At 71.3% G+C, this 44,346-nt stretch carries 39 protein-coding genes, 1 pseudogene and 1 riboswitch; of the genes and pseudogenes, 15 read left to right on the top strand and 25 right to left on the bottom strand.

All coding sequences use genetic code 11. The features are described 5' to 3' along the window. Nucleotides 1–119: 119 nt before the first annotated feature. The 3 genes from AB0305_RS13040 to nudC all read right to left on the bottom strand — a co-directional run bounded on the left by AB0305_RS13040 (nt 120) and on the right by nudC (nt 4,015). Nucleotides 120–725, bottom strand: a complete 606-nt coding sequence (locus tag AB0305_RS13040; protein ID WP_364132945.1) for a M48 family metallopeptidase — start codon at nt 723–725, stop codon at nt 120–122. Further along, nucleotides 725–2,827, bottom strand: a complete 2,103-nt coding sequence (locus tag AB0305_RS13035; RefSeq protein ID WP_290256460.1) for an ATP-dependent DNA helicase UvrD2 — start codon at nt 2,825–2,827, stop codon at nt 725–727. Before AB0305_RS13035 ends, AB0305_RS13040 begins: the two co-directional genes overlap by 1 nt. 105 nt (nt 2,828–2,932) lie before the next feature. After that, the gene (nudC, locus tag AB0305_RS13030) at nt 2,933–4,015 is read right to left on the bottom strand and encodes an NAD(+) diphosphatase (RefSeq protein ID WP_364132948.1); all 1,083 of its coding nucleotides are present in this window, start codon (nt 4,013–4,015) and stop codon (nt 2,933–2,935) included. 166 nt (nt 4,016–4,181) lie between these two features. On the opposite strand from nudC, the gene AB0305_RS13025 reads away from it, so the two are divergent. Beyond that, on the top strand, nt 4,182–5,576 hold the full coding sequence (locus AB0305_RS13025; RefSeq protein WP_364132951.1) for a macrolide 2'-phosphotransferase: 1,395 nt from the start codon (nt 4,182–4,184) through the stop codon (nt 5,574–5,576). A gap of 6 nt (nt 5,577–5,582) precedes the next feature. Here the strand turns inward: AB0305_RS13025 and AB0305_RS13020 are convergent, their stop codons facing one another. The 3 genes from AB0305_RS13020 to AB0305_RS13010 all read right to left on the bottom strand — a co-directional run bounded on the left by AB0305_RS13020 (nt 5,583) and on the right by AB0305_RS13010 (nt 12,852). Then, nucleotides 5,583–9,071 (bottom strand): ATP-dependent DNA helicase, encoded by a 3,489-nt coding sequence (locus AB0305_RS13020; protein ID WP_364132954.1) that lies wholly within the window; start codon nt 9,069–9,071, stop codon nt 5,583–5,585. Then, the gene (locus AB0305_RS13015) at nt 9,068–12,367 is read right to left on the bottom strand and encodes an ATP-dependent DNA helicase (RefSeq protein WP_364134615.1); all 3,300 of its coding nucleotides are present in this window, start codon (nt 12,365–12,367) and stop codon (nt 9,068–9,070) included. The genes AB0305_RS13020 and AB0305_RS13015 overlap by 4 nt, the downstream gene beginning before the upstream one ends. 68 nt (nt 12,368–12,435) lie before the next feature. After that, entirely contained in the window at nt 12,436–12,852 is a 417-nt protein-coding gene (locus AB0305_RS13010; RefSeq protein WP_364134618.1) for an MGMT family protein, read from the bottom strand. An 85-nt stretch (nt 12,853–12,937) separates the two neighbouring features. Between AB0305_RS13010 and AB0305_RS13005 the strand changes: the two genes are divergently transcribed. The 4 genes from AB0305_RS13005 (at nt 12,938) to AB0305_RS12990 (ending at nt 16,510) form a co-directional block, all read left to right on the top strand. Beyond that, complete coding sequence (locus AB0305_RS13005) at nt 12,938–13,648, top strand: 3'-5' exonuclease (protein ID WP_364132957.1); 711 nt, start codon at nt 12,938–12,940, stop codon at nt 13,646–13,648. Between the two features lie 380 nt (nt 13,649–14,028). Continuing rightward, a complete protein-coding gene (locus tag AB0305_RS13000; protein WP_290256463.1) occupies nt 14,029–14,979 on the top strand; it encodes an ABC transporter substrate-binding protein in 951 nt (316 codons plus the stop codon). A gap of 32 nt (nt 14,980–15,011) precedes the next feature. Next, complete coding sequence (locus AB0305_RS12995) at nt 15,012–15,776, top strand: amino acid ABC transporter permease (protein WP_364132960.1); 765 nt, start codon at nt 15,012–15,014, stop codon at nt 15,774–15,776. Next, on the top strand, nt 15,773–16,510 hold the full coding sequence (locus AB0305_RS12990; RefSeq protein ID WP_290255724.1) for an amino acid ABC transporter ATP-binding protein: 738 nt from the start codon (nt 15,773–15,775) through the stop codon (nt 16,508–16,510). The genes AB0305_RS12995 and AB0305_RS12990 overlap by 4 nt, the downstream gene beginning before the upstream one ends. A gap of 66 nt (nt 16,511–16,576) precedes the next feature. On the opposite strand, the gene hemL is transcribed toward AB0305_RS12990, so the two are convergent. The 10 genes from hemL to hemE all read right to left on the bottom strand — a co-directional run bounded on the left by hemL (nt 16,577) and on the right by hemE (nt 27,621). Beyond that, nucleotides 16,577–17,908, bottom strand: a complete 1,332-nt coding sequence (gene hemL / locus AB0305_RS12985) for a glutamate-1-semialdehyde 2,1-aminomutase (protein ID WP_364132965.1) — start codon at nt 17,906–17,908, stop codon at nt 16,577–16,579. Between the two features lie 13 nt (nt 17,909–17,921). Continuing rightward, entirely contained in the window at nt 17,922–19,055 is a 1,134-nt protein-coding gene (locus tag AB0305_RS12980; protein ID WP_364132967.1) for an LLM class flavin-dependent oxidoreductase, read from the bottom strand. Then, the gene (gene hemB, locus AB0305_RS12975) at nt 19,052–20,035 is read right to left on the bottom strand and encodes a porphobilinogen synthase (RefSeq protein WP_364132971.1); all 984 of its coding nucleotides are present in this window, start codon (nt 20,033–20,035) and stop codon (nt 19,052–19,054) included. The genes AB0305_RS12980 and hemB overlap by 4 nt, the downstream gene beginning before the upstream one ends. A gap of 10 nt (nt 20,036–20,045) precedes the next feature. Beyond that, nucleotides 20,046–20,972, bottom strand: coding sequence for a uroporphyrinogen-III synthase (locus AB0305_RS12970; RefSeq protein ID WP_364132974.1), 927 nt, complete (start codon nt 20,970–20,972; stop codon nt 20,046–20,048). A gap of 17 nt (nt 20,973–20,989) precedes the next feature. Next, complete coding sequence (gene hemC / locus AB0305_RS12965) at nt 20,990–21,988, bottom strand: hydroxymethylbilane synthase (protein ID WP_364132977.1); 999 nt, start codon at nt 21,986–21,988, stop codon at nt 20,990–20,992. Next, a complete protein-coding gene (locus AB0305_RS12960; protein WP_366173122.1) occupies nt 21,985–23,184 on the bottom strand; it encodes a ferrochelatase in 1,200 nt (399 codons plus the stop codon). The genes hemC and AB0305_RS12960 overlap by 4 nt, the downstream gene beginning before the upstream one ends. Before the next feature lie 98 nt (nt 23,185–23,282). Continuing rightward, nucleotides 23,283–23,984, bottom strand: coding sequence for a hydrogen peroxide-dependent heme synthase (gene hemQ, locus AB0305_RS12955; RefSeq protein ID WP_364132983.1), 702 nt, complete (start codon nt 23,982–23,984; stop codon nt 23,283–23,285). A 102-nt stretch (nt 23,985–24,086) separates the two neighbouring features. After that, nucleotides 24,087–24,758 carry a hypothetical protein gene (locus AB0305_RS12950; protein ID WP_364132986.1) on the bottom strand — a complete coding sequence of 224 codons (672 nt, stop codon included), beginning with the start codon at nt 24,756–24,758 and terminating at the stop codon, nt 24,087–24,089. A gap of 197 nt (nt 24,759–24,955) precedes the next feature. Then, entirely contained in the window at nt 24,956–26,482 is a 1,527-nt protein-coding gene (gene hemG, locus AB0305_RS12945) for a protoporphyrinogen oxidase (RefSeq protein ID WP_364132989.1), read from the bottom strand. A 5-nt stretch (nt 26,483–26,487) separates the two neighbouring features. Continuing rightward, nucleotides 26,488–27,621 carry a uroporphyrinogen decarboxylase gene (hemE, locus tag AB0305_RS12940; protein ID WP_364132992.1) on the bottom strand — a complete coding sequence of 378 codons (1,134 nt, stop codon included), beginning with the start codon at nt 27,619–27,621 and terminating at the stop codon, nt 26,488–26,490. Between the two features lie 158 nt (nt 27,622–27,779). Between hemE and AB0305_RS12935 the strand changes: the two genes are divergently transcribed. Continuing rightward, on the top strand, nt 27,780–29,111 hold the full coding sequence (locus tag AB0305_RS12935) for a glutamyl-tRNA reductase (protein WP_364132995.1): 1,332 nt from the start codon (nt 27,780–27,782) through the stop codon (nt 29,109–29,111). 76 nt (nt 29,112–29,187) lie between these two features. Here AB0305_RS12935 and AB0305_RS12930 read toward each other — a convergent pair whose 3' ends face one another. Further along, nucleotides 29,188–30,189 carry an SDR family NAD(P)-dependent oxidoreductase gene (locus AB0305_RS12930; RefSeq protein ID WP_364132998.1) on the bottom strand — a complete coding sequence of 334 codons (1,002 nt, stop codon included), beginning with the start codon at nt 30,187–30,189 and terminating at the stop codon, nt 29,188–29,190. Nucleotides 30,190–30,200: 11 nt separating this feature from the next. Then, nucleotides 30,201–31,418 (bottom strand): molybdopterin-synthase adenylyltransferase MoeB, encoded by a 1,218-nt coding sequence (gene moeB / locus AB0305_RS12925; protein ID WP_364133001.1) that lies wholly within the window; start codon nt 31,416–31,418, stop codon nt 30,201–30,203. Between the two features lie 82 nt (nt 31,419–31,500). On the opposite strand from moeB, the gene AB0305_RS12920 reads away from it, so the two are divergent. From AB0305_RS12920 to AB0305_RS12910, 3 genes are all read left to right on the top strand, one after another. Further along, nucleotides 31,501–32,166, top strand: a complete 666-nt coding sequence (locus AB0305_RS12920) for a TetR/AcrR family transcriptional regulator (RefSeq protein WP_290255737.1) — start codon at nt 31,501–31,503, stop codon at nt 32,164–32,166. A gap of 63 nt (nt 32,167–32,229) precedes the next feature. Next, complete coding sequence (locus AB0305_RS12915) at nt 32,230–32,454, top strand: DUF3107 domain-containing protein (RefSeq protein WP_290255738.1); 225 nt, start codon at nt 32,230–32,232, stop codon at nt 32,452–32,454. Nucleotides 32,455–32,462: 8 nt separating this feature from the next. Further along, nucleotides 32,463–32,765, top strand: coding sequence for a hypothetical protein (locus tag AB0305_RS12910; RefSeq protein WP_364133005.1), 303 nt, complete (start codon nt 32,463–32,465; stop codon nt 32,763–32,765). A gap of 4 nt (nt 32,766–32,769) precedes the next feature. Here AB0305_RS12910 and AB0305_RS12905 read toward each other — a convergent pair whose 3' ends face one another. The 4 genes from AB0305_RS12905 to thiO all read right to left on the bottom strand — a co-directional run bounded on the left by AB0305_RS12905 (nt 32,770) and on the right by thiO (nt 35,561). Beyond that, nucleotides 32,770–33,132 (bottom strand): VOC family protein, encoded by a 363-nt coding sequence (locus tag AB0305_RS12905; protein WP_364133008.1) that lies wholly within the window; start codon nt 33,130–33,132, stop codon nt 32,770–32,772. Between the two features lie 55 nt (nt 33,133–33,187). Further along, entirely contained in the window at nt 33,188–34,009 is an 822-nt protein-coding gene (locus tag AB0305_RS12900) for a thiazole synthase (protein WP_364133010.1), read from the bottom strand. Nucleotides 34,010–34,014: 5 nt separating this feature from the next. Then, the gene (thiS, locus tag AB0305_RS12895; protein ID WP_290255751.1) at nt 34,015–34,251 is read right to left on the bottom strand and encodes a sulfur carrier protein ThiS; all 237 of its coding nucleotides are present in this window, start codon (nt 34,249–34,251) and stop codon (nt 34,015–34,017) included. Then, the gene (gene thiO / locus AB0305_RS12890; RefSeq protein WP_364133013.1) at nt 34,248–35,561 is read right to left on the bottom strand and encodes a glycine oxidase ThiO; all 1,314 of its coding nucleotides are present in this window, start codon (nt 35,559–35,561) and stop codon (nt 34,248–34,250) included. Before thiO ends, thiS begins: the two co-directional genes overlap by 4 nt. Further along, nucleotides 35,552–35,669, bottom strand: a riboswitch (TPP riboswitch). (Overlaps the previous gene by 10 nt.) Before the next feature lie 26 nt (nt 35,670–35,695). Between thiO and thiE the strand changes: the two genes are divergently transcribed. Continuing rightward, nucleotides 35,696–36,388 carry a thiamine phosphate synthase gene (thiE, locus tag AB0305_RS12885; protein ID WP_364133016.1) on the top strand — a complete coding sequence of 231 codons (693 nt, stop codon included), beginning with the start codon at nt 35,696–35,698 and terminating at the stop codon, nt 36,386–36,388. 55 nt (nt 36,389–36,443) lie between these two features. Here the strand turns inward: thiE and AB0305_RS12880 are convergent, their stop codons facing one another. Beyond that, on the bottom strand, nt 36,444–37,142 hold the full coding sequence (locus tag AB0305_RS12880; protein ID WP_364133019.1) for a ferritin-like fold-containing protein: 699 nt from the start codon (nt 37,140–37,142) through the stop codon (nt 36,444–36,446). Nucleotides 37,143–37,183: 41 nt separating this feature from the next. Here AB0305_RS12880 and AB0305_RS12875 point away from each other — a divergent pair, with 41 nt between their 5' ends. The 3 genes from AB0305_RS12875 to AB0305_RS12865 all read left to right on the top strand — a co-directional run bounded on the left by AB0305_RS12875 (nt 37,184) and on the right by AB0305_RS12865 (nt 41,658). After that, entirely contained in the window at nt 37,184–38,686 is a 1,503-nt protein-coding gene (locus tag AB0305_RS12875; RefSeq protein WP_364133022.1) for an RNB domain-containing ribonuclease, read from the top strand. Between the two features lie 285 nt (nt 38,687–38,971). Then, nucleotides 38,972–40,768, top strand: coding sequence for a DEAD/DEAH box helicase (locus tag AB0305_RS12870; protein ID WP_364133025.1), 1,797 nt, complete (start codon nt 38,972–38,974; stop codon nt 40,766–40,768). An 8-nt stretch (nt 40,769–40,776) separates the two neighbouring features. After that, the gene (locus AB0305_RS12865; protein WP_364133028.1) at nt 40,777–41,658 is read left to right on the top strand and encodes a site-specific DNA-methyltransferase; all 882 of its coding nucleotides are present in this window, start codon (nt 40,777–40,779) and stop codon (nt 41,656–41,658) included. 30 nt (nt 41,659–41,688) lie between these two features. Here AB0305_RS12865 and AB0305_RS12860 read toward each other — a convergent pair whose 3' ends face one another. Then, nucleotides 41,689–42,297, bottom strand: coding sequence for a MarC family protein (locus tag AB0305_RS12860; protein ID WP_364134621.1), 609 nt, complete (start codon nt 42,295–42,297; stop codon nt 41,689–41,691). Nucleotides 42,298–42,305: 8 nt separating this feature from the next. Next, nucleotides 42,306–43,151: a PHP domain-containing protein gene (locus AB0305_RS12855; RefSeq protein ID WP_364133030.1), complete on the bottom strand. Its 846-nt coding sequence runs from the start codon at nt 43,149–43,151 to the stop codon at nt 42,306–42,308. A gap of 84 nt (nt 43,152–43,235) precedes the next feature. On the opposite strand from AB0305_RS12855, the pseudogene AB0305_RS12850 reads away from it, so the two are divergent. Next, nucleotides 43,236–44,252 (top strand): annotated as a pseudogene (locus tag AB0305_RS12850) (aminopeptidase P family protein); the annotation flags it as partial. Continuing rightward, the coding region (locus tag AB0305_RS12845) for a leucine-rich repeat domain-containing protein (RefSeq protein WP_366173120.1) at nt 44,251–44,346 on the top strand (96 nt) is incomplete at its 3' end. The pseudogene AB0305_RS12850 and the gene AB0305_RS12845, both read left to right, overlap by 2 nt.

The raw sequence follows: 44,346 nt of genomic DNA, 5'->3' as shown, positions 1-44,346 counted from the left end.
GACGCCAACGGGGACTCCCCCAAGGCCTAGTCCGCCAAAGCTTAGTCCGCCGGGCGGCGTCCGGGCCTGACCGGCCCGGGCTCCCCCGCGGTCCAGCCACTGGGGGCCGGCGTCGCGGCTTAGCCGGCCGGGGCTTCCTCGACGTCGTCCTCGTCGGCGGGGAGCCCGCGGGCGGTGGCGAAGGAGACGCCCTCGAGGAAGGCCTTGGCCCGCTCCGTCTCGGGGTAGGCCGCCAGCAGCCGCCAGAATGCGGCGTTGTGCGCAGCCACCAGCAGGTGCGCGAGTTCGTGCAGCAGCACGTAGTCGATGACCCACTGCGGCATCTGCTGCAGCTTGTGCGAGAGCCGGATGGTGCCCTCCGACGGCGTCGCCGAGCCCCAGCGGGAGTTCTGGTTCGTCACCCAGCGGACCGACACGGGCTCGGCCCGGCCGCCCAGGTAGGTGGCGGAGAGCTCCGCCGCCCGGGATGCCAGGGCCGCGTCGCTGCCCGGCCGGCGCCGGCCGTTCCCCTTCTGCCCCCGGCTTCCCTGGGCGCGGAGCTTGGCCAGCATCCGCTCCACCCATTCGCGTTCCTGGGCGCCGCTGAAGTGCGCGGGGATGGCCACGACGGCGGTGCCGTTTTCCCAGAAGGCCGCCACCGTGCGTCGGCGCCGGGCCGAGCGGCGCACCTCTACCGGCGCGCCGTCCGCCGTCGTCGTCGGCGTTCCCGCAGCCCTGCCCGGCATCAGGCGGTGGTGCTTTCCGCGAGGATGGCCAGGACCGCCTCGCCGTACTTCTCCAGCTTGGACGCGCCGACGCCGGGCAGCGTGGCGAGCTCCTGGAGGGTCGCCGGGCGGGCCTCGGCGATGGCCGTCAGGGTGGCGTCGGTGAAGACCACGAATGCCGGGACGTCCGATTCCAGCGCGGTGGCCTTCCGCCACTGGCGCAGCGCGTCAAAAGTCTGTTCCTCGTAGCTGGGCGGGCACTGGTTGCACCGGCCCACCTTGCGTTCGGCGCCGCTGCTGAGCATGCTGCCGCACACCCGGCACGACGCCGGCGCGGCGGCCTTGCGGCGTGGGGCCGGGCCCTTGCCGCGGGCGCTGGAGGAGGCGACGGAATCCGGCCTCAGCCCGTCCAGGAAGCGGGAGGGCTTGCGGTTCGCCCGGCCGCCCGGGGTCCTCGCGGTGGACCAGGACAGGTACAGGTGTTCCTTGGCCCGGGTGATGCCGACGTAGAGGAGCCGGCGTTCCTCGTCGACGGCTTCGGGGGTGTCGGCGAAGGAGATGGGCATCAGGCCCTCGCTCAGGCCCACCAGGAACACCGCCTCCCATTCCAGGCCCTTGGCCGCGTGCAGCGAGGCGAGGGTGACGCCCTGGACCGTCGGGGCGTGCTGGGCGAGGGAGCGTTCCTGGAGTTCGTTGACGAACTCGGCGAGGCCGAACTGCGGCCCCCGGGCCGCGACGAGCTCGTCCGCCAGGGCCACCAGGGCGGCCAGGGATTCCCAGCGTTCCCGCAGGGCGCCGCCGTTGTGCGGAGCCTCCTCGGTGTAGCCGAGCGAGGACACGATGTCCCGGACCAGCTGGCCCAGCGGTTCCGGGCCGTCCGCGCCGTCGATGGCCCGGGTGGCGGCCCGCAACTGCAGGATGGCGTCCCGGACCTCCTTCCGGGCGAAGAACCGTTCCCCGCCGCGGAGCTGGTAGCCGATCCCGGCCGAGGCGAGGGCCTGCTCGTACGCCTCCGACTGTCCGTTGGTGCGGAAGAGCACGGCGATCTGGCTGGCCGGCGTGCCCGCCTCCAGCAGTGCCTTGATGTTCTGGGCGGCCGTGGCGGCCTCCGCCTCGTCGTCGGAGCATTCGGTGAAGTGCGGCACGGGACCGGCGGGGCGCTGCGCGACGAGCTGCAGCGGCGTCGCCCAGGCCGCGTCCGCGACGGGGCCGCCGCTGCGCCGGCCGGCGAGCAGGTCGTTGGCGAGCCGGACCACCTGCGGGGTGGACCGGTAGTCGCGGACCAGTTTCACCACGGTGGCGTCCGGGTACTGGGCCTTGAAGCCCAGAAGGTGCTTGGGGGACGCACCGGTGAACGAGTAGATGGTCTGGCTCGCGTCGCCCACGACGCAGAGGTCGTCGCGGCCGCCCAGCCAGAGTTCAAGGAGCCGCTGCTGCAGCGGCGAGACGTCCTGGTATTCGTCCACCACGAAGTGCCGGTACTGTTCCCGGACGGTGGCGGCGACCTTCGGGTCCTCCTGCAGGATGCCGACGGTGATCAGCAGGACGTCCTCGAAGTCAATGACGTTGCGGTCCGTCTTGACGTCCTCGTAGGACTGGAAGACGCGGGCGACGGCGGTCAGGTCGAAGCCGCCGGGGGTGCCGCGGCCCTGGGCCTTCTCCAGGTAGTTGGCCGGGGTGAGCATGGAGACCTTGGCCCATTCGATCTCGGAGGCGAGGTCGCGGATGGAGGCCCGGTCTGTGCTGAGCCGTAGCCGGCGGGCGGCCTCGGCGATCATCTGGGCCTTGTGGTCCAGCAGGTTCGGCAGGGCACCGCCGATCGCCTGGGGCCAGAAGAATTGCAGCTGGCGGAGGGCGGCGGCGTGGAAGGTGCGGGCCTGGACGTTGCCCACGCCGAGGTCACGGAGCCGGCTGCGCATTTCCGCCGCGGCCCGGGCAGTGAACGTGACGGCCAGCAGCCGCTGCGGGCTGTAGACGCCGGAGTGCACGCCGTAGGCGATGCGGTGTGTGATGGCGCGGGTCTTGCCGGTGCCGGCGCCGGCGAGGACGCACATGGGCCCGGTCAGGTTGCTGGCCACCTCGCGCTGTTCGGCGTCGAGTCCGCCGAGGATGCGTTCCTCCAGGGAACGCTCATCCGCGGCGGGAAGCCCTTCGGCGGGCGGGGTGCCGGGAAATGATCCGGCGGAGAAAAGATCTGTGTTCACGTCTGCTGCTCAAATATCGGAGGGTCAGGGGGTGCCGGGGGCGTCCTGGATGACGCCGCCGTACCAGTGTTCAATCAGGGCCCGGGCAATGGAGAGCCGGCTGGAGATGGTGATCTCTCCGCTGGAGACCGCGGCCTGCAGTTCCTCCCGGCTGAACCAGCGGGCGCGGGTGACCTCGACGCCGTCGGGCCGGGCCTCCGTGTCCCCGGTGGTGGCGGTGAAGCCGAGCATCAGCGATGCAGGGAACGGCCAGGACTGCGATCCCAGGTACTGGGAGGCGGTCACCCGAACGCCGACCTCCTCGCCGATCTCGCGGACGACGGCTTGTTCGAGTGATTCGCCCGGTTCGACGAAGCCTGCCAGCGTGGAGTAGTTCTTCGCATCCAGCGGTCCGCCGCCGCCGAGCAGGAGCCGGCCGTCCGGGCCGACCACCGTGACGATGATCGCGGGATCGGTGCGGGGATAGTGCTCGGAGTTGTCCGCCGGGCACCGCCGCACCCAGCCGCCGGCCTCGATGGTGGTGGCGGTCCCGCAGCGCGGGCAGTGGGTGTGGGTGGCGTGCCAGTTGGCGATGGCGCTGGCTTCGATGAACAGGGCGGTGTCCGGGGCGTCGAGGCGTCCCGCCACCTCGCGGAATCCGGCCCATTGCGCCCCGGCGGGGATCCCGTCGACATGCTGCTCGAACGGCTCCGCGCGGACCTCGAACTGCTCCGGCAGGATGAACAGCACGAACTCGGTGCCGGGCCGGGACGCCGGAGCGGGGTTCCCGCTGTCCGCGTCGAGGGAAGCCCCGAGGTAGACGACGTGGAGGGGTTCGAAATCGGTGCCCTTGAGTCGGCCCGCGAGCGCCTTGGCGTCGAGGAACACCAAACCGTCCCCGCCCACCAGCGCCTGGCGGCGGGAGAGCACCATGGCCTGCACGCCGTCGGCGTCCAGGAGTTCGTCGAGCATCCCGGGCCGCATGCGTGCGGCGGAGCGCCGGTCGATGAGGGCGGCCCGGACCGGAAGGACGGTCTCCCTGAGGTGGTTGGCCGGCTGTCCGGTCCCGCCCTGCCGGGACGCGGCGGGCGTCGTGGTGGTGGACGCGGACGGCTCCGGAAGACTCATATCTCCACCGTACCCACCCCCGCTGACAATTGACATTTGCCAGGAAGGCCGACGGCGGCCCAGCGAGGCCCGTGTCTGCCGGGTCCGGGGGGCGTTTTCGGGCCTAACTTTCAGACTCGCCGCCCTGCCTCGCCGTGTTGGGCGCCGGTCAATCTACCGTGGGAACGTGAGAAGAAACCCAATCGAACTGGCAGCGGTAGCGACGGCAGCGGTCCCCGGACTGACCCCTACGGCCGTGTGCTCCGCGCCCGACGATGCGGCTGACTTCGACTCCGCCCTGCTGCTGGATTCCGAGGGGAAGCGCTGGCGCGTCCGGTCGCCGCGGCATGCGGAGGCCAGCGCACGGCTGGAGACCGAGTTCCTGGTGTTGCGGGCCTTCACCCCCGGGATCCGTGCCGAACTTCCGTTCCTGATGCCCACCGTGGCCGGAACCGTGCGGCAGGGCGAGTTGAGCACGTTTGTGTACGCCCACCTCGCGGGACGCACCCGCTCCGTGGAGGAGCTGGGCTCCGGGACGCCCGCGCTGGCCCGGGAGGTGGGTGCTGCCCTCGCCGCGATCCACGATCTTCCGCATTCGCTGGTCAGCAACGCCGACCTGCCCACATACACCCCGAACGAGTTCCGCCAGCGCCGCCTCAATGAGCTGGACCAGGCCGCCACGACCGGGAAGATCCCGCCGCTGCTGCTGCGGCGCTGGGAACACGCGTTGGAGGACGTCACCCTGTGGCGCTTCAATCCCAGCGTCGTGCACGGCGACCTGCACGAGGACAACATCATGGTCGACGGCGAGCGGGTCACCGCCGTGACCGGCTGGACCGACCTGCGGATCGGCGACCCTGCCGACGACATGGCCTGGCTGGTCGCCTCCAACGACCAGGACTTTGTGGACAGCGTCCTGGCCGCGTACTCCTCCGCCCGACGGGACACCCCCGATGCGCACCTGTTGCGCCGGGCGGCCCTGTCCGCGGAGTTCGCGCTGGCCCAGTACCTGGTCCGTGGTCTGGCTGCCGGGGACACCGCGATGGTCGAGGAGGGCGAGTCGATGCTGGCGTTGCTGGCCGACGACGTGGCGGCCCACGGCGGCCAGCCGATCAGCGTCGAACCGCTGCCCGCTCCGGCGCCCGCACAGTCACCGGCGGTCACGGTGCAGCCGATCGAGACCGAGGCGGAGACGCCCGGGATGGCCGCGCCGGAGGCGGCCGCCGGGCAGCCCGCCCCGCTCGCCGCGGCTCCCGCCGTGCACGTCACTCCGATCCCCGACACCCCCGAGGAGGACGAGCAGTCTTCGGGTGGCGAGGAGTCGTCGCACGGTGTCTCCCGGGACGCGGTCTCCCGGGACGCGGTCTCCCGGGACGCGAAGGGCGGGGACGACGGCCGCGGAGCCACCCAGGCTGACGACGCCGACGTCGCACCTTCCAGCCCCACCGCGGAGGACCGTTCCGCAGCGGACCGCAGCGAAACGGTCTCCGACAGCCCTGCCGGTGCCGACACTCCTGCTCCGGCCAGCGGCGAGGATACGTCCACGACGGCGCTGACCGTCGTGCCGCTCCACCGCCACTAGCCCGTCCTACCTGCCGGGGACGCCCACCGGCCGGCCGAGCGCACCGGCGACGATCCGTTCGAGGTCCGCCGCGCTGCCCAGGTCGTGCGGGCGCACCACGGCGTCGTCGGCCACGTAGTAGAACGCCGCCCGGACGTCCTCGAGGGGCACGCCCTTCAGCCGTGACCAGGCGAGCCGGTACACGGCCAGCTGGACCGCCTTCGTCGTGAGCTGCCGTGCCGAAGGCCGGCGGCCGGTCTTCCAGTCCACCAGGTCCCAGCCGCCGTCGGCGTCGCGGAAGACGGCGTCGATGCGGCCGCGCACCACCACGTCGCCGATCCTGGTCTCCACCGGAACCTCCACGTGCGCCGGAGCCCGGTCCGCCCATTCGGAGCGCCGGAAGGTCTCGACCATGGCCTCCAGGCCGTAGGCCTCATCGATGTGCCCGTCCGAGCCGGGGGCCTCCCCCAAATCCAGCATCCCCGCCGTGCCGAAGTACTCCTCCACCCAGGAGTGGAATGCCGTGCCCTTGCGGGCGGACATCCCGGGCTCGCGCGGCACGGGCCGCCGGAGCCGGGCCACCACGGCGCCGGGATCTTCGTCCAAGTCCACCAGGGTGGAGGCGGAAATGTGCCCGGGCAGGTGAACCTCGTGGACGGTGGTGCGCCGGTTGCGGCGGTCCAGCAGGGTGGCGGCCTCCTGGGCCCAGCCGCCGGCGGGTCCGCGCAACGGCTGCCCCGGGGGCGCCGGCGCGGGCAGGTGCCGATCCCCGGGCCGCTGCAGGTGGTCCAGGACCAGGGCGGCCGCGGAGTCCATGGCCGCGCGGCGACCCGGCCGCAGGCGCAGCCGTACCCCGGTGCGGGGGTTGACCGGTCCCTCCAACGGGTCGTAGGGCCACCCGGCGAGCTCGAGTTCCGAGGTCAGCGGACTCTCCTCCGGCAGGGCGTCCTCGGAGACCGAGAGCGGGTGGACCGCGGCACTCCCCCGGCCCAACAGGGCCTCCAGTTCGGCCAGGAAAGGAGACATATCGGCGATGCCGGCCCGGGAGCCCACCCACGCGGCGCTGGAGACGCAGAGCACGTGCTTGGCCCGGGTGTAGGCGACGTAGGCCAGGCGCCGCTCTTCTGCCTCGCCGTGGGCCTGGACGTCGGCCTTGAAGTCCTTTTCGGCGTCCAGCCAGCCCTTCTGGTCCGGGTGCTCGAGATCCCACTGCGGCAGGTCCGCGCGGTCGCCGCGCAGGGGCCACGGCAGGGCCGCGGAGCCGCTGCTCCAGCGGGAGTCGCGGCTGCTCGGGAACGCGCCGGCGTTCAGGCCGGGGACGAACACCACGTCCCACTCCAGCCCCTTGGAGGCGTGCACCGTGAGCAGTTGGACGGCCTCGTGGTTGGCCTCGGGCGCGGCGGCGTCGAGGCCGTTCTCCTCGGCTGCGGCCGCCTCGAGCCAGGCCAGGAAGGCCAGGACGTCCACGCGCTGGGAGGTGTGCAGGAACCCGGCGGCCGCGTCCTGGAAGGCGTCCAGGTTGCGGCGGGCCTGGTGGATGCTGATCCCGGGCCGGGCGGCCACCTCGATGTCGAGCAGCATGGACCGTTCCACCTCGCCCAGCAGGGTGGTCAGGTCGTCGCCCATGAAGCTGCGCAGCTGCCGGAGTTCGGCCGAGAGCCGCTGCAGCCGGCCGAGGGCCTCGGCCCCCAGCTGCCGTCCGTGGGCCGAGGTCCAGCCGGGCCGGGGCAGCCAGTCCAGCGCCTCGACCAGGCTGGCGCCGTCGGTCAGGTCCGTTTCGATGACGGCCGTGTCGGCGTCGTCGAGGTCCTCGTCGGCGCCGGCCCCGCCGGCCCCGGGCGCCCCGCGCCGCCGGGCCAGGAAGCTGGACCAGTCGCGGAAGGCCATCAGGTCCGCGGGTCCGATCCGCCAGCGGGCCCCGGCCAGCAGGCGCATCAGCGAGTCCGACCGGCCCGGATCCGCCAGGACGCGGAGGGTGGCGACGAGGTCGACGATTTCCGGGGTGTCCAGCAGACCGCCGAGGCCGACGATCTCGTACGGGATGCCGCGGAGCTCGAATTCCTTGCGGATGCACTCCATCTGGGCGCGGCGCCGGCAGAGCACGGCCATCGCGGGCGGTTCGAAGTCCCCGGTGCCGGCGCTGCCGCTGAAGTCGGTCCGGCGGTAGGTCAGGACGTCGCCGGCGATGGCGGCCGCTTCCTCCTCGTCGGTGCCGAACCGGCCCATCACCACGCGGCCCTCCACCGCGGCGGGGCTGGGTTGCAGCGGCGGAACCTCGACGGCGGGGGCGGTGTCCCGGGCGCCAGCGGGACCGGCTTCCCCGGCGGCGCGGCTGAGCGGTGCCGAGATGACGTTGGCGGCGTCGAGGATGGTGCGGCCGTTGCGCCAGGCCGTGGTCAGGTACGACGTCGGCGCCACGGCGAAGCGGCGGCCCCCGCCCCCGTCGCCGGCGTCGCCGCCGGCACCGGAGCCGGCCTCACCGACCAGTACCGGGAACTCCCGCACGAAGTGGAAGAGCTGCCCCGCGGAGGCGCCGCGGAAGCCGTAGATGGACTGGTTGGGGTCCCCCACCGCGGTGACGGCGTGGCCGCCGCCGAAGAGCCGGGAGAACAGCACCAGCTGGGCGTGGGAAGTGTCCTGGAATTCGTCGAGCAGCACCACCTTGTAGCGCTGGCGTTCGGTTTGCGCGGCCAGCGGGATCTCGCTGGCAACCCGGGCGGCCAGGGCCACGAGGTCGCCGAAGTCGAGGGCGCCGCGGGCCCGCTTGGCCTCCGCGTACCGGCCCACCATGTCCGCCACGCTGGCGCGGGTCCGGAACAGGGCGCTGAGTTCGGCCGCGGCCTGGGTGGGGTTCTTCTTGGCGGTGGCCAGGTACGGCAGGGACTCGAACTCCTGGACCCGGTCCAGCAGCCAGGTACGGACCCCGGCCGGCTCCTGCAGGTGTTCGGCGCACTCCCCCGCGAGCTGGATGACGGCCTTGACCAGGGTGGACTTGGCGGCGCGGAAGTGCTCGTAGTCGCCGTCGTAGGCTTCGACCACCTCGCTGGCGAGCTGGAAGGACTGCGCGGCGCCCAGGAGCACCACGTCGCGTTCGACGCCGAGCCGGAGGCCGTAGTCGGAGACGATCCCGCTGGCGTAGGAGTGGTAGGTGGAGACTTTAGGCTCCAGCGCCTCGGTGCTGAGCAGCCCGGCGGGGAACACCGAGTGGTCCCTGTCCTCGGCGGCGATCCGGGCCAGGGCGGTGAGCTTCGCCCGGATCCGGGTGGCCAATTCGCCGGCAGCCTTGCGGGTGAAGGTCACGCCGAGGACTTCTTCCGGGCTGACCCAGCCGTTGGCCACCAGCCAGACCACCCGGTCCGCCATGGTGGCGGTCTTCCCGGAGCCGGCGCCGGCGATGACCAGCCGGGGTGCCAGCGGCGAGGAGATGATCAGGGACTGCTCCGCCGTGGGGCGGTTCTTTTCCCCGAGCATGGCCGAGAGCTCCTCGGGGCTGAACCGTGGATCCGGGAGGCTCATTCGGTGACCTGCTTTCCTCGGGCGCAGAGCGGGCAGAGCTCGGGCAGGCGGCACCCGTGGCCGCCGTGGCCGCCCTTGGCCGGGTCGTGACGGGCCTCGAACGTGCTGCCGGACATGACCCGGGCGGAGTCGTTCACCAGGTCCAGGGCCCAGTTGGCGTCCGGGTCCAGCGGCGGCTGGTGCTGCACGCCAGGGCTCTTGGTGGTGGTCCCCAGCTGGGCGAGGACGGCACCGCCGGGCCGGGGCGGCGGCCCGTCGTCGGGGCCGGCGAAACCTCCGGCGAGGACGGCCGCCTGGTAGGCGCCGAGCTGCGGGTGGCGTTCCAGCTCGGCCTTGCCGGGCTGACGTTTGCCGGTCTTCAGGTCCACGATCACCAGCCGGCCCTCGCCGTCGATCTCCAGCCGGTCCACCTGGCCGCGGAGCACCGCAGCGCGCGCGGGCCAGCCGTCGCCGTCCTCTGCCGCTCCGGCGGGGACGACGTCGGCCAGCTTGACCTCGAAATCCTGCTCCACCCCGAGCAGGCTGCGGCCCTCGCTGCGCATCACCAGGACGTACTGGGCGAGCTTGCGCACCATGCCCTCGGCCCGCTGGAAGTCCAGTTTGCCCTCCCAGTTGTCCTTCATGCCCAGGGTGGGCCAGCGCTTGACCAGCTCGGCCACGTATTCGCCGCCGGAGGCCTCGGGAAGGTCCTGCGCGATGGCGTGGACGAGGGTGCCGAGGCTGCGGGCGAAGTCCGTGGCGGCCTCCCCGCCGGCAGCCTGGACGAACCAGTCCAGCGGCGACTTCTGCACCGTCTCAACCTTGGAGGGTGAGACGAAGACCGTGCCGCCGGGCGGCACCACCGGCTCCGCCGAGGACAGCGGAGCCAGGCCCCACCACTGGTCCGGATGGGCGCCGGGCACGGGCGGTTCGGCGGCGGCGAGCGCCCCCAGGATGGCTGCGGCCTCCTCGCCCTCGGCGGTCCCGGCCTGGGCGTGCTGGCGCAGTTCCGCGACCAGGGCCCGCAGCGTCAGCGGCCGTTCCACCGGGGTGTAGCCCCGCCGGTCCTGGCCCGGGGCCAGCGGCGCTGCGTAGTCGAGGAAGGACGAGGGCTGCTCGTCCTCGGAAGACACGGCGGTGCAGATCAGCACCTCGCGGGCGCGGGAGACTGCGGTGGAGAAGCTGCGCAGTTCGTCGTAGCGGATGTCCCGGAGCCGGCTGAGCGGATCGAGACGCAGGGCGTAGTCCACTCCGTGCTCCACCGCGTCCGCGAACAGCGTGCTGCCCAGCAGCTCGCCGCGCAGCCGCGTGTTGGGCCAGACGCCTTCCTGCAGTCCGGGCACGATGACGACGGGCCATTCCCGCCCGGCGGCGCTGGCCGGGGTCATCAGCTCCACCGCGTCCTCCAGCTGGGCGCGGGCGGCCAGCGTGTCCATCGGCAGTTCCTGGCTGAGCAGGTACTCGAGGAACTGTTCCGGCCCGGACCCGGGCAGCTGGTCCACGTAGCGTTCGGCGGTGTGGAAGAGGGCCATCATGGCGTCCAGGTCACGGTCCGCCCTTGCGCCGGCGGCACCGCCGGCCAGGGCGGCCTCGGTCCAGCGCTTCGCCAGGCCGGTGGCGTTCCACAGCGCCCACAGCACGGTCTCGGCGTTGGCGCCCGGCGCGGCGGCGGCCTCGCGTCCGGCGTGGATCATCCGGGCGATCCGCCGCGCCGAGCGTCCCTCCAGGCCGGTCGCGGCAAGCGCGCCGGGTTCCAGCAGCGCCTCGACCAGCAGGGCGTCGCTGGCGCGCCCGCCGCCGCCGAGCAGTTCGTCCTGCCGCAGCGTCTGGCGCAGCCGCCGCAGCTCGATGGAGCTGGCCCCGCCGATGCGGGAGGTCAGCAGCGACACGGCGGCTTCGGCGGTCAGGGCCTCGGGGTCCAGGGCGACGGCGTAGGCGTCCAGCAGCGGCCGCACCGCAACCTCGTCCCGGACGGCGGCCTCGGCCACGGGAATCCGCACGGGAATGCCCTGCCCGGCCAGGTGCCGTTGCAGCTGGCTAAGCTGGCCGCCGTTGCGGACGATCACGGCGATGTCGCCCAGGGCGCGGCCCTCGTTCAGCTGAGCCTCGAGGATCCGCTGGGCCACATAACGCAGTTCGTGGACCGGTGAGGGCAGCAGGTGCCCCTCTACGGTGCCGGACACTGGCAGGTTTGGCGCGGCTGGGTTTGGGGCGGCGGGTTCCGGTGCCGCCGGTGCCGGGTAGTCCAGCCGCCGCGCGGTGGCGCCGCCGGTGCGGAGCGAGATCCGTTCGGCGACGGCCTGCCAGGCCTGCCCGACGGCGGGCGCCTGACGGTGCGCCGTCCAGAGCGGCCGTTCCAGCACGGTGCCGCCCGGGGCGAGGAGCCGGGGCAGTTCCGACACCAGGTCCGGCCGCGCACCGCGGAAGCCCTGCACGACGGTGTCCGGGCAGTAGGTCACCAGGGCGTCCTTGCCGGAGGCGATGTCGGCCAGCAGCTCGAAGACTGCCGGGTTCGCCTCCTGGAGGTCGTCCACCAGGATCAATTGCAGCCGGTCCCGTTCGGCGGCCAGGAAGTCCGGCGCGTCCTGGAAGATCTGGCGGGCGGCGGTGATGATGCCGGCGGGGTCAAAGGATTCCGGCATCCGCAGGTCCAGCACGTCGCGGTACTCGGCGTAGAGCGCCGCGGCGGCCTCCCAGTCCGGCCTGCCGCAACGGCGGCCCAGTACGGCGAGGTCCTCGGCGGTGCGCCCTGATTCGATGATCCGGTCGAAGAGCTGCCGCACCTCCTGCCGGAAGCCTCGGGTGGGCAGGGCGGCGCCGAGGTCCTCCGGCCAGGGCAGCTCGAAGCCCGGACGCGCGTGGCCCTCGAGGAGTTCCTTGATGATCAGGTCCTGTTCGGGGCCGGAGAGCAGCTTCGGCGCCCGCGGCAGGGGCAGCACCCCCTCGGCCTTGGCCCGCCGGATCAGGTCGAAGGCGTAGGACGCCCAGGTGCGTGCCGGCGTCGTACTCAGGCTACGGTCCAGCCGCGCGGTGAAACGGTCCCGCAACGTGTCCGCGGCGAGCCGCCCCGGGGCCAGGATGAGCATCCGTTCCGGATCCAGGCCGTCCCGCCGGGCACGGTGCACCGCGGCCTCCACCAGAACCGTGGACTTCCCCGTGCCGGGCGCGCCGGGCACCAGGACCGGCCCGCTCCCGCGCGCGGGTTCGACGGCGGCGCGCTGGTCCGCGGAAAGCTCCGGGGCCTGCGCGTGCCGGGTCCGCGGCGGCAGCAGCGTCAGCCCGGGCACGGTGGTGCCGGGGACAGCTGTTTCTTGCATGGCCTGGTTGGGCACGGTGGTGCGTGAATCGTTAAGGCTGATGCCGGCGGGGCGGTGGCTGGGGCTACTCACACAAACATTTCATCATCGGGCACCGACAGTTTCCGGCTGGCGGGCTCCAGCCGCTCCGCTACGGCGTCGATCGCGGCAAATTCTTCATCGGTGGGAGCCCATCGGGCAGCCGCAAGGTCCACCCGCCACCGGCCCTCGCCGCTGCGCTGGAAGTCCAGGAAATCACCGCGCAGGGGTGTCCCCTCGGCCAGGTAGTGGCCGAGCGCGTCCCGCCCGTGGCCGGGGGGCGCCTCGCCGCTGGCCCGGATGATGCGCCACCAGGGGATCGAGCTGCCGTGGTGGCTGAGCACCGCGCCGACCTGCCGGGGGCCGCCGGAACCCAGCAACTCCGACACGTCGCCATAGGCGAGGGCGGACCCCGCAGGCACCATCGCACCGAGCTCCAGCACCGCCTCCACGTACTCCATCCGCATGCCATCAAGGGTACCGTCGCCGCCTCCGCGCCCCGGCCGCAGGTCGCTGCCCAGGACTGTCCGTGGCAGCAGGTAGCGTAATTGCATGAGCACTTGGCACACCCTCCCCCGCGCAGCATTCGACCTCGAAACCACCGGCCGGAATTCCCGCGCGGCTCGGATCGTGACGGCGTCGGTGACCCTGGTGGACGGGGACGGCGCCGTCATCAAGGAGCACGAGTGGCTCGCCGATCCCGGCGTCGAGATCCCCACCGAGGCCAGCGACATCCACGGCGTCACCACGGAGCGGGCCCGCAGCGAGGGACGCCCCGCCGCTGAGGTGGTCCGGGAACTCGCCGGGGTGCTGCAGGAACTGTTCGATGCCGGGGTTCCCGTCATCGCCTTCAACGCCAGCTACGACTTCACGGTCCTCGCGGCGGAATCCGCGCGCTACGGGGTGCCCCAGCTGCACCGTTACCCGGTCCTGGACCCGTACATCATGAACAAGCAGGTGGACCGCTACCGCAAAGGCAAGCGCACGCTGACGGCCCTCTGCGAGGAATACGGCGTGGACCTGGACAACGCCCACACCTCTGCCGCCGACGCGCTCGCCACCCTGCGGGTCCTCGATGCGATGGCCGGAAAGTTCCCGAAGCTGCGGATGCCGGCGGCCCACCTGCACCAGCTGCAGGTGGAATGGGCCACCGCCCAGGCAGCGGACTTCCAGAGCTACCTTCGGAAAACCAAGCCGGCCGCGGTGATCGAAGGTGACTGGCCCGTCCTGCCGCCCGAGGACGCAAGCCGCGGCAGTTTCTAGCCGCAACCCCGAAGCCCGGGCTGCGGCGTCACAAATCGACACGTCCGCCCCGAAAATCGGCCGGAACCCTGCTTTTCGGCGGCCCATCGGCAGAATGAGACGGACCACACACAGCTTCCACACAGCCGGGACGCGCCGCCACGCCGGACGGAATTCTGTGCATTGGACGGTGGCCGCCGCTCTCAAGCCGCACAGCCCACATGACACTCGCGTTATTCGCTCATCCCACCCCAGGGCCCCCGGAAATTCGATTTGATCCGGCCCAATGCCCCGGTGACACAATTATCTTTTGCGGTGCCGCCCTGGTGCGGCATGCCCTCCGGCGGCCGGACCTGCTGTCCCGCCGCCGCCCCAGGACTTCAGACGAAAGTGATTGCGTGATGAAAAGCAAAGCCTTGAAGTGGCTTACCGCCCTTCCGGTGGCCGTGGCCCTGTCGGTCTCCCTCGCCGCATGCGGCGGCGGGTCCGCCCAGAGCTCGGGCTCCCCGACTGATGCCCTCCAGGGCAGCGACCAGACCTCCCTGGACAAGTACACCACCAAGGACGTCCCGGCCCTGGACAAGATCGACAAGTCCAAGCTCGGCCTGATCAGCGAGGGCACCCTGCGGGTGGGCACCCTCTCCGACGCCCCGCCGAACATCTTCATCGATCCGTCCGGCAAGTTCACCGGCTACGACAACGAGCTGCTGCGGGCGATGGCCGACAAGCTGGGGCTCAAGATCGAGTTTGCCTCCACAAAGTTCCAGGCGCTTCTAAGCCAGGTGAAGAACAAGCAGTTCGACGTCGGCTCGTCCTCGATTTCCACCACGGACGCGCGCCGCGAAACGGTTGCGTTCACTAACGGTTATGACTTCGGCTACATGGCTCTTGTGACTAAAGAGGACGCCAAGGTCCAGAAATTCGCCGACCTGAAGGGCAGCCTCCGCATCGGCGTCGTCAGCGGCAGTGTGCAGGAGGACTACGTCAAGAACACCCTCAAGCTTGAGCCTGTTTCCTTCCCCGACTACAACACCGTGTTCGCCAGCCTCAAGAGTGGGCAGGTTGACGCCTGGGTGGCTCCGTCCCAGCAGGCCACCGGCCAGGTCAAGCCCGGCGACGGTACCAAGATTGCCGAGAAGAAGCTCAACACGCAGAACTTCACCGCCTACGCCGTAGCCAAGGACAACCCTGCCCTGCTCGACGCGCTTAACTCTGCCCTCGACGCCGTGGTTGCCGACGGAACCTGGTCCAAGCTGACCGCCCAGTGGTACACGGACCGTCCGACGTCCGCCGAGCAGACCCCCGAGGGGTGGAAGCCGGGCAGCAAGGCCGTCAAGGTCCCCGCGAAATAGTCACCGGCTACCAGGAGAGATAGCGACGCCATATGGATTACCTGACACGACTCGGAGAGACCTTCTTTGACTGGGGGAAGATCGCTGAGGTCTTGCCAAGCATGTTCACCGTTGGCCTGCCCAACACCTTGGTCCTTGCGATCACCTCTGGCCTGATCGGTGCGTTCCTCGGTCTGATTCTGGCTCTCATGGGAATATCCCGTAATCCCGTGGCACGGTGGGCGGCCCGGGTGTACACGGACGTTTTTCGTGGACTCCCGGCCGTCCTCACCATCCTGGTCATCGGACTTGGATTCGGACCGATTTTCCGCGAGATATCGGGTAGCAACAGCCCCTACCCCATGGGCGTTGCGGCTCTGTCGCTCATGGCCGCCGCGTACACGGGCGAAATCTTCCGCTCCGGCATTCAGAGCGTAGACAAGGGTCAGCTTGAGGCGTCACGGGCCTTGGGGTTCGGTTATGGCCCGTCCATGCGCCTAGTCGTGGTGCCGCAAGGTATCCGCCGGGTACTCCCTGCCCTGATGAACCAGTTCATCGCTCTGATCAAAGATTCCTCGTTGGTATTCACCTTGGGCTTGCTGGCAACGGAACGGGAATTGTTCCAGATCGGCCAGGACGCCGCCGCACGCAGCGGGAACCTATCCCCGTACGTGGCAGCGGCTATTTTCTACCTCGCCATGACCATTCCACTCACTCACCTGGTGAACTTTATTGATTCCCGGCTGCGTTCCGGCCGGCCGGAAAAGAAGCAACCGGACGAGGCTGCCGCCGTCGTCGGAAAGGGAGCCCAGGCATGAGCGAATTCGCGTCCGGATCACTGACGGCGAAGAACATCCACCTGTCCTTCGGGTCGAACCACGTCCTGCGCGGCATCGACCTGCACGTCGAGAAGGGCACCACGGCCTCCGTGATCGGCCCCTCCGGCTCCGGCAAGTCGACGCTGCTCCGGGTGATGAACCGGCTGATCGAACCGGACCAGGGCGACATCCTGCTCGACGGCCGGTCCGTGCTCAAGGACAACCCGGATGAGCTGCGCCGCCGCATCGGCATGGTCTTCCAGCAGTTCAACCTCTTCCCGCACAAGACCGTGGAGGAGAACGTCTCCCTGGCCCTGCGCAAGCTCCGCGGCATGTCCAAGGAGCAGGCCCGCGAGGAGGCCCTGGCACAGCTGGACCTGGTGGGCCTGAAACACAAGGCCGATTCCCGGCCCGCGAACCTCTCCGGCGGCCAGCAGCAGCGCGTGGCGATCGCCCGGGCGCTGGCCATGAAGCCCGAGGTGATGTTCTTCGACGAGGCCACCTCGGCGCTGGACCCGGAGCTGGTCAAGGGCGTCCTGGCACTCATGGCCGACCTGGCCAAGGGCGGAATGACGATGGTGGTGGTGACCCACGAGATGGGCTTCTCCCGCAATGTCTCGGACACCGTGACGTTCATGGACGCCGGCAAGGTGGTGGAGTCCGGCGCCCCGGAGCAGCTCTTCACCGACCCGCGGACCGAACGGCTCCGCGGCTTCCTGGCGGACGTCCTCTAGGCAGCACCTCCTTAAACGACTGAAGGCACCCGCCGCGGCGGGTGCCTTCAGTCGTTTAAGCGCCGGTCAGGCGGTGGCGGCCGCGGCGGCCTTCGCGGCGGCCGGAAGCGCGTCGAAGATCCGGTTCATGGCGGCGTCGTCGTGCGCGGCGGAGAGGAACCAGGCCTCGAAGACGGACGGCGGCAGGTACACCCCGGAGTCCAGCATGGAGTGGAAGAACGGCGCGTACCGGAAGACCTCCTGGCCCTGGGCGTCGTCGTAGTTGTGGACGCCGCGAGCGGAGGTTCCGAAGGCCACGGAGAACAGGTTCCCCGCCCGCTGGATGGAGTGGTCGACGCCGGCGGCGTCCAGCGCCTCCGACAGGGCGCCGGAGAGTTCCAGGGAGCGGGCGTCGACGAAGTCGTAGACCTCCGCGGTTGCGTGCGTGAGGGTCGCGACGCCGGCGGCCATGGCCACCGGGTTACCGGAGAGCGTGCCGGCCTGGTAGACCGGGCCCACGGGGGCGAGGTAGTCCATCACGTCGGCGCGGCCGCCCAGGGCCGCCGTCGGCATCCCGCCGCCGATCACCTTGCCGAAGGTCAGCAGGTCAGGAGCCCACGGTTCGGCCGCGTCGGCCGCGCCGCCGGTGAGGCCCCAGTAGCCGGCGTAGCCGGTGCGGAAGCCGGTGAGGACCTCGTCCAGGATCAGCAGCGCGCCGTGCTCCCGGGTGATCCGGGACAGGCCCGCGTTGAACCCCTCACCCGGGGTCACCACGCCCATGTTCGCGGGTGCGGCCTCCGTGATGACGGCTGCGATGTTGGGCCCGTGCGCGGCGAAGGCGGCTTCGACGGCGGCGAGGTCGTTGTAGGGCAGCACGAGGGTTTCCGCGGCGGTCGCGGCGGTGACGCCAGCGGAGCCCGGCAGGGCGAGGGTGGCCAGGCCGGAGCCGGCGGCGGCGAGCAGGCCGTCGAGGTGGCCGTGGTAGCAGCCGGCGAACTTGATGACCAGGTTGCGGCCGGTGTAGCCGCGGGCCAGCCGGATGGCGGTCATGGTGGCCTCGGTGCCGGTGGAGACCATCCGGACCCGTTCCGCGGCGGGGACGCGTTCGCGGACCAGCGCGGCGAGGTTGGCCTCGTCCGGGGTGGAGGCGCCGAAGGAGAGGCCCCGGTCGACGGCCTCGTGGACGGCGGTGAGCACGGCCGGGTGGGCGTGGCCCAGCAGCGCCGGACCCCACGAGCAGACCAGGTCGACGTACTGGTCGCCGTCGGCGTCGGTCAGGTAGGCGCCCTGGGCGGAGACCATGAACCGCGGCGTGCCGCCCACCGAGCCGAAGGCCCGGACCGGGGAGTTCACGCCGCCGGGCATCAGCCCGCGGGCTCGGTCGAACAGTTCCTCATTGCGGTGGTGGCTGGAAGTCATGAATCCTATTCTTTCAGTTCCGGGAGCCGGAGGTCCGGCTGCCCGTCTCGGTCTCCCCGGCCAGCAGGGCGGCGACGCGCGGAGCCACGTCGGTGCCGAACAGCTCGATGGAGCGCATCATGGCGGCGTGCGGCAGGGTGCCGTTGCTGTATTTGAGGTCGAAGCGGTCCGCGCCCAGGTTCCGCTTGAGCAGGGCGATCTTCGCGGCCACCGTCTCCGGTGACCCCACATAGAGCGCCCCCTCGGGGCTGCAGAGCTGCTCGAACTCGGCCCGGCCGCCCGGACCCCAGCCGCGTTCGGAACCCAGCTGGTTCCGCTGCGCCAGCCAGTGCGGGAAGAACTCCTCCCGCGCCTCCTCGTCGGTGGCGGCGATGTGACCGGGCGAGTGGGTGGCGACCTGCTGCAGGGGGTGGCCGTACTTTTCCATCGCCTCCCGGTACAGCCCCGCCAGCGGCCCGAAGGCCCGGGGCGCCCCGCCGATGATGGCGAAGATGATCGGGTAGCCGTATTCCGCGCAGCGAAGGACCGACTCGGGGGTACCGCCGACGCCGATCCAGGCCGGCAGCAGGTGGTGCTCCAGCGGCGGGTAGACGCTCAGCCCGTTGATGGGCGCCCGCGTGCGGCCCTCCCACTTGATGGGTTTCTGCGCCCGGACCTTGTCGAAGAGTTCGAGCTTTTCCTCGAACAGGACCTCGTAGTCGGCCAGGTCCAGGCCGAAGAGCGGGAAAGACTCAATGAATGAGCCGCGGCCCAGCATGACCTCGGCGCGGCCGTTGGCGATCGCGTCCACGGTGGCGAAGCGCTGGAACACCCGGATGGGGTCATCGGAGCTGAGCACGGTGACGGCGGAGCCGAGCCGGATCCGCTTGGTGCGGGCGGCCGCGGCGGCGAGGAAGACCTCGGGCGCCGAGACGGCGAAGTCGCGGCGGTGGTGCTCCCCCACGCCGAAGGCGTGCAGCCCCACCTCTTCGGCGAGTTCCGCCTGTTCCAGCAGCTGGCGCAGCACCTGGGCGTGCGGGACCGGCTGGCCGTCCGGGAAGACACCGACGTCGCCGAAGGTGTTCAGGCCCAGCAGGATGGTCTCCGGGCCTACCGGCGCGGTGGGGTTCGCGGCGGACGCGGGATCCGGCTGCACGGCGTGGTTCACCGGGTCTCCTTCAGCCAGCCGGCGAGCTCGGTGGCCCAGTAGGTCAGGACCATGTTGGCGCCGGCCCGCTTGATGCCGAGCACGGACTCGGTGATGGCGGCGCGGCGGTCGATCCAGCCGTTCGCAGCGGCGGCCTCGATCATCGAGTACTCGCCGGAGATCTGGTAGGCGGCCACCGGCACGGGGCTCATGGCGGCGACGTCGGCGAGGATGTCGAGGTAGCTCATGGCGGGCTTGACCATCACCATGTCGGCGCCCTCCTCGAGGTCCAGTTCCACCTCCAGGATGGCCTCGCGCCGGTTGGCGGCGTCCATCTGGTAGGTGCGGCGGTCGCCGGTGAGCTGGGAGTCCACGGCCTCGCGGAACGGGCCGTAGAACGCGGAGGCGTACTTGGCGGCGTAGGCCACGACCGCGGTGTTGGCGTGGCCGGCCTGTTCCAGTGCCTGGCGGATGACGGCGATCTGGCCGTCCATCATGCCGGAGGGTCCGAGCACGTGGGCGCCGGCCTCGGCCTGGGCCACCGCCATCTGTCCGTAGATCTCCAGGGTGGCGTCGTTGTCGACGTAGCCCTTGCCGTCCAGGACACCGCAGTGGCCGTGGTCGGTGAATTCGTCGAGGCAGACGTCGCTCATCACCACCAGCTCGTCGCCCACCTCGGCCCGGACGTCGCGGATGGCCTTATTCAGCACGCCCTCGGGGTCCAGGGAGGCGGTGCCCCGGGCGTCCCGCTCGGCGGGGATACCGAAGAGCATGATGCCGCCCACGCCCAGCTCCACGGCTTCGGCGGCGGCGCGCTTGAGCGAATCGGTGGTGTGCTGCTGCACCCCGGGCATCGACGCGATCGGGTTGGGCTCGGTGAGGCCCTCGCGGATGAAGGCGGGAAGGATCAGTTCGGCCGCGTTGAGCCGGTGTTCTGCCGTCAGGCGGCGCATCGCGGGGGTGGTGCGGAGCCGGCGGGGGCGGTGGGTCGGGAAGCTCATGGCTGGTCCTTCACTGTGGTGGGCGGTCGGGGGAAGTGTGCGGGTGGTTCGGAATCAGGGCGTAAACTACGGCGGCCACCAGCCCGGAGGCGGTGGGTTCCTCGGCGACGGCGGCGACCTCCAGGCCGAGCGCCGCGGCCTGGGCCGCCGTCGAGCGGCCGATCGCCACGAGCCGGCACTCCCCCAGCGGGGTGAGTCCGGAGTGGATCCGCCGGGCGGCGCTCGGGGAGGCGGCGACGACGGCGTGCAGGGTGCCGGCGTCCACCGCGTCCCGGGCCTGGGCCGGGGTCAGGACGGGGGCACCATGGCCGGGTTCCCGGGCGGAGGGTCCATCTGTGGCGGCGGTGGTGGCGATGCGCCGGCGCGGGTCGGCCGGGTAGTCCACCGTGCGGTAGGCCGTGACCGCCTGGACGGCGGCGCCCCGGGCGGCGAGGCCGCGGCGCAGGGCCGGGTCGGCGATGTCGGCTTGAGGCAGGAAGACGCTGCCGGCCCGGTCGGGCCAGATGTCCAGCAGCCCGGCTCCTGACTGTTGCCCTGTCGGGGACAGGTCGACGGGGATGTCCAGTGCTTCGAGGACGCGGCGGGTTGCCGGGCCGATCGCGGCGATCTGCAGGCTGCCGGGAAGCCAGGCGTTGAGCGCGGAGCCACGCTCGGCGGCCAGTTCCTGGAGGACCTGGACGGTGGTGACGCTGCTGACCACCAGCCAGGTGTAGGCGCCGGCGCCGAGGGCGTCGAAGGCCACGCCCAGGGAGTGCTGGTCGGCGGCCTGTTCGAAGTCGATCAGCGGCAGCAGCAGCGGTTCGGCGCCGGTGGCGCGCAGCGCGGAGACCAGCGCCCCGGCCCGGTCCGGGCTCCGGGTCACCAGCACGCGGGCGCCATCCAGCGGCCGCGGCACGGCGGTGCCGTCCGCCCCGGAAGTGGCGCTGCGGCGTCCCATCAGGCTGGTGGTCCTCCTCAGGAAGCGGTCAGGTCGGCGATGTCCGCCGCGCCGGCCGCGAGCAGTGCCTCGGCGAGCTCGATGCCGAGCAGGGTTGCGCCCACCTCGGTCAGCCCGTCGGTGGCCTTCTTGTCCCGGACGCTGGCGGTACCGTCGACGGCGCAGACCACGGCGTCCAGGTGCAGCATGCTGCCCTTGCGGTAGGCGTAGGCGCCCACCGGGGCGGCGCAACCGGCCTCGAGCCGGGCCAGCAAAGCCCGTTCGGCGGTGACGGCCAGGCGCGTGTCCGGGTCATCCAGCGCCGCGAGGGCCTGGGCGAGGACGCCCTGGGAGCCCTCGGTGGACCCGGCCTTGCGCGGGGCGTCGGCGGTGCGGCATTCGATGGCCAGCGAGCCCTGCCCGGCGGCGGGGAGCATCACGTCGGGGTCGAGGTATTCGCTGACCGCGTCAAGCCGGCCGATGCGGTGCAGTCCGGCGGCGGCCAGCACGACGGCGTCGAGGTCGCCGGACTTGCCCGGCACCACGGCGTCGGTGGCGTTACCCGGCAGCCCGGGCACGCGGCCCAAGCGGGTGTCCACGTTGCCGCGGATATCGCGGATGTCCAGGTCCGGGCGCGCTGCGCGGAGCTGGGCCGCACGCCGCGGTGAGCCGGTGCCCACCGTGGCGCCCGCCGGCAGCTGGGCGAGCGTGAGTCCGTCCCGGGCGCAGAGCACGTCGCGGACGTCCACGCGCTTCGGGGTCGCGGCCAGGCTCAGGCCGAGGGCCGGGCCGACGGGCAGGTCCTTGAGCGAGTGCACGGCCACATCGCAGGCGTCCTGGAGCAGGGCGTCGCGGAGGGCGGCAACGAAGACGCCGGTGCCGCCCATCTGGGATAGCGGGCCGGTGAGGACGTCACCGTCGGTACGTATGTGCACCAGCTCCACGGGGAACCCGCCGACGGCCGCCAGCTGGTCCGCGGTCTGCTGGGTCTGGGTGAGGGCAAGCTTGCTGGCCCTCGTGCCGATCCGGACGGTCACGGCGCGGGGTGCCCGGTCACTTTGGCAGCCGCGGCGGCGTCCGGGTAGGGATCGTGGCCCGTGCCGACGGTGGTGTCGGCACCGGAGATGGTCGGCTTCTCACCGCGGAAGTTGGCGCAGCAGCCGGGGCGGCAGACGTCGTACCATGGGCCGAGCTTGGTCAGGTGCGGACGCTCGGTGATGGTGTTGGAGCTGGTCCGTTCCGAGATCAGGTCCACGATGCCGGCGACGAACTTGCGGTGCGTGCCCGGGGTGGGGACGCGGGTGGCGGCGACGCCGAGCTTTTCGCAGGTCTCGAGGGCCTCGGTGTCCAGGTCCCAGACGACTTCCATGTGGTCGCTGACGAAGCCGAGCGGCACGATCACGACGCCCTTGACGCCCTGGCTGGCCAGGTCCTCGATGGCGTCGTTGATATCCGGTTCCAGCCACGGCACGTGCGGGGCGCCGGAGCGGGACTGGTAGACGAGGGACCACGGGGCGGTGTCACCGGTCTGGGCTTCGACGCGGCGGATGACCTCGCCGCCGGTGGCGAGGTGCTGCGCGGCGTAGGCGGAGTCCTGTTCGAACCGGCGCGGTTCGCCCTCGGAGCGGCCGGACGCCTCGGCGTCGCGGGTGGGGATGGAGTGGGTGGCGAAGAGGATGTGCACCGGGGCGTCCGGAGTTCCGGCGGAGGCCAGCTGGGCGCGGACCTCGGCCAGGCCGGCGGCGGTGCCCTCGACGAACGGTTCGACGAAGCCGGGGTGGTCAAAGTACTGGCGGACCTTGTCCACCTCGAGCTTGCCGTCCAGGCCGGTCTCGGTCAGGGCCATGCCGATGTCCTCGCGGTACTGGCGGCAGCTGGAGTAGCAGGAGTAGGCGCTGGTGGTGATCATCAGGACCTTGCGGTGCCCGGCGTCGTAGATTTCCTGCAGGGTCTGCGGGATGTAGGGGTCCCAGTTGCGGTTGCCCCAGAACACCGGCAGTTCGATGCCGCGCTTGGCCAGCTCGGTCTCCATGGCGGCCTTGAGCTCGCGGTTCTGGGCGTTGATGGGGCTGATGCCGCCGTTGGCGCGGTAGTGGTGGGAGACCTCTTCGAGGCGCTCGTCCGGGATGCCGCGGCCGCGGGTGACGTTGCGCAGGAAGGGGATGACGTCTTCCTGACCCTCGGGGCCGCCGAAGGAGGCGAGGAGCACTGCGTCGTAGTCCTTGGGGGCCATGCGGCCCGCCTCGGTGACGGGGTTGACGGAGGTCAGGTCGGTCTCAGCGGTCACGTTGCTCTCCAGCGTCATTGCGGTTTCCTTGGGGTCGAGCGGGCTCATGCGAGGACTTCCGCGACCTCGGCGGCGCTGACGCGGCGCCCGGTGTAGAACGGGACTTCCTCGCGGACGTGGTGGCGGGCCTCGGTGGCGCGCAGGTGGCGCATCAGGTCCACGAGGTCCACCAGTTCCGGGGCTTCCAGGCCGAGAATCCATTCCCAGTCGCCGAGGGCGAAGGAGGACACGGTGTTGGAGATGACCTGGGGGAAGTCGCGGCCCAGGAGGCCGTGGTCGCGGAGCATGGCGCCGCGCTCGGCCTCGGGCAGCAGGTACCACTCGTAGGAGCGGACGAAGGGGTAGACGCAGAGCCACTCGGCCGGTTCCACGTTCCGGGAGAAGGCCGGGGTGTGGTTCTTGGCGAATTCTGCCTCGCGGTGGACGCCCATGGCGGACCAGGCGATCCCGGTGCCGGCGAAGAGCTTGCTGCGGCGGATGTCGCGGATCGCGCGCTGCAGCGCCTCCGGCTGCGGGCCGTGCAGCCAGACCATGATGTCCGCGTCAGCGCGCATGGCGGAGACGTCGTAGCTGCCGCGGTGGATCACGCCGTCCTCGGCAAGCCGGCCGAGGAGTGCCTCGAAGTCCTCGGCCGCATCGCCGCTGCGGAGGACATCGGAGGAGCGCTTGAAGACGGTCCAGAGCGTAAAGAACTGCTCGGCTGATTCTTCGGTTTTGGTGACAGATTCGGCAGAAGTGTGGCTCATATGTACCAGTCTGCCCCCTCCCCGAGACGAAGTCGAAACAGGGAACTTCTACAAGCGGTAGAAGTGATGAATGTCACACAAGCGGCCTCGGAGCCGGGCGTGTCAGGCCCGGCGCATCCGGAGGTAGACGGCGCCGGCGCCGAGGGAGACGGCCACCAGGCAGATGCCCCAGCCCACCAGCGCGGAGCCGCCGAAGGGCTGCACGTCGGAGGCGGCCTGCATGCTGTCGCCGGACCGGGCGCCCGCGGCCGGGGCGGCCTTCGCGGCTGCCCGGGTGCTGGCCGACGTCGGGCTGCCCGCGGGCGTGGGCGTCCCGGCGGCCCCGGGGGCCGCGGTCGCCGTGGCGGCGCCCGGAGTGGCGGGGGCTTCGGTGGGAGCCGGCGCCGGTGCGATGCCTGCCCCGGCCGCCGGGGCAGCGGGAACGGCGGGGGCCGGGACAACCGGCGCCACGGTTCCGGGCGCGGCGGGAGCCGTGGTTCCGGGTGTGGCAGGGGCCGGGGTTCCGGGGGTGGCGGGAGCGGGTGCCGACGGTGAGGAGGGCTGGCTGGGGGTGCCGCCGGGCGAGGGCGAAGAGGACGATGGCGGGGCGGTGCTCCGGGTAGGGGTGGGGCTGGACCCGTCGTCGGAGGTGGGCGACGGTGACGGGGTCCACGAGCCGCTCAGTCCGTCGATGAGGCCGCCGAGGCCCACGGAGACGGACGCGGTGGGGGCATCGGGGCTGGGTGTGGGCGTTGCAGCCTGGGTGGCGGGGACTCCCGCCGTAAGGACCAGCACCGCTCCGAGCGCCGCTGCTGCCGTGCCGCGCCGGAGTCCCCCATGGCCGGCCGGCGAACTAAAATCTTCGGACCTGTGCGTAACCATGGTCATCGACTGTAGCGGCCCGTCAGGGGGCGGGGAAAATTTGCCGAACCGTTATTTTGCCGCTAGCGGAGGCAGGTCCGGATCCCTCACAGGAGGCCGCGGGACCACGTTCAGGGTGCGGAATCCCGGGCGACGGCGGGCAGCAGCGGGGCAATCTGGCGGGGGGTGTCCGCGACGATCGCGGCGAGGCCGTTGCCGGCGACCCAGCCGCCGACGACGGCGAGGTCCCCCTCCGCGGCGCAGAGTTCCCGGACCCGGGCCACGCGCTGTTTGTGTCCCAGGGACGCGAACGGCAGGGCACCCGCCCAGCGCACCACATCCCACCCGGCGAGGTCGTCGCGGGAGAGTCCCACGCCCAGCAGCGTGGAGGCGTCCCGGAGGGCCGCGGCCAGCAGGTCCGCCTCGGCGTCGGGTTCAGGTGTTGCTCCCGCGGGTGCGCTCCCCGGGGCACCCGTCGTGGCGCCCCGGCCGTAGGAGAGTCGGAGGACGTGGCGGCCCGGGGCGGTGGATTCGTCCAGCCAGGCCCACTTGGCGGTGGCGTGGGTGAGGGCCTTGGCCTGGATGCCGGGGCTTTGCGGGGCCACCAGCACGCCCGTGCCGCGCGGGGCGGTATCCAGCTCGGACCGGTCCAGCACCAGGGTGACCAGCTTGACGTCCGGGCCGGCCTCGGGACGCAGGGCGGTGATTTCGGGGAGGACACCGGAAAGGAGGCCGACGGCGGCCGGGCCCTCGACGGCGACGACCAGCCTCCCGGCCTCGTACTCCTCTCCCCCTGCGGTGACCTGCCAGCCGGTGGGGGTCCGCCGGACCCCGGCGGCAGGGGTCCCGGCGCGAAGCGTGACGCCCAGGTCCGTGAGCTCGGCCAGCAGCGCCGTGACCAGCGTGTGCATGCCGCCGCGGAGGCCGGCGACGGCGGAGCCCGCCTTCTGCAGGGCGGCGCTCCCCTGCGAGGCAGTACTCTCCTGCGGACCCGCAGGGGTGGCGGTGGTGGAGGCCCGGCGCTGGGCCTTGACCGCAGCGGCGAGGGAGCCGTGGGCGCGCAGGCTGGCGCGCAGGCCGGGGGCCACCATGTCCACGTCGAGCAATGCCGGGTCCGCAGAGTGCACGCCGCCCACCACCGGCGAGACCAGCCGGTCCAGGACGCGCCGGCCCATCCGGGCGCGGACCAGGGCCGCGACGCTGGTGGCGGCACCCCCGGTTCCCACGGAGGCCGGCAGAAGCGTGTCGACCCAGGCGCGGAGGGAGCCGGCCAGGCCCAGGGTGCGGCGGACTTCGGGGTCCCAGGGGTTCGCGGGGATGCCCAGCACGCCGGTCCTGGGCAGTTCGCGCGGGCCTTCGGGCAGTTGCACCCAGGCCCCGCCCGGGTTCGGGGCGACGATCTGCGGCCCCAGGCCCAGTTCACGGGCCAGCGCGGCCACAGCGTTGGAGCGGGTGGCGAAGGATTCGGCGCCGCTGTCCAGGGTCAGGCCGGCGACCACGTGGCTGCCGACGCAGCCGCCCCAGGTTCCGGTGGCCTCCAGCACCGTGGTGCGGACGCCGGCCCCGGCCAGTTGGCGGGCGGCCAGGAGTCCGGAAATGCCGCCGCCCACCACAACCGCGGTGGGGGCGGGGGTGGCGGACTTGTCGTCGGGGGCCACGGGGCTCACTCGGGGGCGATGGAGTGGATGAGTTGCACCACGCGGGTCAGGACGTCCGGGTCGGTTTCCGGCGGGACGCCGTGGCCCAGGTTGAGCACGTGGCCGGGGGCGGCGGCACCCGCGGCGATGACCTCGCGGACATGGGCCTCGAGCACCTCCCACGGGGCGGCCAGCAGGGCCGGGTCGATGTTGCCCTGCAACGGCACGGTGCCGCCCAGGCGGCGGTTCGCCTCGTCGAGGGGCAGGCGGTAGTCGACGCCGACGACGTCGACGCCCACGTCGCGCATGGCGACCAGCAGTTCCGAGGTTCCGGTGCCGAAGTGGATCAGCGGGGCGCCCAGGTGGCGGACGTGGTCCAGGGCCCGGGCCGAGGCGGGGGCCACGAAGCGGGTGTAGTCGTTCAGGCCGAGGGAGCCGGCCCAGGAGTCGAAGAGCTGGGCGGCGGAGGCGCCGGCCTCGAGCTGGGCGCGCAGGAACATGCCGGAGGCGTCGGCGGCCCAGTTGGCCAGCGCGGTCCAGGTCTCCGGGTCGGCGTGCATCATGGTGCGCGGGCCCAGGTGGTCGCGGGAGGGACGGCCCTCCACCATGTAGGCGGCCAGCGTGAAGGGGGCCCCGGCGAAGCCGATCAGCGGGGTGGTGCCGAGCTCGGCGACGGTCAGCCGGACGGCCTCGCGGATCGGTTCCAGCGCCTCCCAGGTCAGGGTGGGCAGGGCCGCGACGTCGGCGGCGGTGCGGACCGGGGTGTCCAGGACGGGTCCGACGCCGGGGACAATGTCGACGCCGACGCCGGCCAGCTTGAGCGGGATGACGATGTCGGAGAAGAAGATCGCCGCGTCCACGTCGTGCCGGCGGACCGGCTGCAGGGTGATTTCGGAGGCCAGCTCGGGGCGCAGGCAGGAATCCAGCATGGCCACGCCCTCGCGGACCTTCAGGTATTCGGGCAGCGAGCGGCCGGCCTGGCGCATGAACCAGACGGGACGGCGGGAGGGCGTGCCGCCGCGGTAGGCGGTGATCAGCGGCGACCCGGAGGTGCGGCTGTCCATCAGGGGGTGGCCGGCGTCGAGCCCGCCCTGGGCGCCGGGGGTGCCGTCCGTTCCGTCCAGTGTCGAGTCGTGGGGTGCCGCCGCGCGTGAAGTCATGCCTCTGATTCTGCCCAAAACCGGCCCCAAAAGATAACGACAGGCTGTCAAACGGCGGCCGCGGGCGGCGGATGTGCTGCGGCTCACAGCCGGGAGTGCCCAGTCCCACGTCCGGAAACTCTTCTACCGGAGCACGAAAAAGCTATGATGGTCGTGCTGTGGTTCTTTTCTCATTGGTGGCTACACACGCCGACATCGATCTCGAGACCGTTGCTCAGTTGAGCACCGGTGCCTCCGGCCTTGCCACTTCAGCCCTCGCAGAATCCCCTGCCGTCGCCGGCGCCGTCGTACTCTCCACCTGCAACCGATTCGAGATCTACGGCGAGGCACCGAACCCCGACGACGTCGAGGCGGCCCGCGCCGCCCTGATCTCCCGGATCAGCGACGCCAGCGGCCTGAACAAGCAGCTGGTGTCCCGCGCCTTCAACACCCGTACCGGCGCGGACGTCAGCCGGCACCTCTTCGCCGTCAGCTCCGGGTTGGATTCCGCCGTCGTCGGCGAACGCGAGATCGCCGGCCAGGTGCGCCGCGCCTTGATCTCCGCCCAGCACGAGGGAACCGCCAGCTCCGGCCTGGTCCGGCTCTTCCAGGCCGCCTCGAAGACCGCCAAGGACGTCGGCGCGCAGACCGCCCTCGGCTCCCGCGGCCTCTCGATCGTCTCCGTCGCCCTCGACCTGGCCACCGACCTCTCCGAGAGCAACGACTGGGCCGGCAAGAAGGTCGTGGTCTTCGGCACCGGCGCCTACGCCGGCGCCACCATGTCCCTGCTGCGGGAACGCGGCTGCACCGACATCTCCGTCTTCTCCTCCTCCGGCCGCGCCGCCGGATTCGTCGCCACCCGCGGCGGGACCGCCCTGGACAGCGACTCGCTGCCGGGCGCCGTCGCCGCAGCGGACATCATGATCGGCTGCAGCGGCTCGGACAGCCGGGTCGAGGCGGACGAGCTCGCCCGCATCCGCTCGGCCTCGCCGCAGCCGCTGATCGCCATCGACCTGGCGCTCACCCACGACTTCGACCCCGCCGTGGCCGAGCTCGACGGCGTCGAACTCCTCACCCTCGAATCGGTCCGCCTCGCCGCGCCGCAGGAGCAGGCCGAGTCCCTGACCCAGGCCAGCGGCATCGTGGCCGGCGCCGCCACCGCCTTCGAGCAGGAGCGGGAGGCGCGGTCCGTGGACTCCGCCATCGTGGCCCTTCGCCGGCACACCATGGACGTCCTTGACGCCGAGATGGAGAAGGTCCGCGCCCGTCACGGCTGCACCGCCGCCGCCGAGGAGGTCGAGTTCGCCCTCCGCCGCATGGTCAAGCAGCTGCTGCACGTCCCGACGGTCCGCGCCCGTGAGCTGGCGGCCAACGGCCAGCAGGCCGACTACGTCGCAGGCCTCGAGGCCGTCTACGGCATCACCGTCGAACAGCCCGCCCAGCCTGCCGCCGGCAAGGCACCGCGGGCCGCGGAGGCCGGCTGCCCGGTCGACCACAGCGAATCTGCCTGACGAACTCCCTGCTTGGCGTTTGTCCCCCTGACCGGCCCCCGGTGTTTCTCCCCCCCGGCCCTCCCGCAGCCGCTGACTACGCGAACGCGTTGATGCCGGTCAGTTCCGCCGACTTCTGCCACAGCCTTTCCGCCGCCTCCCGGTCGATCGCGTGGGCGTCAACGCCGCGGACCCTGGCCTCCGGGGAGCCCGGCACGGTGCGCTCCGCGATGTCGCAGTCCTCGCAGTAGACCCCGCCCATTCCCGCCAGCCGCGGTGAGGTGGCGGCCCAGACCGAGGTGGCCGTGCCCTGCTCCGGGGTCTTGAAGCGTTCGTTGACGTTCCCGGCCTCGTCCATCCAGCCGGAGGCGATCATTTCCTCGCGGGGCAGGTGGCGTTGCAGTTCGGTCATGATGCCGCCGGGGTGGACGGCGAAGGCACGCACTCCGGAGGACTTGCCCAGGGCGTCGAGTTCGACGGCGAAGAGCGCGTTGGCCGTCTTGGCCTGGCCGTAGGCCTGCCATTTGTCGTAGCCGGAGTCGAAGTTCAGGTCCTCGAACCGGACCGGCGAGAGCTTGTGGCCGGTGGAGGACAACGCAACCACCCGGGCCCCGTCCCCGGCGGACAGGGCGGGCCACAGCAGGTTGGCCAGGGCGTAGTGGCCCAGGTGGTTGGTGGCGAACTGTGCTTCCCGGCCGGGCCCGACGAGGGTCTCCGGGCTGGCCATGATGGCCGCGTTGTTGATCAGGATGTCCAGGCTGCCGGCCTCTCCAAGGAAGCCGGAGGCGAGGAGGTCCGCAGCGAAGCTCCTGACGCTGTCCAGGTCGGAGAGGTCCAGGGCGGCGACGGCCACGCCGTCGAGGCCGGCCTGGTCCAGCACCTCGCGGGCGTGTTCTGGCCGGCGGGCCGGGACCATGACCTTGGCGCCGGCGGAGGCCAGCGCCCGGACCGTTTCAAGGCCCAGCCCGGAATAGCCTCCGGTGACGACGGCGGTCTTGCCGTGCAGGTCGATTCCCGCGACCGCTTCGGCCGCCGTCGTGCGGGGCCCGAATCCGGAGCCGAGGGGGTGCTGCGGGGTGGTGCCGTTGTCCGTGACCATGGAGCTGCCTTTCAGTAGACGGGTTTGCCGGGCTCGACGTCCCGGACCCAGGCGAGGATGCCGCCCTCGAGGTGGCTGACGCGCTCGTAGCCTGCGGCCCGGGCGGCGGCCAGGACGGCCGCGGACCGGGTGCCGGCCTTGCAGTGGAACACGATGTCCGTGTTCTGCGGCAGCTCGGCCCACGCCTCGCCGGCGAGGATCCGGCCCTGCGGGATGAGCCGGGCGCCCTCAATCCGGACGATGTCGTACTCGCCGCTCTCCCGGACGTCCACCAGTTCGAACTGCCGCAGGCCCGCGTTGCGGGAGGCGAGCATGGTGGCCAGCTGGGTGGCGGTGATGGTGTGCCCGGTGTCCGTGCCGGCGTCGGCGGCGGGGGTGATCCCGCAGAACGCCTCGTAGTCGGTCAGTTCGGTGACCCTGGGCGCGTCCGGGTCGCGGGAGACCTTGATTTCGCGCCAGCTGCCGCCCAGGGCGTCGAAGAGCGCCACCCGTCCCAGCAAGGAACGGCCGACGCCGGTGATGAGTTTGACCGCCTCGGAAACCATCAGGGAGCCGACGGCGGCACACAGCATGCCGAAGACCCCGCCCTCGCCACAGGAAGGGACGGACCCGGCCGGCGGCGCCTCGGGATACAGGTCGCGGTAGGTGGGGCCGTGCTGCTCCCAGAACACGCTGACCTGCCCGTCGAAGCGGAAGATCGACCCCCAGACGTAGGGCTTGCCCAGGATGGCGGCCGCATCGTTGACCAGGTAGCGGGTGGCGAAGTTGTCCGCCCCGTCGATGATCAGGTCATAGCCGGCGAACAGTTCCAGGGCGTTGGACGCGTCGAGCCGGACGTTGTGCAGGCGGACGTCAACGAGGGGGTTCAGGGCGGCGATTGCGTCCCGCGCCGACTCGGTCTTGGGCCGGCCGACGTCGGCGACGCTGTGGATCACCTGGCGCTGCAGGTTGCTCAGGTCGACGTCGTCGTCGTCGATGATCCCGAGCGTTCCGACGCCGGCGGCCGCCAGGTACAGCAGCGTGGGTGAGCCGAGCCCGCCGGCGCCAATCACCAGGACCTTGGCGTTCTTCAGGCGGCGTTGGCCCAGGGATCCGATCTCGGGAATGATGAGGTGGCGGGAATACCGTTCCACCTCCGCCGCGGTGAGGTCGGCGGCCGGTTCCACCAGCGGGCCGGGAGCCTGGCCGGCCGCGGCGGAAGTACTGTTCTCGGTCAACTTCGAAGCCATACTTCAATCTATGCCCGAAGTTGCCGCCAGTCATATTACCCCCGCGTATTGTGGAACCAACAGCGAGGAAAGAAGGCCCAGAGTGGTTCATCAGGCACCGGTTGATCGGGGACAGACCGGAAAGCCGGCGGCGCAGCCGCGCACCGGTGGGCAGCGTTCCGCCCGCCTGCCCCGCGATGAACGCCGGGCCCAGCTGCTGGCCGCCGCGCAGGAGGTCTTCGTCGCGAACGGCTACCACGGTGCCGCCATGGATGAGATCGCCGAGACCGCCCACGTGAGCAAGCCGGTCCTCTACCAGCACTTCCCGTCCAAGCGTGAGCTTTACTTGGCGCTGCTGGACAGCCACCTCTCCACCCTCACCGCGCTGCTGCTGGGGGCCTTGAACTCCACGACCGACAACGACGAACGCGTCCAAGCGGTCATGCGGGCCTACTTCCGGTTCATCGCCCACGACGACCAGGCGCACCGGCTGGTGTTCGAGTCCGACCTGGTGAACGACGCCGACGTCGCCCGCCGGCTTGAGACTTTCAACAAGACGTTCGCCGACGCGATCGCCAAGGTCATCGCTGAGGACACCAAACTCCCGCTGCTGGAGGCCCAGCTGCTGGGCCGCGGCCTGTCCGGCATGGCCCAGGTCAGCGCCCGGTACTGGCTGGAAACGGACGGCAACCTGGACCTCGATGTGGCCAGCGACCTGATCTACCGTTTAGCTTGGCGCGGAATCAGCCGCTTCCCGAAAGAGTCCTAGACTACAAATAGAAAACCCCCTTTAGGGGAACGTGAACACTTTGATTGGCTGGGAGGCCTTGCTGTGGAAGTAAAGATCGGCATTCAGAACATCGGCCGCGAAATCGCCCTGGAGTCCGGCCAGGACGCCGACGCCGTGGCGGCGCTGGTCAGCGAGGCCATCGCCAAGGGCACCGAGCTGCGCCTCACCGATGAGAAGGGCCGCCAGGTAATCGTGCCGGCCGGCGTCCTCGGCTATGTTGAGATCGGCGCCGAAGAGGTCCGCCGCGTCGGCTTCGGCGCCCTCTAGGACCCGCTGTGCTCTCCCTCATCGTGGTGGCGATGGTGGCCGTTGCCGCCGGCTTCGTCGTCTGGGCCAATGGCAAGCGGCATGCCAAGTACGGCATCGCCGTACCCGCCGGTGTCGCCCTCACGGTGGGGATGCTCAGCTGGATCATCTTCCAGGCCGCGGGCCTCGGCTATCAGCCGGGCCTGACCTGGATCCCGTGGATCCTGCCGCTGCTGCTCGCCGCGGCCGCCGCGGTTGCCGCCGTCGTGCTCCTGGGCCGGTCCCGCACCGCCCAGGACACGGAGCGGCTGAACGCCATCCTGCGCTCCTAGCCCCCTACAGCGCCTGCTGCAGCACCCAGCGGTTGCCGTCCGGATCGCTGAGGTGGGCGAATAGGACGCCGCCCATGTCCTCGATTTCGCTGACCTCCGCCCCGCGGCCCACCAACTCCGCGCGCGTCGCGGCCAGGTCCGGGGTCACCAGTTGCAGCCCCTCGAGGCTGCCGGGCTTCATCCCGGTCATTCCCGTCCCGATCACAATTGACGCCGCGGAGCCGGGAGGCGTCAGCTGGACCACCCGCATCCCCGGGATGTGTTCGACGTCGTGGTCCAGCACGAACCCCAGTCGCTCGGAATAGAACTCCTTGGCCGCGTCGACGTCGGCCACCGGAACCTGGATCACTTCTAGGCGCATCTTCATGCGCCTAGGCTACCCCGCTCCCCCGGCGGGTAGCCGCGGTCCCTGGCCGCGGTCCCTAGAGGAACTCGGCGCGGCCTTCCATGCCGGAGGACGCCAGCGCGTGCTCGCGGCGCGGGATGCGGCCGGCCAGCCGGGCCAGGCGGCCCGCGGCGACGGCGTGTTTGAACGCCTCTCCCATCAGCACCGGGTTCTGTGCCCTGGTCACCGCGGTGGCCAGCAGCACGGCATCGCAGCCCAGCTCCATGGCCAGCGCCGCATCCGAGGCCGTGCCGATGCCGGCGTCGAGGACCACGGGTACCGAGGCCCGGGAGACGATCAGTTCGATGTTGTGCGGGTTCAGGATGCCCAGGCCGGTGCCGATCGGCGCGCCCAGCGGCATGACGGCCGTGGCACCGAGGTGCTCCAGGCGCAGCGCCAGGACCGGATCGTCGTTCGTGTAGGCGAAGACCTTGAACCCGCGCGCCACCAGCTGTTCGGTGGCGTCGGCCAGTTCCAGGGCGTCCGGAAGCAGCGTCTGTTCGTCGGCGATCACTTCGAGCTTCACCCAGTCCGTCTCCAGCGCCTCGCGGGCCAGTTCGGCGGTGAGCACCGCGTCGCGGGCGGTGAAGCATCCTGCGGTGTTGGGCAGCACCCGGATGTTGCGGTCGGCCAGCAGTTGGAACAGCGATCCGCTCTCGGCCGGGGAGTAGCGGCGCATCGCCACGGTGGTCAGTTCCGTGCCGGACGCTTCCAGTGCGGCGCCGAGGCCGTCGAGGCTGGGTGCGCCGCCGGTGCCCATGATGAGCCGGGAGCCCAGCTCCACGCCGTCGAAGGTCACCGGGTCGCGGTGCGCCGTGGCCTTCACGGCGGGCTCCTGCGCGGTGTCTGCTTCCTTCATGCCGTTCATCCTCCCTGTACCGCGGTGACGAGTTCGACGTCGTCGCCCTCGATGAGTTCTGTTGCGTGCCACCGGCTGCGGGGCACGACCTCGGCGTTGCGCGCGACGGCGACGCCGAGTTTGCGTCCGTCCGTGGCCTGGCCGTTGTCCGCCAGGGGCCGGCCGGTGACGCCGCTGACGAGGGCGCCGACCGTGGCGTTGTCCGGGAGCGCGTGCGGCTTCCCGTTGAGGGTGATGTTCATGCGGTTGTCCTGTGGGTCGCGGGGTGGAGAGCATTGGTAGGGCTGTGCGCCTGGCTGGTCGACTGGCTGTGCTCAGCGTCCGTGTGCGGGCGGTCGAAGCGGTCCGGGAGGAACCCGTCCCACCGCGGGTCCGGGGTGCCGTCCAGCAGCTCCCGGCAGATGGCCGCGGCGGCCGGGGTCAGCAGCACCCCGTGCCGGAAGAAGCCGGTGGCGATCACCAGGCCCGGGACGTGGCCGCCGCCGGCGGCACGGACCCGTCCCAGCAGCGGGGCGTTGTCCGGGGTGCCGGGGCGGGCCCTGGCCGTGGCCTCGTCGAGTTCCAGCTCGGCGACGGCCGGGACCAGCTGCTGGGCGTCGCGCAGCAGCTGGTAGACCCCGCCGGCGGAGACGGCCCGGTCCCGGGCCTGGTCCTCGCGCTGGGTGGCGCCCACCACCACGGTGCCGTCCCCGCGCGGAACAATGTAGACCGGGACGCCCCGGACCAGTCCGCGCACGGTGGAGCTCAGCAATGGACGCAGCCGTTCGGGCACCCGGAGCCGGAGGATGTCGCCGTGGACCGGCCGCAGCGGCAGGGTGAGCCCGGCCGGGAGGTCCTGCAGGGCGGCGGCGCCCAGGCCGTTGGCCACGATGGTCTCGACCGACCGGATCTCCCCTCCCCCGCTGAGCCGCACGCCGGCGACCCGGCCGTCCGCCTGGATTAGGCCCTCGGCCCGTTGCGGGACGGCCCGGAACCCGGTGTCGGCGGCCAGCAGCGCCGTGATCCGGGTGATCAGGCGGCGCGGGTCCACCTGATGGTCGGCGGGGATCTCGAAGGCGCAGGAGATCGCCGGGCTGAGCAACGGTTCGCGGCGGCGGGCCTCCCGCACGGTGAGGGGTCCGACGGACAGGCCGGAGGCCAGTTGGAGGGCGCGCAGGTCCGCGAGCGCCTGGCGGTCCGCGGCGTCGGCGCCCACGGCGAGGGTCGGCGTCGTGAGATAGCCGGTGCCGGCGCCTTCGTCGCCCCCGTCGGCGAGGCTGCCGGCGAAGGCGGGCCAGAGCCGGGAGGACTCCAGCATCAGGGGCAGGAGGCCCTCCTCCTGGTAGTGGAGTTCGCTGACGGGGGCTAGCATGCCGGCGGCGGCCCAGCTGGCGCCGTCCCCGGGGGCGTCGTCGACCAGCGCCACGGTGCGTCCGGAGCGCCGGAGTTCCCAGGCGATGCCGTAGCCGATCACGCCCCCGCCAATCACGGCGACGTCGACGGCGCCGTGGCGGCCGTCAGGCGGGGCCCCGGGGCCGTGCGGCCGGGCCTTAGGGCTGGGGGTGGTGTTCATGGGTTCCTTCCCTACGCCGGTACTAGCCGGATCAGGTCAAGCGGTCGGCTCTGACGCCCTCTCAGCCCTGCGCCGTCACCGGCCTGCGGGGCTCCCGCGGTATGCGCCCAGTTTAGAGGAACTACGCTTGGGGCATGAGCCAGGATGTCCACAGCACCGCCCGTTTGTACCTCTGCACCGATGCCCGCAAGGACCGCGGAGACTTTGAAGCCTTTGTCGATGCCGCGTTTACCGGGGGCGTGGACATCATCCAGCTCCGGGACAAGACCATCGAAGCCGCGGAGGAACTGGAGTTGCTGGAGGTCCTGCACACGGTCGCGGCGCGCCACGGCCGGCTCTGGGCCGTCAACGACCGCGCGGACCTGGCCTCGCTGGCCGGCGCGCCGGTGTTCCATATCGGGCAGAAGGACATTCCGTTCGGAGCGGCCCGGGACTTCCTCGGCAAGGACACCGTGATCGGCCTGTCCACTCACACCCCGGAGCAGGTCGACGCCGCCATCGCCGCCGCGCCGGGCCGGAGCGGGCTGGACTACTTCTGCGTGGGCCCGGTCTGGGCGACACCCACCAAGCCCGGCCGGGCCGCCGTCGGCCTGGACCTGGTCCGCTACGCCGCCGACGCGATCGAGCACGCCGAGGCCGCGGGCGACGGCGGCAAGGTGGCCGGCGTCGTGCCGTGGTTCGCGATCGGCGGCATCGACCTGACAAATGTGGAGCAGGTCCTCGACGCCGGGGCCCGGCGGATCGTGGTGGTCCGGGCGATCACCGAGGCGGAGGACCCCGCCGCTGCGGCGCAGGCCCTGCTCGCCGCCCTCGACGCCCGGGCTTAGTCGCGGCCGTGCCTAAGCGCGGCCGGTCGCCTCGGCCTCACCGGCCGCAGGCCCTCTACCCCGCCAGGCCCAGCAGGGTCATCCGGCGTGAGTGCGCCGTGGCCAGCGAAGTCAGCAGCGCCCGGACCGGATCCGTGCCCGCAGGGACGCCGTTGCCCGTTGCCCCGTTGCCCGCTGCTTCCGAACCCTGGACGGCCAGGAAGGCGTGGTCGGCCGCGACCCGCTGCGCCTGGGTCAGCGCCTCGCCGAGAAGCCGCCGTGCCCACAGCGCCAGCCGGGAGGCCAGCCGGGGATCGTCGGCCAGGGCCTGCTTGAGCCGTTCACGCAGCACCCCGGTGGCCTCTTCGGAGGCCTGGACCTGCTCCACGAGTTCCGCGGTGGCGGGATCCAGCCGCGGAATCAGGGAACGGTAGAAGTCGGCGGAGACGGTGTCGATGACGTAAGCCTTCATCAGCGACTCGAACCAGTCGGCCGGCCGCGTCCGCTCATGGAAGTGGTCAACCGAGCGCTGGAACGGCACCATGGCGCCCTCCACGTCCTCACCCACGGCTTGCAGCCGGGCGCACACCAGTTCGTAGTGCTCGAACTCCCGCACCGCCAGCCGGCCCAGCACTGCCCGGTCCCGGAGGGTGGGCGCGTAGCGGGCGTCGGAGGAGAGCCGTTCAAAGGCGGAGAGTTCGCTGTAGGCCATCACGCCGAGCAGGTCCGTGAGAAAGCGGTGATCGCGGGCGGAATCCGGCGTCGGAGTGCTCATCGTTCAAGACTAGCGGCGGATTTCGGGCTACCCTGACTTTCGTGTCTCACCATCGCCTGACGCCGAGCGTCCGCCAGCAGCAAAACCAGCTCGCCGGGGCGCTGAAGGCCCTGCGAACAGTACTGGAACTGCCTGGGCCGTTCCCCGAGGAGGCGCTGCGCGACGCCGAGGCGGCGGTGGCCGGGCACGAACTTCCCGGCCTGGACCTGACCCACGTGGAGTTCGTGACGATCGACCCGGCGTCGTCCACGGACCTGGACCAGGCCCTGTTCATTGACCGCTCCGGCGACGGATACAAGGTCTTCTACGCGATCGCCGATGTCCCGTCCTTCGTGGCCCCCGGCGGCCCGCTCGACGCCGAGACGCGCCGCCGCGGGCAGACCTTCTACACGCCCGAGGGCCGCATCCCGCTCCACCCCGAGGTCATCAGCGAGGCCGCCGGCAGCCTCTTGGCCGGCCAGCTCTGCGCGGCCTTCGTCTGGGAGTTCGAGCTCGACGCCGCCGCCGAGGTGTCCTCGGTCCTGGTGCGCCGCGCCCGGGTCATCAGCCGCGCCAAGCTCAGTTACGCCGGGGTGCAGGCGGACCTCGACGCCGGCACGGCCGCCCCCGTTCTGGAACTGCTGAAAGAGGTCGGCGGCAAGCGGGTGGAGCTCGAGCGGCAGCGCGGCGGAGCGAGCCTGAACATGCCGGACCAGGAAATCGAACAGCTCCCCGACGGCGGCTACCGGATCGTCGCGGCTCCCCCGCTGCCGGTGGAGGACTGGAACGCGCAGATCTCGCTGATGACCGGGATGGCCGCCGCGGGCCTGATGCTCGAGGGCAAGGTGGGCATCCTGCGGACCATGCCCGCGCCGGACGAACGCTCCCTGCGCCACTTCCGCCGGCAGACCGGAGCGCTCGGCAAGCCGTGGGACGGGCAGACCAGCTACGGGGAATACCTGCGCACCCTGGACCCCACGGACCCCAAGCAGCTGGCCATCCTGCACTCGGCCGGGATGCTGTTCCGCGGCGCGGGGTACACCCCGTTCGATGGCAGCGTCCCGGACGACGCCATCCAATCCGCCATCGGCGCGTCCTACGCGCACTCCACCGCCCCGCTGCGGCGGCTGATCGACCGGTTCGTCCTGGTCATCTGCGAGGCGCTCTCGAACGGCGCCGAAGTTCCCGCCTGGGCCCGGGAGGCGCTGCCGTCCCTGCCCGCGATCATGGCCGCCTCGGACCAGCTCGCCGGGAAGCTGGAGCGGATGTCGCTGGACACGGTCGAGGCGGCGCTGCTGGTCAACCACGTCGGCCAGGAGTTCGACGCCGTCGTCATCTCCGGGTCGAAGCCCGCCAACGGTAACGGCGCGGGGGCCGGCAACGGCAACGGGAATGGGACAAAAGCGAACGGAAACGGCAACGGTCCGTCCGGAATCGTGCAGATCGCGGAGCCGGCCGTGACCGCCCGATGCCCGGGTGAGATGGAGTCGGGCAGCCTGGTCCGGGTACGCGTCGTCTCGGCTGACATCGCCGCCCGCGAGGTGCGGCTGGAGCTCGCGGGCTGAGGCCGCACCGCGCCGCAACGGCCGCGCCGTCGGGGACGCAGGGGCCGAACGGCTAGACTGGAAGGGTAGTAATGGATGCCCGGTCGTTGATTTCCTCGTAATTTCGAATCAACAAGCCCGCCCCTACGCGATCTTGAGACACACCCGCTGGTCCCAGTGCCAGCATCTAGATAGCCCGCGATCGGCTCCACTGGACTTGCTTGCGCCTACCGAGCGTGCTCCGGAACGGCCCTCCGCCGCCCCGTCGAGCAGGCAGCGCAACCCAAATGAATAAGGAAACTCCCCGTGAGTGAATTGCACACGCATCAGCTTCTGACCGACGAATCCGGCACGGAATCGATCGAACCGGAAGAAACCATCAGCTCCGACGAGGCGCCCCACGCCCTTCCGGAAAAGACGTTCGCCGACTTCAACGTCCGCGCCGACATCGTCGAATCCCTGGCGGACGCCGGGATCACACACCCGTTCCCCATCCAGGCCATGACCCTGCCGGTGGCCCTGGGCGGCCACGACATCATCGGCCAGGCCAAGACCGGCACCGGCAAGACCCTCGGCTTCGGCATCCCCGCGCTGCAGCGGGTCATCGGCCGCGACGACGCAGGCTACGACGCCCTCCCGACACCGGGTGCCCCGCAGGCCCTCGTGATCGTCCCCACCCGCGAGCTCGCCGTCCAGGTCGCCAACGACCTGCAGAACGCCGCCCGCAAGCGCAACGCCCGGATCGCCACCATCTACGGCGGCCGCGCGTACGAGCCGCAGGTCGATGCGTTGCAGAAGGGCGTGGAAGTTGTCGTCGGCACCCCCGGCCGCCTGATCGACCTGTTCAAGCAGAAGCACCTGGTGCTCAAGAACGTGAAGATGGTCATCCTCGACGAGGCCGACGAGATGCTGGACCTGGGCTTCCTGCCCGACGTCGAGACGCTGATCGCCGCCACCCCGGCCGTGCGCCAGACCCTGCTGTTCTCCGCCACCATGCCCGGCCCGGTCATCGCCATGGCCCGCCGCTACATGAGCCAGCCCACCCACATCCGCGCCGCGGACCCCGAGGACGAGGGCCTGACCAAGCGGGACATCCGCCAGCTGATCTACCGCGCCCACAGCATGGACAAGGTCGAGGTGGTGGCCCGGATCCTGCAGGCCCGCGGCCGCGGCCGGACCATCATCTTCACCAAGACCAAGCGCACCGCCGCAAAGGTCGCGGAGGAACTCGTGGACCGCGGGTTCGCGGCCGCCGCCATCCACGGTGACCTCGGCCAGGGCGCCCGCGAACAGGCGCTGCGCGCCTTCCGCAACAACAAGGTGGATGTCCTTGTCGCCACCGACGTCGCCGCCCGCGGCATCGACGTCGACGACGTCACGCACGTGATCAACTACCAGTGCGTCGAGGACGAGAAGATTTACCTGCACCGCGTGGGCCGCACCGGTCGCGCCGGCAACAAGGGCACCGCCGTGACCTTCGTGGACTGGGACGACATGCCGCGCTGGGGCCTGATCAACAAGGCCCTCGGCCTGAGCGTTCCGGAACCCATCGAGACCTACTCCTCCTCCCCGCACCTGTTTGAGGATCTGGATATCCCCGAGGGAACCAAGGGCCGCCTGCCGCGCGACAAGCGCGTCCTGGCCGGCGTGGACGCCGAGGAACTCGAGGACTTGGGCGAGACCGGCAAGAAGAACCCACGCAGCAGCTCACGCGCCACCGGCAGTGACGGCGCCCGCACCGGCTCCCGCGACGGCGGCCGCCCGGGCTCCCGTGAGGGCGGACGCTCCGGCGGCCGCGAGGGTTCGCGGGCCGGTTCGTCCGAAGGCGGCCGCGAGGGCGGACGTTCCGGCTCCCGCTCCGGTTCGCGCGAAGGCTCCCGCGAGGGCACCCGCGAAGGCTCGCGCCGTCGTCGGACCGCCCCCGAGCAGGAGACGGCCGCAGCGCCCGTGGAGGCCACCGGCCGCGCCGCCGCCGCGACGTCCGCCACCGAGGTTGACCGGGCCACCCGTGCCCGCCGCCGCACCCGGACCCGCCGCCACAACGGCGAAGTGGTTTCCGGGGAGGCCCAGGGCGGTACCGCGACGCGCAGCGCCGAGGCCTAATCCCCACCATGCCTGACTCCGTCTGGGCGCCGGACGGCAGCAACCTGGTGGTACACGCGGACAACGCGGAGTTCCTCCAGACGCTGCCGGACGGCGCCTTCACCCTCATCTACGTGGACCCGCCCTTCAACACCGGCCGGGTCCAGAAGCGCCAGGAAACGAAGATGGTGCTCAACGCCGACGGCGTGGGCGACCGGGTGGGTTTCAAGGGCCGCTCCTACGACACGATCAAGGGCGCCCTGCACAGCTACGACGATGCCTTCAGCGACTACTGGTCCTTCCTGGAGCCGCGGCTGGTGGAGGCGTGGCGGCTGCTGGCGGATGACGGCACGCTCTACCTGCATCTGGATTACCGCGAGGTGCACTACGCCAAGGTGATGCTGGACGCGATTTTCGGCCGCGAGTGCTTCCTCAACGAGATCATCTGGGCCTACGACTACGGCGCCCGCGCGAAGTTCCGCTGGCCCACCAAGCACGACAACATCCTCGTGTACGTCAAGAACCCGGCGAAGTACCACTTCGACAGCGCCGAGGTGGACCGGGAGCCGTACATGGCGCCGGGCCTGGTCACGCCAGCCAAGCGGGAGCTCGGCAAGCTCCCCACCGACGTCTGGTGGCACACCATCGTCTCCCCCACCGGCCGGGAGAAGACCGGGTACCCGACGCAGAAGCCCGAGGGGCTGATCCGCCGCGTGGTGGCAGCCTCCAGCCGGCCCGGGGACTGGTGCCTGGACTTCTTTGCCGGGTCCGGGACGCTCGGCGCCGTGGCCTCCAAGCTCGGCCGCAAATTCGTCTGCGTGGACCAGAACCAGGCGGCCATCGACGTCATGGCCAAGCGCCTGTCCGGCGCCGCCGAGTTCACCGCCCACCCGGCCGCGCCGCCTGCCTGAGAACTCGGCCTGAGAACTCGGCCTGAAGAGCTACATCCAGCTCTTCACGAAGGAGTGCACGGCGTCGGCGATCATCTGCACGGCGATCGCCGAAAGCAGCAGGCCGGCAATCCGGGTGACCAGCTCGACGCCGTTCTCCCCCAGCGCCCGCTGCACCAGCCCGGCGAACCGCATCGCCAGGTACAGGGACGCCAGCGTCACGGCGATGCCCACCCCCACCGCAAGGTACTGCGGCACCGTCGACGAGCGCTGGACGAACACCATCACCGCGACGATCGCGCCCGGTCCGGCCATCAACGGCGTGCCCAGCGGGACGAACGCCACGTTCTTGTACTTCGCCGCGCTCTCCTCCCCGCCGGTGGACCCGGTCAGCAACTGCAGCGCGATAAGGACCAGCAGCAGGCCGCCGGCGCCCTGCAGCGCCGCCAGGGAAATGTGCATGTAGTTCAGGATGGACTGGCCGAAGATCGCGAAGGTGACAATCACGCCGGAGGCCACCACGAGCGCCTGCAGGGCCGAAAGGTTGCGTTCCTTCGCGTTCATCTGCGCCGTCAGGGACATGAAGATGGGCACCGTGCCCGGCGGGTCCATGATCACGAAGAGCGTCACGATCACCGAGGCCAGCAGCTGCAGGTCGATCCAGTCCATCAGCGCACCACCGCGGTGCCGCTGGCGAGTTCCTCGATGCGTGCCAGCACCTCCGGGGCAGTGGTGTTCTCACCCAGCAGGTTCGGCTTCCCGGCGCCGTGGTAGTCGGAGGAGCCGGTCACCAGCAGGTCGTGCTCGGTGGCCAGGCGGCGCAGGAAGGCCCGGCCCTGTTCGGGGTTGTCCCGGTGGTTGATCTCGAGGCCGGCCAGGCCGGCGTCGATCATCTCGCGGTAGGTGTGCTCGCCGACGATCCGGCCGCGGGAGGACGCCACCGGGTGGGCGAAGACGGGGACTCCGCCGGCGGCCCGGACGAGTTCGACGGCGGCTGCCGGATCCGGGGCGTAGTGCTGCACCCAGTAGCGGGACCGGGAGGTCAGGATCGTCTCGAAGGCCTCGCTCCGGTCCTCGACGACGCCGGCGGCCACGAGCGCGTCGGCGATGTGCGGGCGGCCCAGGGTGGCGCCGGGGGCTACGTGGTGGATCACGTCGTCCCAGCTGAGCGGGTAGTCCTCGGCCAGCAGGCTGACCATCCGTTCGGCCCGGGTGAAGCGGGCGTCCTTGGACTTGGTGATCTCCTCCAGCAGCCCGGGATGGGCGGGGTCGTGCAGGTAGCTGAGCAGGTGCACGCTGATGCCCTCGCGGGTCCGGCACGAGACCTCCATGCCCGGGACCAGGGCCACCCCCAGCTTCAAGGCCGCGGCAGAGGCCTCCGCCCAGCCGTCCGTGGTGTCGTGATCGGTCAGGGCCACCACATCGAGTCCGGCCCCCGCGGCGGCGGCGATCAGCTCCGCCGGCGGCTGGGTTCCATCGGAAACATTCGAGTGGGCATGCAGGTCTATCCTCACCTGCCCAGCCTAGTAGATCGGGGTGCCTCCGGGCCCCGGGCGGCCTGTTGGCCTAAGCCGCGCCGCTGGTGAGACGATGGGGACGTGAACGATGCAGATAACACCCAGATCTCCGCTTCCCAGCCCCTCGAAGAGCGCGTCAACAACCGCTCCCAGCGCCCCGCTTCCGAGGCCTTCAAGGCCTTCATGGCCAGCAACTGGGCGGCCGCCCCGGCAGAGCTGCCGGAACGGGACGCCGTCGCCGGCCACGCCGCCTCCCGCCGCAAGGCCATCTCCGAACAGTTCAAGGGTGAACGCCTGGTGATCCCGGCCGGCCCGCTGAAGGTCCGCTCCAACGACTGCGACTACCGCTTCCGCCCGCACTCGGGGTTCGCGCACCTGACCGGCCTCGGCCTGGACCACGAGCCCGACGCCGTCCTGATCCTGGAGCCCACGGATGAGGGCAAGGGCGACGACGGCGGCCACCACCACGCGACGCTGTACTTCCGTCCGCTGGCCGGCCGCGACACCGAACAGTTCTACGCCGACGCCCGCTCCGGTGAATTCTGGATCGGCGCCCGCCCGACCCTCGCCGAGTTCAAGGCCCGCCTGGGCCTGGCGACCGCCGACCTGGCCGAACTCGAACTGGCCATCACCAAGGACGTCGGGGCGCCCGAGATCGGCGGGATCTCCATCCGCCTCGTCCGCAAGGTCGACGAGAACATCGACGCCCTCGTGGACACCGCCCGCTACAACACCGCCAAGGACCCGGAAAACCTGGACCTCGGCGTGCTGGACGCCCTCGACGAGAAGCTCAGCGAGGCCCTCTCCGAACTCCGCCTGATCAAGGACGAGTGGGAAATCGAGCAGATGAAAATCGCCGTCGCCGCCACGGTGGAAGGTTTCACCGAGGTGGTCAAGGCCCTTCCGCGGGCACTCACCCACCACCGCGGCGAGCGCGTGGTCGAGGGCGCGTTCTTCGCCCGCGCCCGTGAAGAAGGCAACGAACTCGGCTACGACACCATCGCCGCGTCCGGCAACAACGCCACGGTGCTGCACTGGACCCGGAACACCGGCAAGGTCAACGCCGGCGAGCTGCTCCTGCTGGACGCCGGCGTCGATCTACGCACTGGCTAAGAACACCACGTTGCGGTCATTGCACATCGGCGGCAACCCAATTGGCGATGCTGGGGCCCACGTGTTGGCTGCCAACACT

Source organism: Arthrobacter sp. NPDC080086, from assembly GCF_040702285.1.
Note: the sequence above shows the minus strand (reverse complement) of the source record. Positions and strands in the feature narration are given on the sequence as shown.

Coding starts and splice junctions, on each gene's coding strand:
- AB0305_RS12900 (WP_364133010.1), bottom strand. CDS start 34,009: ATGAAGGAAGCAGACACCGCGCAGGAGCCCGCCGTGAAGGCCACGGCG.
- AB0305_RS12905 (WP_364133008.1), bottom strand. CDS start 33,132: ATGAAGATGCGCCTAGAAGTGATCCAGGTTCCGGTGGCCGACGTCGAC.
- AB0305_RS13040 (WP_364132945.1), bottom strand. CDS start 725: ATGCCGGGCAGGGCTGCGGGAACGCCGACGACGACGGCGGACGGCGCG.
- nudC (WP_364132948.1), bottom strand. CDS start 4,015: ATGAGTCTTCCGGAGCCGTCCGCGTCCACCACCACGACGCCCGCCGCG.
- AB0305_RS13000 (WP_290256463.1), top strand. CDS start 14,029: ATGAAAAGCAAAGCCTTGAAGTGGCTTACCGCCCTTCCGGTGGCCGTG.
- hemL (WP_364132965.1), bottom strand. CDS start 17,908: ATGACTTCCAGCCACCACCGCAATGAGGAACTGTTCGACCGAGCCCGC.
- AB0305_RS12990 (WP_290255724.1), top strand. CDS start 15,773: ATGAGCGAATTCGCGTCCGGATCACTGACGGCGAAGAACATCCACCTG.
- thiE (WP_364133016.1), top strand. CDS start 35,696: ATGAGCCAGGATGTCCACAGCACCGCCCGTTTGTACCTCTGCACCGAT.
- moeB (WP_364133001.1), bottom strand. CDS start 31,418: ATGGCTTCGAAGTTGACCGAGAACAGTACTTCCGCCGCGGCCGGCCAG.
- thiS (WP_290255751.1), bottom strand. CDS start 34,251: ATGAACATCACCCTCAACGGGAAGCCGCACGCGCTCCCGGACAACGCC.
- AB0305_RS13020 (WP_364132954.1), bottom strand. CDS start 9,071: ATGAGCCTCCCGGATCCACGGTTCAGCCCCGAGGAGCTCTCGGCCATG.
- hemB (WP_364132971.1), bottom strand. CDS start 20,035: ATGAGCTTCCCGACCCACCGCCCCCGCCGGCTCCGCACCACCCCCGCG.
- AB0305_RS12880 (WP_364133019.1), bottom strand. CDS start 37,142: ATGAGCACTCCGACGCCGGATTCCGCCCGCGATCACCGCTTTCTCACG.
- hemE (WP_364132992.1), bottom strand. CDS start 27,621: ATGACTTCACGCGCGGCGGCACCCCACGACTCGACACTGGACGGAACG.
- AB0305_RS12960 (WP_366173122.1), bottom strand. CDS start 23,184: ATGGCCCCCAAGGACTACGACGCAGTGCTCCTCGCCTCCTTCGGCGGC.
- AB0305_RS12970 (WP_364132974.1), bottom strand. CDS start 20,972: ATGGGACGCCGCAGCGCCACTTCCGGGGCGGACGGCACCGCCGTGCCG.
- AB0305_RS12930 (WP_364132998.1), bottom strand. CDS start 30,189: ATGGTCACGGACAACGGCACCACCCCGCAGCACCCCCTCGGCTCCGGA.
- AB0305_RS12865 (WP_364133028.1), top strand. CDS start 40,777: ATGCCTGACTCCGTCTGGGCGCCGGACGGCAGCAACCTGGTGGTACAC.
- thiO (WP_364133013.1), bottom strand. CDS start 35,561: ATGAACACCACCCCCAGCCCTAAGGCCCGGCCGCACGGCCCCGGGGCC.
- AB0305_RS12995 (WP_364132960.1), top strand. CDS start 15,012: ATGGATTACCTGACACGACTCGGAGAGACCTTCTTTGACTGGGGGAAG.
- hemQ (WP_364132983.1), bottom strand. CDS start 23,984: ATGAGCCACACTTCTGCCGAATCTGTCACCAAAACCGAAGAATCAGCC.
- AB0305_RS13015 (WP_364134615.1), bottom strand. CDS start 12,367: ATGCAAGAAACAGCTGTCCCCGGCACCACCGTGCCCGGGCTGACGCTG.
- AB0305_RS13010 (WP_364134618.1), bottom strand. CDS start 12,852: ATGCGGATGGAGTACGTGGAGGCGGTGCTGGAGCTCGGTGCGATGGTG.
- AB0305_RS13005 (WP_364132957.1), top strand. CDS start 12,938: ATGAGCACTTGGCACACCCTCCCCCGCGCAGCATTCGACCTCGAAACC.